This window comes from Subtercola boreus (assembly GCF_003399635.1).
Taxonomy (GTDB): Bacteria; Actinomycetota; Actinomycetes; order Actinomycetales; family Microbacteriaceae; genus Subtercola; species Subtercola boreus_B.
The window spans coordinates 1-56,081 of the sequence record NZ_NBXB01000004.1; the positions used below are offsets into that span (position 1 = coordinate 1).

Below are 56,081 nucleotides of genomic sequence, written 5' to 3' on the forward strand. Positions count from 1 at the left end.
TTCCGGGCCACCGCCACGACGTCATCACGGAACTCTTTCGGATATGCCTTTGCCATAACTGACATCCTTCCAGCGAGAATGAAATCTCACAGATCAGATGACAACCAAACCCTGGGCAGACCCCTGGAAACGGTCATCCGTCGGGCCTGGTGGAGCGATCGGCGGGCCGAACGCGCTGCTGAGCCTCGGCAGGTGGCTGACCGAGGCCGGCGAGGAGAGCACCGACCTGGCGCTCGGCGCCCTCGACCCGAAGGTGCGCGCGCTCATCGAAGCGGCGACGCCGGGACTCGACTGGCGGCAGTTCGACTTCGTGAGACGCGCGGCACTGAGCGACGAGGCGGCGTGGCAAGGCGCGTTCGCGGCGGTCGACGTTCCTGCCGCCGGGCGGCGGGTGCTGCGCTACCGGCCGGTTCCCGTCGTGATCAGGCTCTCCGATGGCGAGTCGCTCGATGCGCTCGTGCGGGTACTCGCCGCGGGAACCCGGGCGCGGGCATCCCTCGGGCTCAGCACGGCGCTGAAACTGCCGCGTCCGCTTCGGGCGCTGCTGAAGGAGCGGCGCGTGCGCGTGTTCGTCGAGAGCGATGAGACCTGGCTGGCGCGGGCGGCGGAGGTGGGCAGCGGTTCGTCGCGGATCAGGATGATCGGGGGAGACCCTCGCGCGCTCGCCGAGGCGGTCGGCGGTTCGCCCGACGTGACGATCCACGCGGGCGAGGCCACGCGGGCGGGCCGGATCGAGCTGCTGCCCTTCCTCGCGGAGCAGACGGTGAGCGTGCCGACTCTTCGACACGGCAGGCCGAGCCCGGTCGCAGACGTGCGGACCTGACCTTCGCTGCCTTCCCGTCTTGCCTCGCCTGCCCGGTCTCGCCCCGCCTTCCGCGCACGCGTGACCGGCAACGTGTCTGAGCTGCCTCTGTGAGATGAATTGCGCGCTGCTTGTGAACATCGCGTTCGCACGTTCCGCAGACCGACGAGGCGATCACGCGGTTTTGGCACACCGAGAAATTCACAAGCTGAGCACCACTTTGCCGTGTGCTTTTCCGCTGCGTACGTAGTCGATTGCGGCCGCCGCCTCTGCCAGGGGAAAACTGGAATCGACTCGGGGTGCGATCACATTCTTCTCGGCCAGAGCCGTGAGAGTTTTATAGTCGGCAGGGTTTCCGCGGGAGACGAGTCCGCGCAAGCGATGTCGTGAGAACACGTTGACGACGGTGGCCGCCAGGGTTCTTTCGATCCCGCCGAGGAAAGCTCCTCCGTTCTCTCCGCCCACGATCACAAGGGTTCCGTCGGGCGAAAGGACACTTCGCAGACGTCGGAGCGAACGGTTGCCAGCGGTATCGATGATGATGTCCCATTCACGTTCGAGATCTGTCGGATCGGTCTCGCGGTAGTCGATGACGTCGGACGCTCCAAGCGAGCGTACGAATTCGGCCTTGGATGAGCTGCACACTCCAGTGACAGTGGCGCCGGCGGCCACCGCGAGCTGCACGGCGAAGTGACCCACCCCGCCGCTTGCGCCAAGCACGAGCACGCGATCTCCGGCGTTGATCTTCGCGTCGCGAACGGCTTCATAAGCAGTTACTCCGGATATTGGAAGGGCGGCTGCGTGTACATGGCTGAGGTTTCGGGGCTTTGGACGAACCTTGCCTTCCTTAGCCGTGACGTATTCGGCGAAGGCGCCTTGCGCTGAACCCATGACCTCATCACCGATGTGGATATGCGTGACGTCGGGGCCGATGGCGACCACCCGCCCTGAGAAGGCCAAACCCGGTATCGGGTCGCGAGGTGTCCTCAGGCCGAATCCGAAAAGTCGCATCACATACGGCTTGCCGGTGACGAGGTGCCAGGTGCCGGCATCGACCCCGGCCCCGCTCACTCGAACGAGTACTTCGTTCGCAGAAGGAATCGGTACGGCACAGATGGTGAGATGAAGGGTGTCCGGATCACCGTAGGCCGTGCGGGTGATGGCCGACATGGTTGTCGGGAGAGTCGGCGCTGAGCCAGCCGCAGACATGCCTTCGATGGACTTAGCGGTTTCTTTCGGTTTCATGGTGACTCCCAGCTGGTGATGTTGGACGAATGTGCGGATCCGGGTAGTGGAAGACAGCGTCGAGCGGCAGCCCGAAGACGTGAGCAATCTGAAAGGCCACCTCGAGCGAGGGTGAGTATCGGCCCTGCTCGATGGCAATGATGGTTTGCCGCGTAACGCCGATGCTCCCACCCAGGGCGGCTTGGGTCATCTCCCCACTGGCGAATCGGAGCGCGCGGATACTGTTCGTGACACGGGTGGCCTTCACCACGCCGGCGTTCCCCATCGGTAAGCGATGAGCCGGGCGGCGGAGCCGAACACGGCCGAAAGCACGAAGCCGAGGTAGAGGATATTGGCGATCCAGAAATAGTCGACCTGAAGCAATGCGAGCGATAGCGCCCCAACACTGCCAGCAATGACGAACCCCTCGCCTGCCCGTCGGCCGAGTCGATCTATGTCTCTGTCGCGCTGATCAATCCGCCGCGCTTCTCTTGGTGTTGCCACGGCAATGGTCACATTGGCCAGGATGCCGACAACTACCGCTCCGCCGATTGTTGCCAACATGGCGGATACATATTCCACCTGTGACAGCGGGGTGGAGGCGAATGCGGGCAAAACCAGTATCACGTAGGCGGTATAGCCGGCTACCGCGACAAGCAAGAAAGCTGACGCCCTTTTTTCTTCGAATGACATGTGCGTTCCTCTGCCTCAAACCAATAATTCAGAGTAAAGAAACTTTGACTTGTTGTCAAACAAACATGACTCGGTTATATCGAAAGCTTTTGCGTCGCTGCGTCGGTCGGTCGTCTAGCGCTTGATGAGGTTCGACAGCACGATCGCGCTCCGTGTGTGATCGACGTTCGGCGCGATCCGAACCCGTTCAAGCGCCAGCTCCAGGCTCGGGATGTCGCGCGAACGCATGTGCACGATCGCGTCGGCGCTGCCGGTCACGGTGCCTGCATCGACCACCTCGGGCACGCCCGACAGGATGCGTTTCAGCTCCGCCGGCGCGACCGTGCCCCGGCAGAACAGTTCGACGTAGGCCTCCGTCACTTTGCCGTCGAGCGACGTGTCGAGCAGCACGGTGAAACCCCGGATGATCCCGTCGGCGATGAGTCGGTCGATCCGCCGTTTCACGGCCGACGCCGACAGCCCGATGACCTGGCCGATGTCCCCGTATCCCGTGCGGGCGTTGAGCTTCAGGAGGTCGATGATGCGAAAGTCGAGGTTGTCCATTCGAAGCAGCCTACGACGTTTTCTTGCATTCCGCCTTGCTCTACGCAGTTATCCGGCGCTGGATGATCGACCAACCACATTACGAGCGTGCCAGACTGGACGCCTGGCGTGCTCTTCGGAGCCTCAGGACGACGTCCGCCATCCGTCGAAGGAAGGATGCCCGTGTCTACCTCGTTGCCCATTTCCACCACTCTTGAAGAGATCTTCCCCTCAGAACCTCGCGTTCGAAAGGCGAAACCGCACACCTACCTAATGTGCCGCCCTGAATTCTTCACCGTCACCTACAAGATCAACCCGTGGATGGATCCGGCCCTCCCCACCGACACCGCCCTCGCGCTGGCCCAGTGGCAGACCCTCTACGACACCTTCATCGCTCTCGGCCACACCGTCGAACTCATCGGCCAGGTCGACGGCCTGCCCGACATGGTCTACTCAGCCAACGGTGGCTTCGTCATCGACAATGTGGCCTACGGCGCGAGCTTCGCACACGTCGAACGCCAGGCCGAGGGCCCCGCGTACATGCGCTGGTTCGCGGATGCCGGTTACGCCGTGCACGAGCCGCAGAACATCAACGAGGGCGAGGGCGACTTCATGCTCGTCGGCGACACGATCCTCGCCGGAACCGGGTTCCGCAGTGCATCCGACTCGCACAATGAGGTCGCGAAGCTCTACGGCCGTGAGGTCGTCACGCTGAACCTCGTGAACCCGAACTTCTACCACCTCGACACCGCCATCGCCGTTCTGAACGAGTCGGCAGACGAGGCTCCGGATGCCGCCACCATCGCCTACCTGCCGAGCGCCTTCGACGCCCCGAGCCGTGCCGAGCTGGAGCGCCGGTACCCCGACGCGATCCTCGTCAGCGAGACCGACGCCGCCGTGCTCGGCCTGAACTCGATCTCCGACGGCTACAACGTGGTGATAGCCTCGCGCGCCACCGGCTTCGAGGCGCAGCTGCGGGAGCGCGGCTACAACCCGATCGGCGTCGACCTCAGCGAGCTGCTGCTCGGCGGCGGCGGGGTCAAGTGCTGCACGCTGGAGCTCCGCCGATGATCTCCGTCGACTCCTCCACCCTCACCGACCGGGCGATCGCCCGCGAGGAGGAGCACGCGGCGCACAACTACCACCCGCTGCCGATCGTCGTAGAATCCGGTGACGGAGCGTGGGTGACCGCCGTCGACGGCCGGCGCTACCTCGACTGCCTCGCCGCCTACTCCGCGGTGAACTTCGGGCATTCGAACCCGGTTCTGCTGGATGCTGCCCGCGCCCAGCTCGGCCGCATCACGCTCACCTCGCGCGCCTTCCACAACGACCAGCTCGGCCCGTTCGTCGAGGCGCTCGCCGCACTTGCGGGCAAGGAGATGGTGCTGCCGATGAACACCGGCGCCGAAGCCGTGGAGTCGGGAATCAAGGTCGCGCGAGCCTGGGGCTACCGGGTGAAAGGTGTTGCCGACGGAATGGCGAACATCGTGGTCGCAGACGGAAACTTCCACGGCCGCACGATCTCGATCGTGAGCTTCTCCGATGACGCCACCGCGCGTGATGGCTTCGGTCCGTTCACGCCCGGGTTCCGCTCGGTGCCCTACGGCGATGCCGCGGCGATCGAGGCTGCCATCGACGAGAACACCGTCGCCGTGCTGCTCGAGCCGATCCAGGGCGAGGCCGGCATCATCGTGCCGCCTGCCAGCTATCTGCCAGCTGTCCGGGCCATCTGTACTTCCCACAACGTGTTGATGATCGCGGATGAGATCCAGTCCGGCCTCGGCCGCACCGGCACGACGTTCGCCTGCGAGAGCGTCGGCGTCGTGCCGGACCTCTACCTGCTCGGCAAGGCACTCGGCGGCGGGATCGTTCCCGTCTCGGCGGTGGTCGGCAACGCCGACATCCTCGGCGTGCTCCGCCCGGGCGAACACGGCTCGACGTTCGGCGGCAATCCGCTCGCCGCCGCGGTCGGCAGTGCTGTTGTCGCGATGCTCGCCACCGGTGAATACCAGCGGCTCGCGGATGCCCGGGGCTCCCTCCTGGCGGCGCGCCTCGAGGCGCTCCTCGGCCACGGGGTTCTCGCCGTGCGCACCGCCGGGCTCTGGGCCGGGATCGACATCGACCCGGCGCTCGCCACTGGCCGCGAGGTCTGTGAGCGGTTGATGGAACGCGGCGTGCTCGCGAAGGACACGCACGGGTCGACCATCCGCCTCGCCCCTCCGCTGGTCGTCTCGGAGGCCGACCTCGACTGGGCGGTCGACCAGCTCGCCGCCGTGCTGGCGGAACTCGGCGCCGCCTGAGTTCCATGGCGAAGGTCCGGGGGGCCCGTCATCACCCCCCGTCCGGGCGAACGTCCATCCAGATCCATGGTGCGACGTGCATCTGCGTGCCAAGATACGACTGTGACCAGCGCAGGAACCACTACCGACCTCGACGACACCAGCCGCGAGACGAAGACGTTCTTCGGCCAGCCGAGGCAGCTCGCGCACATCTTCGGCGTGGAGATGTGGGAGCGCTTCTCGTTCTACGGCATGCAGGGCATCCTGCTGCTCTACCTGTTCTACCCGGCCGACCAGGGCGGGCTCGGCATCCCGAAGGACACCGCCGCGGGCATCGTCGGCGCCTACGGCGGCGCGGTCTACCTCTCGACGATCCTCGGCGCCTGGCTCGCCGACCGCATCCTGGGCTCCGAGCGGGTGCTGTTCTTCAGCGCCATCCTCATCATGTTCGGGCACATCGCGCTGGCGCTCCTCCCGGGTGGCCTGGGTGTGGCCATCGGCCTGGTCACGATCGCCATCGGCAGCGGCGGGCTCAAAGCGAACGCCACTTCGATCGTCGGCACTCTCTACTCGGCGGATGATCCGCGGCGCGACGCCGGATTCTCGCTGTTCTACCTCGGTATCAATCTCGGTGCCTTCGTGGGCCCACTCCTCACGGGACTGGCGCAGACCACCCTCGGGTTCCACTACGGCTTCGGGCTCGCCGCGATCGGAATGGCGGCCGGGCTCATCCAGTACAGCGTCGGCCGCCGGCACCTGCCGAAGGCCGCGAGCATCGTGCCGAACCCGCTGCCGGCCCGTCACCGCAGCCGCGCGGTCGTGGTCGCAGTGGTCGCCGTGGTCATCGTTACGGTCGCCGTCGCCACGGGTATCCTGAACGTCGCGAACCTCGTCACGGTGGTGATCGGGCTCACGCTCATCGCCGCGATCGCGTACTTCGCGATCATCCTCCGCAGCTCGCGCATCACAAAGACAGAGCGCAGCCGGGTGTTCGCCTTCATTCCGCTGTTCATCGCCAGCGTCGCGTTCTGGTCGCTCTACCAGCAGCAGTTCACCGTGGTGACGCTCTATGCGGACAGCCAGCTGAACCGTGACCTCTTCGGCTGGCAGATGCCGGTGTCGTGGGTGCAGTCGATCAACCCGATCTTCATCATCATCCTGTCGGGCGTCTTCGCCGCGATCTGGACGAAACTCGGATCGCGACAACCGGCCACGCCGCTGAAGTTCGCGGGCGGAACGATCGTGATGGGGCTCGCGTTCCTGCTCTTCCTGCCGTTCGCGGGCGGCGGCGCGAACTCCACCCCGCTGCTGGCACTCGTGGGCATCCTGTTCGTCTTCACGATCGCCGAGCTGCTGATCTCCCCGGTCGGCCTGTCGATCTCCACGAAACTCGCTCCGGAGATCTATCGCACGCAGATGGTGGCCCTGTTCTTCCTGTCGATCGCACTGGGCACGGCCATCTCGGGCCAGCTGGCTGCGCTCTACGACCCCGCGAACCAGGCCCCGTACTTCGGCGTGCTGGGGGGCATCGCCATCGTGATCGGCCTGCTGCTGGCATTCTCGACCCCGCTCGTGCGGCGTCTGATGGCGGGCGTGCGCTGACGCGCCCCGTCCGCCACCGGAGCTGCGTACTCAGAGCGCCCTGGGCTCGCGCTCCGCGGCCTCGGCGCGGGCGCGTGGGATGAGGCGCTCGAGCTGCGTCACGTGACCGGGCTCGAGTTCTTCGAGCGAGTTCACCCCGAGCAGGCGCATCGTGCGCGTGATCTCGCCGCTCAGGATCTGGATCATGCGGTCCACACCTTCCCGCCCGCCGGCCATCAGGCCATAGAGGTAGGCCCGGCCGACCAGTGTGAAGCGGGCGCCGAGCGCCACGGCGGCCACGATGTCCGCCCCGGACATGATGCCCGTGTCGAGGTGCACCTCGTATTCGGATCCCACCTCGCGCACGACCTCCGGCAGCAGGTGGAACGGGATCGGGGCGCGGTCGAGCTGGCGCCCACCGTGGTTGGAGAGCACGATCCCGTCGACGCCGAGATCGGCGAGCCGGCGGGCATCCGAGAGGTTCTGCACGCCCTTGACCACGATCTTGCCGGGCCACTGCGCCTTGATCCAGGCCAGGTCGTCGAACGTCACGGTCGGGTCGAACATCGAGTCGAGCAGTTCACCGACGGTGCCCGACCAACGATCGAGCGAGGCGAAGGCGAGCGGCTCCGTGGTGAGGAAGTTGATCCACCATTCGGGCCTCGGCAGCGCATTGACGACCGTGCCGAGCGTGAGCTGCGGCGGGATCGAGAAGCCGTTGCGCTTGTCGCGGAGGCGCGCACCCGCCACAGGCACGTCGACCGTTACGAGCAGGGTGTCGAAGCCAGCGGCTGCTGCCCGGTCGACGAGGGCCATCGAGCGGTCCCGATCCTTCCACATGTACAGCTGGAACCAGTTGCGGCCGTTCGGGTTGGTCGCCTTCACGTCTTCGATGGCCGTCGTGCCCATGGTCGACAGCGAGAACGGAATACCCGCCGCCGCAGCCGCGCCTGCCCCCGCGATCTCGCCTTCGGTCTGCATCATGCGCGTGAAACCGGTGGGCGCGATGCCGAACGGAAGCGAGACGGGGGCACCGAGAACGTCCCAGCCCGTCTTCACGGTCGACACGTCACGGAGGATCGCCGGGTTGAACTGGATGTCCTCGAACGCCTGCCGGGCCCGGGCCAGGCTGATCTCGCCCTCGGCCGCGCCTTCGGTGTAGTCGAAGGCGGCCTTCGGGGTGCGCCGGCGGGCGATCTTCTGCAGGTCGGCAATGGTGAGCGCTGATTCGAGCCGACGCCTCTTCGCATTCAGATCGGGTGCCTTGAAGTGCATCAGGGGCGCGAGGTCGCGAACCTTGGGAAGGCGTCGTTCAACCATGGTGTGGTCCTTTCGGGAGGGTGGATGTCGCGGGGGTGCCGAAACCGGCCTCCGCGTAGTACTGGGTGATGTGATCGTTGACGGTCTGGCTCGCCGCGACGGGGTCTCCGCATTCGATCGCCGCGACAATCGCGCGGTGCTCCCGTCGGAGCCGATCGGAGGTGGTGCGCCACGACGTCAGGTTCGGAACCCCGCCAAGGGCGTAGCTTTCGATCGAGTTGCGGAGGCCGGTCATCATGGCGGCGATCACCTCATTGCCGGCGATCTCGGCGAGCGAATAATGGAACTGGGCGTCGAGGGCGAGAAACTCCCCGGGTGTCGGCTCTGCGGCACCCGTCGCCTCCATGGCGTCGAGGATCTCGGTCGCGGGGGAGAGGTCGGGGCAGGGGGTCGCGGTCGTCTCCGCGCTTGCGGTGGTGCTGGAGGCGGCGTTGGCACTCGCACTCGCCGCGAGCTGCGCCGCCACCGCGGTCTCGAGGATCAGTCGGGTCGCGACCACGTCATCGACCCGGAAGCCCTGCGCTGCGACCTGCAGCCGGATCAGCGACGACATCCCGCCCGAGGGCCTCGCGATGATGATCGCTCCAGACCCCGGGCCCGATCCGGTCTGGGTGCGGAGCAGGCCGAGCACTTCGAGCACTCGCAGAGCCTCGCGGACGGATGATCGCCCCACCCCGAGCTCAGCGGCCAGCGTTCGCTCCGAGGGGAGGTGGTCTCCCGGCCCGAGTGCACCCGAGAGGAGGTCGTTCTCGATGTGGGTGAGCACCTCCTGCCACGCGCGAGTGGACTCGGGGGAGGTGGTTTCGCCGATCATCCGGAGCCTTCGACTGTGAGGGTGTACAGGACTGCCACAGGGAAATGTGGTCAGACCATGTGGTCAGACCACACTTTACGCCCCTTTTTCCCGGAAGACCAGCAACAATCCTTCTTCTGGTCGGCCCGGATTGTCATAGCCGGCTCATAGCTGCAGCAGGGTGCGTCAGAAGACTGCCGGCGCAGAGTATCTGCATGACCTCGCCAGACTCCTCCCTCGCTCTTGATGTCGTGGTGCCCGTGTACAACGAGCAGGTGGCGATCGAGCCCAGCATCCGTCGCCTCGCCGACTACCTCACCGACGCAGTGCGCGTGCCGTGGCAGATCACGGTCGCCGACAACGCGAGCATCGACGAGACGCCGGCCATCGCCGATTCGATCGCCGAGCGGTATCCGAATGTGCGCGTCATCCACACGGCGCGGAAGGGCCGCGGGCACGCGCTCAAGCTCGCCTGGGGTACCTCGACCGCCCAGGTGCTCGCCTATGTCGACGTGGATCTCTCGACCGACCTGTCTGCCTTGCCGCCACTGATCGCACCGCTGCTGTCGGGGCACTCAGACCTCGCAATCGGCACGAGGCTCTCACGCTCGTCCCGCGTGGTGCGCGGTGGCAAACGCGAGTTCATCTCCCGCAGTTACAACGTGCTGCTGCACGGGATGCTCGGGGTGAGCTTCTCCGATGCCCAGTGTGGTTTCAAGGCCATTCGATCGGATGTCGCAGCCAAACTCCTTCCCCTTGTGCAGGATGACGCGTGGTTCTTCGACACCGAGCTGCTGGTGATCGCGCAACGGAGCGGCCTGCGCATCCACGAGGTGCCGGTCGACTGGATCGACGACCTCGATTCGCGCGTCGACATCGTGCCGACGGCAATGGAGGATCTCCGCGGAGTCGTGCGGGTGGGGCGGGACCTGATGCGCGGGGTGATCCCGGTGCAGGCGGTCTACGCCGAGCTCGGTCGATCGCCGATCGGCCCGGTTGCGAGGCCGTCGTTCCTCGGTCAGGTGGTGCGTTTCGGTGTCGTCGGGGTGGCGTCGACGCTCGCCTATGCCCTCCTCTACCTGCTGTTCCAGGGCGTTCTCGGAGCGCAGGGGGCGAACTTCACGGCGCTGCTGCTCACGGCGGTCGCGAACACCTGGGCGAACCGGCGCTTCACATTCAGGATCCGCGGACCCGAAAAAGCTGCCACTCACCAGTTTCAGGGACTGATCGTCTTCGGAATCGCCTGGGTCATCACGGCGGGTTCGCTGGTGGCGCTGAACGTGCTGGCTCCGGATGCTCCCACTTTCGTGGAGCTCGTCACACTGACGGCGGCGAACCTGGTGGCCACCGCCGTGCGGTTCGTGCTCCTGCGTCGCTGGGTGTTCCGGGCGCCCAAGGTCTCCTCCTCCCCAGCCGGGGATTCGGGCGGGTTGTCCACAGATCCTGCTGCGGGCGGCCGCCCCGCGTTGGCCTTCGCTCAGGATGGGGCCACGTCCCAATCCGCCTCCTCGTCACTCGGTTCGTCTGCTTCCCCGTCGTCATCTTCTTCTTCTCCCGTCTCTCCCACTTCCACCTCTTCTTCGTCTTCACAGAAAGCGAGCGCCGCCTGATGACCAGCAGCACTCTTCCCAGGCCCTCTGCGCCCACCGCGCCGGGGGCGTCCGCTCTCGGCGGCCGAATCCGGATGCTCCGCCGCTCCGTCATCCGCGGCCGGGCCACCCACGCCGCCTGGGAGCGTCCCGCGTTCCTCGGGCTCCTCCTCGTCACAGCGATCGCGTACTTCTACAACCTCACCGCCAGCGGCTACGCCAACGAGTTCTACTCGGCGGCCGTCCAAGCCGGATCGACGAACTGGGAGGCGTTCCTCTTCGGTTCTTCCGACGCCGGCAACTCGATCACCGTCGACAAGCCCCCGGCGTCGCTCTGGGTCATGGCGCTGTCTGTTCGCGTCTTCGGCCTGAGTTCCTTCAGCATCCTGATGCCCGAGGTGCTCATGGGCCTCGTGACCGTCGCCCTCGTCTAAGTGATCGTGCGTCGCCACTTCTCTCCCGGTGCAGCGCTGCTGGCCGGCGGCGTGCTCGCCTCGACGCCCGTCGCTGCCCTGATGTTCCGCTTCAACAACCCGGACGCCCTGCTCGTTCTGCTGATGACCGCGTCGGTCTACTTCACCCTGCGCGCCATCGAGAGCGGGCGTGAGCGCTGGCTGCTGCTCGCCGGGGCGATGATCGGATTCGGGTTCCTCACGAAACAGCTGCAGGCATTCGTCATCCTTCCCCCACTCGCTCTCGCCTACGGTTGGGCCGGCCCGGTGAAGTTCGGCAGGCGGCTGCTTCACCTTCTGGCCGCGCTGGCTGCCGTCATCGTCTCCGCCGGGTGGTGGGTTGCTCTCGTCGAACTCGTGCCAGCCTCCATGCGGCCCTATGTCGGAGGGTCGCAGAACAACGACTTCCTCGAACTGACCTTCGGCTACAACGGGTTCGGCCGCCTCACCGGCGCCGAGACCGGTAGCGTCACCGGCGGTGGCGGCGCGGCCACCACCGGGGGTCAATGGGGTGCCACGGGCATCACCCGCCTCCTCGACGGTGAGTTCGGCGGCCAGATCGCCTGGCTGATTCCGGCCGCCCTCGTTCTGCTCGTCGTCGGCTTCGTGCTGCTGCGCCGTCAGAAGCGAGTGGATGCCCGCCGCGCCATCCTCATCATGTTCGGCGGTTGGCTCGTCATCACCGGTCTCGTCTTCAGCTTCATGGCCGGCATCTTCCACGCCTACTACACGGTCGCCCTCGCCCCGGCCATCGCGGGAACGGTCGGAGCCGGGGCGATCCTCCTCTGGAACACCCGTCGGCATCTCTGGGCGCGCATCGTCGCCGCGGTCGTCGTCCTCGGCACGGGAGTCTGGGCCTACTCGCTCCTGACTCGGGCCGCCGAATGGCTCCCATGGCTCAAATTCCTCGTGCTCTCGCTCGCCATCATCGGGGCCGGGATGCTCGTGGTCCGCTGGAAGCGACGTGCCTTCCGGGTGGCCGCGCTCGCAGTGGCTCTCACGGCGTCGCTCCTCGCCCCGGTCGCGTACACGCTCCAGACGCTCTCGACGGCGCACACCGGCTCCCTGGTGACTGCTGGCCCGACGGTGGCGTCGTCGACCGGCTTCGGCCGCGGAGGCGGTTTCGGCGGTGCGGGTGGTGCGGGTGGTGCGGGTGGTTTTGCCGGCGGCACGCGGCCGGGCGGAGCCACGACCGGTGGAACGACGACCGGCGGCGCAGGTGGCACTCCGCCCGGCGGGAGTCTGCCCGGCGGAACCGCCCCGGGTGCGACCGGTACGACCGGCGGCACCACCGGCGCAACGGGTACCGGCACGACTCGGGGAGGCACGGGCACCCGCGGTGCGGGCGGCGGCGGACTCCTCGGAGGGGCCACCGTGAGCAGCCGGGTCAGCGCGCTCCTCACAGCGAACGCCTCGAGCTACATCTGGGCCGCGGCAACGGTCGGCTCGCAGAACGCGGCCAGCTACCAGCTCGCCAGCCAGGCGGCCGTCATGCCCCTCGGCGGGTTCAACGGCAGCGACCCCTCGCCGACGCTCGGCGAGTTCAAGGCCCTCGTGGCCGCGGGCAAGATCCACTACTTCATCTCGGCCGGATCGATCGGTGCCTCCAACGGTGGCAGTTCGGTCTCCTCCGAGATCGCGAGCTGGGTCGCGTCGACCTTCACCGCCACGACGGTCGACGGCACCACGCTCTACGACCTGACGACGGCAGCCGCCGCCAGCCAGTCCTGAACATCAGCTGCTGTTCCAGGGAGTCGATGTGATGTCGATCAATCCTCGAATCCACTGTGAACCAGAGGCGATTCCATGAGACCGTAGCCACAATGAAGGGTGTCGGAAACAGTGTCCATTGCCCTCGTGTGCGCTGCCATGGTCGGCGCGATCGCGGTCGCCCTGGTGGGTATCCCGTGGATGGTGCGCTCGGAGCGGGAGCAGCGCAAGCGAACTCCGACCGCGGGCATGATCGGCATCGCCGACGAGATCTTCCACCCGGGGGCGCACCACGCCGACCTCATCTGGGTCGCCCAGACGGAGATGCCTGCGCCGGCCCCTCTCGCCGGGGATCCCTTCCCCGACGGCAAGGTCACCCTCGAACTCGGGAAAAGGCGTTGGCTGTACCCGGCCGTGAAATCGGCGCGGTTGCGGTGCAGGGCTCGACGGAGGGAGGCCCGCCGGTGTTCAGCGGCCAGCCCCCACGAATCATTGAATCGGCGGCCCCATCCCACTCCTCGCTCTCCTGTGCGGCGGACAGGGCAAGGGCCGCCCGTTCTGCGAACCCACGGCATGAACCCCTGTGCGTCGGGTGGCCCGTCGCCCCGCACCGGGCGTCCGCCCGGCGGAGCAGGGGCGGCGGGTAGGCTGGCGGCTTCGAAGTGAAGGGTGTCGCCCGTGGGTCGCGTGTTCGTTGTCGGTTCGTTGAATGTCGATTCTGTGGTGCGCGTCGAACGTCACCCCTCGCCGGGAGAGACGCTGATGGGTGGCGACCTCGCCACCTTCTGGGGAGGCAAAGGAGCGAATCAGGCCGTCGCGGCAGCGGAGGCCGGCGCCGATGTGGTCTTCGTCGGGCGGGTCGGAGATGACCCGAAGGGTGCCGAGTACCGCACGCGGCTCGCGTCCCGATCCATCGACGTGCGACCGCTCCGGGTCACGCGCGGTGTCAGCACCGGCCACGCGATGATCGCCGTCGCAGCGAGCGGGGAGAACACGATCATCGTCTCGCCCGGCGCGAACGCGCGAGTCACGGTCGCCGACCTCGACGTTCTCCGCGGCACGGGCGGGTTCGAGACCACCGACACGGTGTACGACTCCGAACCGTCGGGGATCACCGCGGGCGACGTTCTGCTGGTCTCGCTCGAGCTCGACGTCGAGGTTGTGTCCGAGGCGGTGCGGATCGCCTCCGCGGCCGGCGCGCGCGTCGTGCTGAACCTCGCCCCGTTCGCCGCGCTGTCGCCCGAGGTGCTGGCGCTCGCCGACCCCGTGATCGTCAACGAGCACGAGGCGGAGCAGCTCCGGGCATCCGGTGCCGAACCCGGCTCCCTGCTCGTCACGCTCGGTTCTGCGGGCTCCCGCTGGGGCGACGTCGAGGTCGCATCGACCCGCGTCGCCGACGTCGTCGACACGACGGGAGCGGGGGACACCTACTGCGGCACGCTCGCGGCGAGGCTCGCCGCCGGCGACGACCGCGCGGCGGCCATGGCGGCGGCCAGCACCGCCGCGGCCCGCTCCGTCGCCTGGCTGGGCGCGCAGCCCGCCTGAGCCGTCCGTCGGTTTCCCGCCGAAGTCAACTCCAGGGGACGCAAACTGCTCCAACCCAGACTCATGGGAGCAATTCGCGTCCCTTCGGTGCGGCGATGGCGGGAGGGGCGTGTGCCGATGGCGGCGCGGGTCAGGCCGCGGGCTCGTACCGCATAGGCGGGAACGACGTCGCCACGAGCATCCGCATCGCCGCGAGGTCGCCCGACACGAGGCCGACGGCCCGCGCCTGCATCAGCACGTTGCCGAGCGCTGTCGCCTCGACCGGCCCCGCGAGCACGGGAAGACCGGTTCGATCCGCCGTCAGCTGGCAGAGCAGCGCGTTCTGCGATCCGCCACCGACGATGTGGATGGTGCGGATGACCTTTCCCGACAGTTCCGCCGCCGTGGCGAGTGAGGCGGAGTACGCCTCGGCGAGACTCTCGAGAATGCTCCGCACGAATTCCGCACGCGACGTGGGCGTGGGCTGATCGTGGTCTGAGCACCACGCAGCGATGCGTGCGGGCATGTCGCCGGGCGAGACGAAACGGGCATCCCCGACCTCGAAGACGGCAACTGGACCGACGACTGCGGCGGCATCCGCCAGCAGGGACGGCAGGTCGATGACCTCACCGGACCGCTCCCAGGTGCGAACGGACTCGGACAGCAGCCAGAGCCCGGAGACGTTCTGCAGAAACCTGACCCGGCCATCCACCCCGCCCTCGTTGGTGAAGTTCGCCGCGCGGCTCTCGTCACTGACTACCGGATGCTCGAGCTCGACACCCACAAGTGACCAGGTTCCGCTGGAGATGTAGGCGAAGTCGTCATCCACGGCGGGCACTGCCATCACGGCGGAGGCGGTGTCGTGCGATCCGATGGCGCTCACGGGTAGGCGCGACGCGAGGTGGGCGGCGCCGATCTCCTCGGTGACCGCCGGAAGCAACCGCCCGACCGTCTCGCCGGGTTCGATCAGTGCGGGGAAGAGTTCACGAGACAGGCCGAGCCGGCCGATCAGGGCGTCATCCCATTCGCGCGTCTGTACGTTGAGCAGGCCCGTCGTCGATGCATTCGTGCGCTCGGCGCGGCGTTCACCTGTCAGCCAGTAGCCGATCAGGTCGGGGATGAGCAGCAGCGCATCCGCCTGGTCCAGGATGTCGCGGGGCTCGGCCCCGAGCTGGTAGACCGTGTTGATCGTGAGGAACTGCAGCCCGCTCGCACGGTACAGCTCGGCGAACGGCACGGCGCCGTGGATGGCGTCGACGCCTCGCGCGGTGCGGTCGTCGCGGTAGTGGAACGGGTTGCCGAGCATCCGGTCGCCTCGAAGAAGTGCGTAGTCGACGGCCCAGGAGTCGACGGCGATACTGGCGAGGCCCGGTTCGCGGCGCACCGCTTCGGCGAGGCCGGCGATGACGTTCCGGTAGAGCTCGAGGATGTTCCAGTGCAGGCCGTCGATCGTGCGCACGGGGGTGTTCGGGAAGCGGGCGACCGATTCGAGGCGGATCCCGTCGGGGCCGACGTAGCCGAGCATGACGCGCCCGCTCGTCGCGCCGAGGTCGATGGCGGCCACGACGCCGCCTGCGGGTGCCGCACCGCCTGCGGGTGCCGCGCCGCGTGCGGGTGTGCCCACCTCCGCACTCATCGCAGGAATGCCGCGGCCACGCCGGCGTCCACCGGGATGTGCAGCCCCGTCGTGTGCGACAGATCGTCGCCGGTCAGTACCGCGACCGCGTTGGCCACGTTCTCCGGTAGCACCTCGCGCTTCAGCAGCGTGCGCTGGGCGTAGTACGCGCCGAGGTCCTCTTCCGGAACCCCGTACACAGCCGCGCGCTTGGCGCCCCAGCCCCCCGCGAAGATGCCCGACCCGCGCACCACTCCGTCGGGGTTGATGCCGTTCACCCGCACACCGTATTCGCCGAGTTCGGCGGCCAACAGCCGCACCTGGTGGGCCTGGTCGGCCTTGGTCGCCGAGTAGGCGATGTTGTTGGGGCCGGCGAAGACCGAGTTCTTCGACGAGATGTAGACGATGTCCCCGCCGAGTCCCTGGTCGATGAGTACGCGGGCCGCGGCGCGCGAGACCATGAACGAGCCCTTCGCCATGACGTTGTGCTGCAGGTCCCAGTCTGCGTCGGTCGTGTCGAGCAGCGACTTCGACAGCGACAGGCCCGCGTTGTTCACGATGAGGTCGAGGCCTCCGAAAGCGAGCAGTGCGGCATCCACCGCCGCCTGGATCTCGACGGCAGACGTCACGTTCGCCTGCACGCCGATGGCGACATCCGTCGACCCCAGCTCGGCCGCAGCGGCAACGGCCTTCTCGAGGTCGAGGTCGGCAATGACCACACACGCACCCTCGGCGGCGAGGCGGGTCGCGATGGCTTTGCCGATCCCGGATGCCGCGCCGGTCACCAGCGCGATGCGGGTGGCATGCGAGGCGGGCTTCGGCAGGCGCTGCAGTTTCGCCTCCTCGAGGGCCCAGTACTCGATGCGGAACTTCTCGGACTCGTCGATCGGAGCATACGTCGAGAGTGCCTCGGCCCCCCGCATGACGTTGATCGCGTTGATGTAGAACTCGCCAGCGACGCGCGCGGTCTGCGCGGTGGCGCCGTACGAGAACATGCCGACGCCCGGGATCAGCACGATCGCCGGGTCGGCGCCGCGCATGGCGGGGCTGTCGGGCGTCGCGTGGCGGTCGTAGTAGGCCGCATAATCGCTGCGGTACTGCTCGTGCAGTTTCTTCAGGCGCGCGATCTGCTCCTCGATGGAGGCCGTCGCCGGCAGGTCCAGGATGAGCGGCTTCACCTTCGTGCGGAGGAAGTGGTCGGGGCAGCTGGTGCCGAGCGCACCGAGTCGCGGATGTTCGGCGGAAGCCAGGAAGTCGAGCACCACGTCGGCATCGGTGAACGACCCGACCTGCTCACGGTCGGTGGAGGCGAGGCCCCGGATGCTCGGGGCGAGCGCAGCGGCTCTCGCGCGACGTTCGGCGGGCGGGAGTGCGGCGTGGCCGTCGAGGGCGGGCCCGAACGGTTCGGAGCGGCCGTGCTCGGCGATGTACGCGGCGGCGGTCTCGATGATCCAGAGCGAGTTCGCCTCCGCTTCGCCGCTGGAGTCGCCCCAGGCGGTGATGCCGTGGCCGCCGAGGATCACGCCGATCGTGTGCGGGTTCGCCTCCTTGATCGCGGCAATGTCGAGGCCGAGCTGGAAGCCGGGGCGGCGCCAGTCGACCCACGCCACGCGACCACCGAAGATCGTCGCGGTGAGGGCTTCGCCGTCGGCTGCCGTCGCGATGGAAATGCCGGAATCGGGGTGCAGGTGGTCGACGTGGGCCGCATCCACCAGCCCGTGCATCGCGGTGTCGATGGACGGTGTCGCCCCGCCCTTGCCGAACAAGGTGTGGTCGAAAGCGGCGACCATCTCGTCTTCGTGTTCGATTCCGCGGTAGACGCCTTTCAGCGCGCGGAGGCGGTCGAGCCGCAGCACGGCGAGTCCCTGCTCCTTCAGCGTGCCGAGGTCGCCGCCCGAGCCCTTGACCCAGAGCAGTTCGACATCCTCACCGGTCACGGGGTCGCGTTCGAGTCCCTTCGCCGACGTGTTGCCGCCCGCGTAGTTCGTGTTCTTCGGGTCTGAGCCGAGCCGGTTCGACCGCTCGATCAGCTCGCGGGCTGCGGGATTCGTCATGGGTTGCTTTCTGTTTCGGCACTGAATGATCTGACGCGTGATGTGCGGGCAGAAATGACCCCAAAACTCTGGTTTCAGGTGTTTTTCTGCCCGCAGATCGGGGGTGGGGGTGGAGGAGGGGTGTGACAGGCGGGTCAGGCGCCCCAGCCGGCCTGGGTGCCGCCGGCGCGGGCCGCCGCGATGCCGGCCTGGTAGCCGGAGGCGGCGTAGGCGGCCATGGGGTCCGCGGGGAGGCCGCGCGACTCGCGCCACGCCGCGAGGAAGGGACGCACGTCGGTGTAGAAGGCGTCCATCAGGATGCCGTTCGCCCCGAGCACGTCGCCGGCGGACTGGGCCGCATCGAGGGCGGCGCGATCGACGAGCAGCGCGCGGGCCGTCATCTCCTGCACGTTCAGCACCGAACGGATCTGCCCGGGGATCTTGTCTTCGACGTTGTGGCACTGGTCGAGCATGAACGCGACCGGCGAGGAGGGGCCGTAACCGCCTCCGCGCACGACCTCCACGAGGATCCTGAACAGCTGGAACGGGTCGGCCGCCCCCACGATCAGGTCGTCGTCGGCGTAGAAGCGCGAGTTGAAGTCGAACGAGCCGAGCTTTCCGAGGCGGAGGAGCTGCATCACGATGAACTCGATGTTCGTGCCCGGGGCGTGGTGCCCGGTGTCGAGGCAGACCATCGCACGATCGCCGAGCGCTGCAACCTGCGTGTACGAGGTTCCCCAGTCGGGAACATCCGTGTGGTAGAAAGCCGGCTCGAAGAACTTGTATTCGAGCACGAGACGCTGGTTCTCGCCGATGCGGTCGTAGATGGCGGCGAGGGATGTCGCGAGCCGATCCTGTCTGCCGCGCATGTCGCCCTGGCCGGGGTAGTTGGTGCCGTCGGCGAGCCAGACCTTCAGGTCCTGCGACCCGATCTGACCCATGATGTCGATGCACTCGAAGTGGTGGTCGATCGCTTTCTGGCGGATGACCGGGTCGATGTGCGTCAGGCTGCCGAACTTGTAGTCGTCGTCCTGGAAGGTGTTCGAGTTGACGGTACCGAGCGACACCCCGAGGTCGTTCGCATAGCGGCCGAGGGCGCCGAAGTCGTCGACCTTGTCCCACGGAATGTGGATCGCGACCTTCGGCGACAGCCCGGTGTGCTTGTTGACCTGGGCGGCGTCGGCGATCTTCTCCTCAGGCGTCCGAGGCGTGCCGGGTGTGCCGAACACCTTGAAGCGGGTTCCTGAGTTGCCGAACGCCCAGGAGGGGAGCTCGATGGCCTGGGCCTCGAGGTCTGCGGCGATGTCGCTGAACTGCACCATTGGAATTCTCCGTAATCTTGCGAGCGGGACGTGTGTTGAAACGATTCAATCAGGATACTAGCTCACAACGGACCCGAGTTGGTCGTCGAGGTTGAAGATCTCGGTGAGCTGCAGGAAGCCCTGGTCGGGGGTGCCCTCGAGGCCCCTCGAAAAACTCGGCCATCTCTGCCTGCCAGCGCTCGTTCACGGCGGTCGCCGCCATGCCTGCCTGGGCCGCAGTGAGGTCGGGAGTCTCGAAGTACCCGATCAGCAGCCCATCGTCACGGAGGAACAGCGAATAGTTCTGCCACCCTGTACGCCGCAACTCGATCAGGAACTCCGGCCAGACGGCCGCGTGCCGCCGCCGGTACTCGGCGATCTTCCCGGGGTTCACCTGCAACTGGAAGCAGACCCGCTGCAGACCGGCCATCAGGCCACCGCCCGCGCGCCGAGTAGCTGGCCAGGAGTTTCGGTGAAGACCGCGTACCGGTCTTCGAGTGCAGCGACGAGTGTAGGGTCGGGGTCGACGTAGCGGCCCGGGGAGGCGAGCCGGTCGATCACGCCCTGGAACGTCTCTCCCGGAAGCCCGGCGGCGGCCAGCATTGCCGCGCCGATCGCGCTCGACCGGTTCGTCGGCACGACGACGGGCTGCCCAAGGGCCGATGCGCGGATTCTGTTCCACACTGCGCTGCCCGAGGTGCCGCCGCCGAGGTGCTGGTGGCCGCTGCCGCCGCCCGAAATGCCGCTTGCCGAACCGGCTCTGCCCGAGTCTGCGCCGAGGTGGCCGCTGTCGCCCGCCCCGAAACCGTCCGGTCCCGCCAGCGCCCGCAGCCGCTCGATCCCGAACCCCACCACGAACGCCACGCCCTCCAACACGGAACGGAACCTCACGACAGGGTCTGCGCCGGTGTCGGGTACGCCCGACAGGTCGACCGAGAAACCACCGAACGCAGCATCCACCATCGGAAACCGCTCACCGAGCCCCACCAGCGGATACGCGACCACCGGCGACACCCCCAGCACCGTGCCGGCGAGGGCCGCCGCGACCACGCCGGGCGTGAAGAGGTAGCAGGGCGCAGGGGCGTGAGCGTGCATCCACGCCGCGCGTACCAGCGCACCCGACGGCCGCACGCCGAGGCCAGCCGCGGTCAGAGCAGTGAGCTCGTCGGAGCCGCGCGGGTCGTTGTAGGGCAGCGCGTTGCCGACCGGGCGGCCCCGCAGATCGGTCGGTACGACGGTTCCCGAGGTGCCGGCGGTCGAGAGATCAGCGATGTCGGATGCCCGTGGTGCGAGTGCGGCGGTGACGGCTGCTTGCGCACGGGCGTCGACGGTGGCGAGGTCGATGCGGAGCACGACACTCACGACGCCACCGCCCCTCGCGACGGGCGCTGTGCGAACCCGAAGGGCCCCAAATTGCTCGTGGATGCGAGCTTTGGAGCAGTTTGCGTCCTTTCGGCGGAGTGCGCGCGGCGCGGCGCGTGGGCGGAGCCAGTCGAGCGTCCACACCGCGATGTCCGGCTCCGCGAGCTGGGCCGCCGTGGGCGCGGAGGGCGCCTCACCGCGCAGCACCCACACCGTCGACAGCCCGAGCGCCGCCGCCGGCCGCACGTCGGTGTCGAGCCGGTTGCCGCATGGGTCTTCGAGAGCCCGCCCTGGGCCAGGTCGCCGACGATGCCGCCGACATCGGTTCCGGCCGGAACGACGGTGGGGAGCACGTGCGAGGGCAGCCCGAGGTCGTCGAAGAGCCCGAGTGCCCAGCCGCCCGACGCGATGTCGTAGAGGCCGGTCGTCGAGGCGACCGAGAACTCGGTGACGCGGCTGCCGCCCAACCCGTTGTGGAAGATCTCGGGCATCATCAGCATCAGGTCGGCAGCCTCGAGCATCTCGGGCCGCTCATGTGCGTCGGCGAGCATCCCGAACAGGGCCGTGATCTCGATGAGCTCGATGCCCGTGGCGCTGTACCGCCGGTCGCTGACGAACTCGGCGAGCGCGCGTTCGAAAGCCTCGACGCGGTGCGCGTCGCGGTAGGTGACGGGGTCGGCGACCCGCCCGCTCTCGGCACCGAGGTCGACGGCGGCCACGGTGAGGCCGCTCATTCGTCGACCGCCCGGAGGGTGCGGGAGGTGACGGCGTCGATGGAGCGCTCGCCGTTGTCGAGCGAGGCGCCCGTGCCTGCCACGCGGGTGACCGGCGAGCCGGCCGCGGTCCACGCGTCGACGAAGCTGTCGTCGGCGCGCTCGTCGGTGTAGAGGCGCGTGATCTCGCCCGGTGTGCCCCAGGAGTGCAGCCCGAAACCGTTGATCTTCGACGAGGGCATGGTGACGAAGATCTCGTCGCACGAGGCCATCAGGGTTCGCTTGGAGGTGGCTTCCTCGGCCACCAGCTCGAGCATGCCGAGTTCCTTCGATGCGGCGGCGAGGCCGAAGAAGCCCTTGTTGATGCGGCCGCGGCCCTTCAGCACGTCGGAGAATGCCCCGACGAGGGATCCGGATGCCCGCCGCAGCACGCCGCCCGGAACCACCACGGTCGCGTTCGAGTGGTCCATCAGCAGCATCGTCACGCGGAGGCCGTAGGTGATGACGATCAGGTCTCGGTGTTCGAGAAGCTCCTGAGCGAGGTAATAGGAGGTGGTCGAGGAGTCGATGGCGATGACGTCTCCGTCGTCGACGAGTTTCGCGACCTCCTTCGCCAGGAGGCTCTTCACCGTCGAGTCGCGGCGCATCCGCTCGCTGAACGCGCCCTCTTCGCCGGTCGAGGGAGCGACGGCGCCGCCGCGCACGCGTCGAAGCAGGGAGCGCTTCTCGAGGGAGTCGAGGTCTTTTCGCACAGTGACCGTCGAGACGCCCAGCGTGCGGGCGAGGTCATTGACCATGACGCGGCCCGTCAGAGTGAGCTCGTGGAGGATGACCTCTTCACGCACGAAGTCGTAACTTTCAGACATTGGTGCTCCGTTTGGCTGCAGTGGCGAAGAGTGGCGACGGGTCAAAAGCGGTTGGCTTTTCGTCGTTGTGGCCAACCTATTCGAAAGTAAACATTGCGTCAAGATTTGAAAAGTTACGAAAGCCAAATAACTTTCGAAACGAAGTATTGTGCTTGACAGTATGCGCTGCTGTTCATAGATTGGCCCCGCCCCCCACACCCTCCACGGTCGAAGGACTCCTGTCGTGACACCCATTCCGAAATCCGACCTCATCGCCAGGTCGAATCGATCGACACGAGCATGCACGCCCTCGTCGACGCCGCGCACGTCGACTACCTGCACCCTGACTCCGGTATCGCTGTCGCGACCTCGGCCGATGGAGAGGCGCTGACGAAGGCGATCTTCGGAGACCGGGTGGCGTGGGTCGACTGGCGCCGCCCCGGCTTCCAGCTCGGCCTCGACATGCCCCGCATCAAAACAAAGAACCCCGGCACGATCGGCGCGATCCTCGGTGGGCACGGCATCACCGCGTGGGGTGACCGTCGACTGGCCTGCTGCGTTTGGTTACGAAGGCCGTACTGCCTCCTCCGAGTACCAGGACGGCGGCAGTGACGATCGCGAAGACGCCCTTCTTCTTGTTGACGTGCTCGGACATGAGTTCGCCAACATCGGGTGTCGATAAACATCGACACCCGATGTTCCGACGTATCGAACCATTTCGCGGTTCGGGTTTTACAGATCTCACCCCAATGGTGCATCCGTTGCGCCAGTGGCCCGGAAACACACCGGCAACACGGTGGGCCTAGGCTCTCAGCATGGTTGACCTGTTCGCCGGCTATGGCGCCACACTCCTGCCCCGCAAGCCGATCAAAGGTGCGCACGCCTACGACGAGATGTTCCCGGAGCCCGACTCGTCGTCGCCGGTGGAGGCCCGCGCAGCCTACAAGGACATCTACACGGCGCTCGCCCGGATGACCCAGGAGGAGCTGCGGGGCCGCACCGATGCGCTCGCGAGTTCGTACCTCGCCCAGGGTGTGACGTTCGACTTCGCTGGCGAGGAGCGCCCGTTCCCGCTCGACGCGGTTCCGCGCGTCATAGAACAAAAGGAATGGGTCGGCGTCGAAGCCGGCATCAAGCAGCGCGTGCGGGCGCTCGAGGCGTTCCTCGCCGACATCTACGGCGCCCAGAACGCTATCCGCGACGGCGTCATCCCGGCCGGTCTGGTCAGCTCGTCGAGCCACTTCCACCGCGAGGCCGCCGGCATCGTGAGCGCGAACGGCGTGCGCATCCAGGTCTCGGGCATCGACCTGATCCGCGATGAGAAGGGTGCCTGGCGCGTTCTCGAAGACAACGTGCGCGTGCCGTCCGGTGTGAGTTACGTCATCTCCAACCGCCGCGTGATGGCCCAGACCCTGCCCGAACTGTTCGTCTCGATGCGGGTGCGGCCCGTCGGCGACTACCCCAACAAGCTGCTGCAGGCCCTCCGGGCATCCGCTCCCGAAGGCGTCGAAGACCCGAACGTGGTCGTTCTCACACCCGGTGTCTACAACTCGGCGTACTTCGAGCACACCCTGCTCGCCCGGCTGATGGGCATCGAGCTCGTGGAGGGCCGTGACCTGTTCTGCTCCGGCGGACGGGTCTGGATGCGCACGACGGCGGGGCCGACGCGCGTCGACGTGATCTACCGGCGCGTCGACGACGAGTTCCTCGACCCATTGCAGTTCCGCGCGGACTCGATGCTGGGCTCCCCGGGCATCCTGCTCGCAGCCCGGCTCGGAAACGTCACCATTGCGAACGCGGTCGGAAACGGCGTAGCCGACGACAAGCTCGTCTACACCTACCTGCCCGACCTGATCAGGTACTACCTCTCGGAGGAGCCCCTGCTGCCGAACGTCGACACCTGGCGGCTCGAAGACCCGGGAGCGCTCGAAGAGGTGCTCGACCGGCTCGACGAGCTCGTCGTGAAGCCCGTCGACGGTTCGGGTGGCAAGGGGCTGGTCGTCGGGCCCGCCGCCTCGAAGAAGGAGCTCGACGCTCTTCGCAGACGCCTGATCAAGGATCCCCGCGGCTGGATCGCGCAGCCGGTCATCCAGCTCTCGACGATCCCGACGCTGGTCGAAGACGGCATGCGGCCGCGCCACGCCGACCTCCGGCCGTTCGCTGTGAACGACGGGAAGGACATCTGGGTGCTGCCCGGCGGCCTCACCCGCGTGGCGCTGCCCGAGGGTGAGCTCGTGGTGAACTCGTCGCAGGGCGGCGGATCGAAGGACACCTGGGTGGTCGGCTTCGCCGGCGGATTCTCGCCGATCGACGGCACGGCGCCGGTCGCGCAGAACATCCAGGGGCTGGTGGCCGACCAGGCCGCCAACACCCAGGCCATCCCGATCGTGAAACACACCCCCGACCATTCGCCCTACGACAAGCCGCGCTCGCACCACGACCAGCAGGAACAGCAGCAGCAGGTGCGCCTCGGCGCGCCGCTCACGCTGCCCCACTCCTCCCCCCTCGCTGCCCTCCACCCCTCCCTCCACCCCTCCCTCCACCCCTCCCTCCACCCCTCCCCCCACCCCGCCAATTGCGACTCTCCCGGATACGTGAGACCGGCGCGCGCGCCTCATTTGTCCACAGGTGTCTCACGTACGCGGCCTCTGATTGCCCCTACCGAGCGTGAGGGTGACCGCTGATGTTGAGCCGCATTGCCGAGAGCCTGTTCTGGATCGGGCGCTACATCGAACGAAGCGACGGCACCGCGCGCATCCTGGACGTGCACCTGCAGCTGCTGCTCGAAGACCCGTGGATCGAGGAGAACCTCGCCTGCCGGTCGCTGCTCGCCGTGATGGGTGCCGACATCCCGCCGGACGACCACGAGCTGACCCGCGCCGACGTGCTGGACATCCTCGCCGTCGACCGCACCCAGCCCGCATCGATCGCCTACTCGCTCGGCGCCGCCCGCGAGAACGCCCGTCGCGCCCGCGAGATCGTCTCGACCGAACTCTGGGAGTGCCTGAACACGACCCGCGCGCGCATGCCGCGCCGCATCGCCGTTGAGAAGACGCACGAGTTCTTCGCCTGGGTCAGGGAGCGCTCGGCGCTGGCCGTCGGCATCCAGGAGTCCGCGGCATCCAGAGACGAGGCGTGGCACTTCTTCACGCTCGGCCGCTCGCTCGAACGGGCCGACATGACGGCCAGGCTGCTCGCGACCCGCTCCCTGACCGAGGCGTCGGGGCCGTCATGGACCACGATCCTCCGCTCGTGCGGGGCGTACGAGTCCTACCTCCGCACGTACCGCGGGGTGCCGTCTGCGCGGAACGCCGCCGAATTCCTGCTGCTCGACAGGCTCTTCCCGCGCTCGATCCTCTACTCGGTGTCGCGCGCCGAGCAGAGCCTCCGCGACATCGAACCGCGGAACACCCGCCTCGCGGTCACCGACCAGGCCCAGCGCCTGCTCGGCCAGATCCGCAGCCAACTGGAGTACCGACCGATCATGGACATCCTGCACGACCTCCCGCACCAGATGGATCTCGTGCAGGAGGCGACGAGCGAGGCATCCGAGGCCATCCGCCAGCGGTACTTCCCAACGAACCCCGCACCGAGCTGGGTGGGAGAACACGTATGAACCGCCTCCGGATCAGGCACGTCACCGGTTACCGCTACGAAGGCGAGGTGGGGGCGTCGTACAACGAGGCGAGGATGCTCCCCGTGTCGTCCGACGGACAGTTCGTCTTGTTCTCCCAGCTCGACATCTCGCCGCTGTCGTCGAACCACACCTATCTCGACTACTGGGGTACCCGGGTGTCGTCGTTCGAGGTGCTGACGCCGCACAAGGAGCTCTCCCTCACGGCGAACTCGTTGATCGAGGTGCGCCCCCGCGTGCATCCACCGCACCAGCTCGGCTGGGAGGCGTTGCACGAGGCCGCCGCGCGGGTGACGTCGACCATCGAACAGGTGAAGCAGACCAAGCTCACCGACCCGCCGGCGGAGGTCGCCGCGCTGGCCCGCACCATCGCCGCGTCGCATGACAACGTCTGTGACGCAGCTCTTGCCATCTGTGCCGAGATCGGCAATCAGGTCGAGTACATGACCGGGGTGACGGGCGTGCACACGAACGCGCGGGAAGCCTGGGTCGAGAAGAAGGGCGTCTGCCAGGACATTACGCACATCGCCCTCGGGGCGTTGCGATCGGTGGGGATCCCGGCGCGGTACGTCTCGGGGTACCTGCACCCGAAGCCGTCGGCCGGGGTCGGCGAGACGGTGACGGGGGAGTCGCACGCCTGGGTCGAATGGTTCTGCGGCGACTGGCGGGGCTTCGACCCGACGAACTCGATCGACATCGGCGACCGGCACGTGACCGTCGGGCGCGGGCGCGACTACAACGACGTGGCGCCGCTCCGCGGGGTGTACGCCGGCCCGTTCGGCTCGCGCCTCTTCGTGAAGGTGGAGATCACGCGCGAGGCCTGACCCTGGGCGGCGTGCCCCGCGCACCCCGCCCCGCGCACCCCGCCCCGCGCACCCCGCCCCGCGCACCCCGCCCCGCGCACCCCGCCCCGCCCCGCCCGCGCGTCCCGCGCCGCCCGCGGCCACCTGCCGCCGCCCCGCGCCGGGTGCGCAATTCAGGCATATGGCGTCGCCGAGTAGCCCTCGTGCATGGCGGGCCGCACCTCCTGAATTGGCGCACGCGGTTAGGGTGGGAACGTGCCCCACTTCACCGACGAACACGGCGTTCGCATCACCTACTACCGCTGGCTGGTCGAGAACCCGCGGGGTGTTGTGCAGATCTCTCACGGGCTCGGGGAGTACGCCGGCCGGTACGTCGAGCTCGCGGGCGAGCTGAACGCGGCGGGCTACTCCGTCTACGCGAACGACCATCGCGGTCACGGCCAGACCGGCCTCGACCAGCACCACGGCGACCGCACCCAGTTCGGGCGTCTCGGCCCCGGCGGGCTGCGGGCGACATTTGCGGGCATCCGCCAGTTCACCGCCCTCATCGCGGGCAAGAACCCCGGACTGCCGCTGTTCCTGCTCGCCCAGAGCTGGGGCTCGCTGATGGCACAGATCATCGTCAACGGTTCGTCGCGCCCCTACGCCGGTCTCGTGTTGGTCGGCTCGGCGTACCGGATGCCCGGATCCATGGATGGCGGAGACCTCAGCCGCCGCCACCGCCCACCCGGCGGCGGCCACGGGTACGAATGGCTGAGCCGCGACGTGGCCGTGCAGACGGCAGCCGCGGCCGACGAGTTCATGTTCGAAGCGAAGGTTCTGAAGCTGTTCGGGTTGGCAGACGGGCTCCGCCTCTTCGGCCGCCCGGCGCGGCACTTCGACAGCGACCTCCCGGTGCTCATCCTGTCGGGAACCGACGACATCCTCGGCGGGGAGAAGAGCGCCCAGAAGCTCGCCTCGGCCTACCGGCGCGGCGGTCTCACCGACGTGACGGTGCACCTGTACCCGGATGCCCGCCACGAGGTGCTGCGGGAGACCAACCGCGCCGAGGTCGTCGCCGACCTCTCCGCCTGGCTCGCCTCCCACGCCCCACTCCCGGCCTGACCCCCGCCCCGCCCGCCACCCCCGCCCGCCACCCCCACCCCACCTCACCGCACACGTCCCCACCCTCTCCACGTCCCCCACCCTCCCCACCACGCAATCGAATCACCGAAAACTGTCGCTCAGACGCGCGCATACCGACAGTTTTCGGTGTCTCGGCAAGGGCTGGCGGGCGGAGGCACGAGGTTTACGATGAAGCTATGCATGGTGAATACAAGGTTCCGGGCGGCAAGCTGGTCGTGGTCGACCTCGAGGTGCGGGACGGGGTGTTCGCCGATTTCCGGCTGGCGGGCGACTTCTTCCTCGAGCCCGACAGCGCGCTGGATGACATCAACCGCGCCGTGAACGGGCTCTCCGCCGACAGCGAGGCCTCTGCGATCGCCGCCGCGATCAAGGCGGCCCTCTCCAAGGACGTGACGATGCTCGGCTTCAGCGCCGAGGGCGTTGCCGTGGCGATCCGCCGCTCACTTGCCAAGGCGACGAGCTGGCGCGATTACGACTGGCAGGTGATCCACTCGAAGGCCGTACCGCCCGTGATGCAGATGGCACTCGACGAGGTGTTGGCCGTCGAAGTGGGCGAGGGGCGTCGGGCGCCGACGCTGCGCATCTGGGAGTGGGATTCGCCTGCCGTCGTCATCGGCAGCTTCCAATCGCTGAAGAACGAGGTCGACCCCGAGAATGCGGCGAAGTTCGGCTTCGACGTGGTGCGCCGGGTCAGCGGCGGCGGGGCCATGTTCATGGAGGCCGGATCGGTCGTCACCTATTCGATCTATGCCCCGGCCGATCTCGTGCAGGGCCTCAGCTTCGCGGATTCCTACGCGTTCCTCGACGAATGGGTGCTGATTGCCCTCAAATCGCTCGGAATCGACGCCAGTTACGTTCCCCTCAACGACATCTCGAGCCCCAGCGGCAAGATCGGCGGGGCCGCCCAGAAGCGCCTCGGCAACGGCGCGGTGTTGCATCACGTGACCATGAGCTACGACATCGACGGCGAGAAGATGGTGCAGGTTCTGCGCATCGGTCGCGAGAAGATGAGCGACAAGGGCACGAAGTCCGCTGCGAAGCGCGTCGATCCGTTGCGCAGCCAGACGGGTCTCTCCCGCGAGGAGATCATCGATCGGATGATCGACACCTTCACCTCGCTCTACGGCGCCACCACCGGTGATGTCACCGACGACGAATACGCCCAGGCAGCCGCACTGGTCGAGACGAAGTTCGGCACCCGCGAGTGGATCGAGCGCGTTCCCTGATCGACCGGTGAAAGAGTCGGGCCGAAGCTCAGCCGCGCTCGACCAGCTCGTAGTACTCCGGATGCCCGTCGATCCAGCCCGCGACGAACGGGCATTCGGGAACGACTTTCAGCCCGGTGTTGATGCGCACGTCATCCAGGGCGCCCTTCACGAGGTTGCCACCGAGCCCGCTCTTCCGGCGGGACGGATCCACCTCTGTGTGGGTGAACACGATGGCGTCACCCACCGTGCGGTAGTCGGCGAGCCCGGCCTCCCGGTCGTCGACAACGAGAACGTAGCGATGGTGGTCAGCTTCGTGACGGATCAGAGTGCTCATTGACCTCGACAGTACGCCGGGCATCCGGCGACTGCGAGTTGCCGCTCCGGGGGTGGCGCGAGGACTGCCACAATGAGAACATGCCCACCCCGCCCCGCGAGAATCCGATGCCGGCGGGGGCGGACGGCCGTGTCATCCAGGCCGACAACCTCGACGTGCTCCCCACTCTCGAGAGCGGATCCGTCACTCTGATCTACCTCGATCCGCCGTTCAACACCGGTCGCGTGCAGCGCCGCCAGGGCACGACCGCCGTGCGTGCGGAGGCCGGAACCGGATCCATCACCGGCTTCAAGGGCAACAGTTACGACCGCATCAAGGGCGACCTGCTGCGCTACGACGACGCCTTCGAGAACTACTGGGAGTTCCTCGAACCCCGCCTTCTGGAAGCCTGGCGCCTGCTCGCCGACGACGGAACGCTCTACCTGCACCTCGACTACCGGGAGGCGCACTACGCCAAAGTGCTGCTGGATGCGCTCTTCGGGCGGGAGAGTTTTCTGAACGAGATCATCTGGGCGTACGACTACGGCGCCAAGGCGAAGACACGCTGGCCGACGAAGCACGACACGATTCTCGTCTACGTGAAGAACCCGCAGGGCTACTACTTCGACTCCGAGACGGTCGATCGGGAGCCCTACATGGCGCCCGGTCTCGTGACGCCGGAGCGGGCGGCTCGCGGCAAGCTCCCGACCGACGTCTGGTGGCACACGATCGTGTCGCCGACCGGCCGCGAGAAGACCGGCTACCCGACGCAAAAACCGGAAGGGGTGCTGCGGCGCATCGTGCAGGCGTCATCGCGGGAAGGCGACCTCGTGCTCGATTTCTTTGCGGGCAGCGGAACGACGGGCGCGGTGGCGTCGGCGCTCGGGCGCCGGTTCCTTCTGATCGACCAGAACCCCGAGGCGATCGCCGTCATGCAGAAACGCCTGCCTGCTGCGACCTTCGAGTAGATCGCTGCAGGCAGGCGCCTGGGGGTGCGGGCAGAGAGACGCGGGCGCGTCAGGCCCCGTGCCTGGGCTGGTGGGCGGCTCCGGATGCCGGTTCCACCGGTCCCCGGTCGCTTTCGTCGCTCGTGCCGGGCTCGACCATCGCGCCCGTCGCGTTCGCGGCAGAGAGCGCTTCGGCGGCCAAAGCGCCTTCCGCGGCATCCAGATCGCTCGCCTCCTGCATGGCCGACTTCTGCCGGAGCGGAGGTGCCTTCAGGAACAGGGCCAGCACGAACGCCACGGTGACGACGGCCATGGTGATCCAGAACACGGAGGCGATCGCGTAGGAGAACCCACTGAGGAATGGGAAGGCCAGGCGCGGGTCGATCACGTTGAGAAACGAGGTGTCGCCGTTCAGGGCGTTGCTGATCGCCGTGAAGTCCTGCGTCTGGATCCAGCCGAGGATCTGCGTGTTCGCCGAGTTGCCGACGACGGATGGGTCCTGCGCCGCCGCAGCGATCCCGGCCTGCGTCGAGGGCAGGGCGAATGCATCCGTGACGGTCTGCGGCAGGCGCGTGAAGATGAACGAGAAGACGACGGCGGTGCCCAGCGTTCCACCGATCTGGCGGAAGAACGTCGACGCACTCGTCGCCACGCCGATGTCGCGCGGACCGACCGAGTTCTGCGAGGCGATGGTGAGCGTCTGCATCATCTGGCCGAGCCCGAGGCCGACGATGAACATGCTGATCATCACGTACCAGAGCTGGGTGTCGACCCGGAGGAACGTCAGGAGGAAGAATCCGATGGCCATCAGCGCGGTGCCGATCACGGGGAACTTCTTGTACCGTCCGGTGCGGGCGATGAGTTGGCCGCTGACGATGGATGCCGTCATCAGGCCGAGGATCATCGGCAGCATCAAAAAGCCCGACTCCGTGGGCGTCGCGCCCTTCACCAGTTGCAGGTAGAGCGGCAGCGTGAGCAGAGCGCCGAACATCCCGAACCCGACGAGCACACCCAGAACGGTCGCCACCGAGAAGGTGGAGGAGCGGAACAGCTTCAGCGGGATCAGGGCGTCATCGCCCATCCTGCGCTCGACGAACAGGAACGCGGCGATGCCGACGGCCGACAGGATGTAGCAGAGCCACGCTCCACCCGATCCCCAGCCCCATTCGCGACCCTGTTCGGCGATCAGCAGCAACGGAACGAGCGCGAGGATGACCGTGGCAGCGCCCCACCAGTCGATGCGCACGCCCGGGCGCTTGGTGAACGGCAGGTGCAGGAATCGCAGCACGACGCCGAGAGCGACGATGCCGATCGGGATGTTGATCAGGAACACCCAGCGCCAGCCGGTGATGAAGACGATCTCGGGGGCGCCGGAGAGCAGGCCGCCGAGGAGCGGCCCGATCACGCTGGCGATACCGAAGGTGGCCAGGAAGTAGCCCTGGTACTTGGCGCGCTCGCGGGGAGCGAGCATGTCGCCCATGATTGCGAGCGGGAGGGCCATCAGACCACCGGCGCCGAGGCCCTGGATGCCGCGGAAGATGGCGAGCTCGTACATCGAGGTCGACAGGCCCGAGAGCAACGATCCGACCAGGAAGATGCTGATCGCGATGATGAACAGCGGACGGCGGCCGAAGATATCGGAGAGCTTTCCGTAGATCGGCGTGCTGATCGTCGACAGGATCAGGTAGGCGGTCGTCACCCACGCCTGCAGGGCGAGCCCGTCGAGGTCGTCGGCGATCGTGCGCATCGAGGTGCCGACGATCGTCTGGTCGAGGGCCGACAGGAACATCCCTGCCATCAGGGCGAAAATGATGACCAGGATCTGGCGGTGGGTCATCACGCCGCCGGCGTCCTTGATCGACTGGGCCCGGGCCTGGCCTGAAGTGGTTGTGCGTGACATGGATGTCCTGATCTGAAAAAGTTTGCGGAGACTGCAAAGTTACACCCGACGTAACTTCCTTGCAAGATGGCAAGCTTTGACCCCAGTAGGGCTTGCAATTGCAACCCGGAGGTTATTCATAGATCTGTATGTTGTGGTTAGAGAGTGACGATTACTACGCGACGCTCGTTTATTGCTCTGGTGGCCGGATCCGGACTCCTTGCCATCGCCGGCTGCACCGACAGCAACGCGTTCGGTGAATCGGCCCCCACCGCCTCCGCAGCCGCCGCGCCCACTGTCACCGGGGTGAGCGTCGCGATCGGGTCCCTGACGGGTGGAACGGCTGTGAGCCTCACCGGGTCGGGACTCGCTGACGTCGTCGTTGTCACCGTGGGCGGCGCTGCCGCGACATCCCTCACCGTCGACGAGGCCGGTGCGGTCTCGTTCCTGACGCCTGCCGCGGTGGACCACCAGCCGGCGACCGCCGCGATCGCCCTGGCCTTCGCAGACGGAACCAGCCTCGACGCCGGCACGCCCTTCTCCTACCAGGCCGTCACGGCTGTCGATCGGCAACTCCAGTACGCCTTCACCTACTGGCAGGACTACAACCTGGCGGAGTGGAGCCGGTTCAGCGACAACGACTGCGGCAACTTCGTCAACCAGACCCTGCTCGCGCGCGGCTGGCAGCAGAACAGCGACTGGTACAGCGACTACGCCACCACCGGCGACTACAGCCTGAGCTGGATCCGTGGCAACGAGATGGACGACTACCTCAATTCCCGTGACGACACCACGCGGCTCGACCTGTCGCAGCGGGCCTCGGTGAAGGTGGGTGACGTCGTGATGTTCGACTGGGATCCCGAGAACGACAACGGCGTGGACCACACCATGCTCGTCTCCCGGGTGGATGTGAACCCCGACGGCACCAACGCCATCAAGCTCGTCGGGCACACCCTCGATGCGCAGTACCGCGACTTCGACGGGGCGATCACGGTCGAGAACCCGGGCGGGACCGCCCACTTCTACAGCATCGCCTGAGGCGTTTCGCAGGTCTCCACCCCTACACTGGGCGGGTGTCCGATGCCGTTCCACCCGATCGCCGACCTCGCGGGGCCGAAGGTCGTGCGAGGTCCACGCTCTCCCGCGAGACGCCGCAGGCTCCGGATGACCGGCGGCGGCAACTGCGGAGGCGACGCATCATCGCAGCAGCGCTGATCCTCGTCGTGATCGCGGCCTTCGTGGCGGGAACCGTGGTTGCGCTGAACGCTGTCGCGCACCAGTTCCAGGCGGGTGCGGCAGCGGCTGCCCTGCCCGGCAGCACGGCTTCGCCCTCCGCATCCGTGCCCGCCTCCTCGACGCCATCCGTCCCGCCCTCGCCGAGCGCCTCGGCGGTTCCGGCAGCGCCGCCGGCGCCACCCGTACCGCCAGCGTTCGACAAGACGGCCCATTCGATCGACGACCCGAACAGCATTTGGGTCGTCGTGAACAAGCAGCGCCCTGTCGCCGACGGCGCGAACTTCGTTCCCCCGAACCTCGTCGATCTGCCGAGCGACATGCCCGATCCGCTCGGGTACATGCTGCGCTCCGACGCCGCTGACGCCCTGCATTCGATGTTCGCCGCGGACAAAGCCGAGGTGGGAACGCAGTTGATCGCCCAGAGCGGTTACCGCGACTACGGCGTACAGGTGCGGGCGTATCAGCACTACAAGGACGCCCTCGGCGTCGCTGGCGCTGACAAGACCAGTGCGCGTCCCGGTTTCAGCGAGCACCAGACCGGACTCGCCATGGACATCATGGACACCTCGAGTGGCTGCGACCTCGAGACCCCCTGCTTCGGCAGCGCGCCGTCAGGCGTGTGGCTCGCCGCCAACGCCTACCGGTTCGGCTTCATCCTGCGTTACCCCGCCGACAAGACCGCCGTGACGGGCTACGAGTACGAGCCCTGGCATTTCCGCTTCGTCGGAGTCGCCCTGGCCACCGAGATGCACAATACCGGCGTCGAGACCCTCGAGGAGTTCTTCGGCCTGCCTGCAGCCCCCGACTACGCGGGCTGACCTGCCGGAAGGGTCAGCGCTCTCGGACGGAGACGATGTAACCTGCAAAGTCCTTCTTCGCGAGGCGAGGTGTTTCGCTGGGGGTGCTGGTCATAGCCTGCAGAACTGTTGACCCCACAACGGGCCTTGAGATCTTCATCTGGGGATCCGGCGTGCCGTAGGAGCAGTGTGCTGCCTTGATGCCGAGAACTGTCGCGTTGACCGTTCGGCTGGTGGGGCCGTCGTGATGCTCTTCCGAGTACCGTATCGACTCGGCCAACCCCGTACCTAGCGTCGCGCTGAGCCACTTCTTATCGGCACCGTTGACGGCCCAAGTGACGTCGTCTCCGACCGAGAACGGATCTCCACAGCACTCGTGCTGCCACCCATCGACCCAGATGAAAAACTCCATCCCCCATTATAAGTGAGGAAACTGCAGTTTAGTGCTGGGCGCCGAGGGCGGCGTCGACGATGACTTTCGCTTCGGCCTGCACCTCCTTGAGGTGCTCCGCACCGAGGAACGACTCGGCATAGATCTTGTACACGTCTTCGGTGCCCGACGGGCGCGCGGCGAACCAGGCGTTCTCGGTGACGACCTTCACGCCGCCGACGGGGGCATCGTTTCCCGGCGCCCTGCTCAGCTTCGCGATGATCGGTTCGCCGGCGAGGGTCGAGGCGGGGATGTCGTCGCCGTCGAGCTTCGCCAGCTGCGCCTTCTGCGCCTTGGATGCCGCGGCGTCGATCCGCTCGTACACCGGATCGCCGAACTTCTCGACGAGGTCGGCGTAGTGCTGCGACGGCGTCTTGCCCGTGACCGCCAGGATCTCCGAGGCGAGCAGTGCGAGGATGATGCCGTCTTTGTCGGTGGTCCAGACGGTTCCGTCGAAGCGCAGGAACGAGGCTCCCGCCGACTCCTCACCGCCGAACGCCACACTTCCGTCGATGAGGCCGGGCACGAACCACTTGAAGCCCACCGGAACCTCCAGAAGCTGCCGACCGAGCGAGGTCGCCACCCGGTCGATCATTGTCGACGACACGAGGGTCTTGCCGATCGCGGCCTCCGGCCGCCACGACGTGCGGTTGCTGTAGAGGTACTGGATCGCCACGGCGAGGTAGTGGTTCGGGTTCATGATGCCCGCGTCGGGCGTGACGACACCGTGCCGGTCGGCATCCGCGTCGTTGCCCGTCGAGATGTCGTAGTCGTGCCGACGCTCGACGAGCGATGCCATCGCGTAGGGGGAGGAGCAGTCCATGCGGATCTTGCCGTCCCAGTCGAGCGTCATGAACGCCCACTGCGGGTCGACCGTGGTGTTCACGACCTCGAGGTTCAGACCGAAGCGTTCCCCGATGAGCTCCCAGTACTCGACGCTGGCCCCGCCTAGTGGATCCGCGCCGATGTGGATGCCCGACTTCGCAATGCGCGTCATGTCGATGACGCTCGGCAGGTCGGCCACGTAGTGCTCGCGGAAGTCGTAGGTGTCGCTCGGGGTCGCCTCCCCCCGGAGCACCTCGACGAGGCCTGCCTCGATCAACTCGTTGGCGCGGGCCGCGATCCATCCCGTCGCGTCGGAGTCGGCCGGCCCACCGTGCGGGGGGTTGTACTTAAAGCCACCGTCGCGGGGCGGGTTGTGGCTCGGCGTGATGACGATGCCATCGGCCCGGTCTGAGTGCCCTGAGGCGGCATTGTTGTAGCGCAGGATCGCATGCGACACCGCGGGCGTCGGTGTATAGCTGTCGCGCGAATCCGTCCACACCGTCACGTGGTTGGCGTTCAGCACCTCGAGGGCGGTGTCTTCAGCCGGCTTCGAGAGCCCGTGGGTGTCGCGCCCGATGAAGAGGGGACCCGTGATGCCCTGCAGCGCGCGGTACTCGACGATCGCCTGCGTGATCGCCAGGATGTGGTTCTCGTTGAACGCCGTGTCGAGCGACGAACCGCGGTGTCCGCTGGTGCCGAAGATCACCTTCTGCTCCGGGTTCGTCACATCGGGCTTCAGCTCGTAGTACGCCGCCACCAGGGCATCGACATCGACAAGGTCTTTGGGGAGGGCCTGCAGCCCGGCGCGCTCGTTCATGCCTTCATCTTGGCATTCGGCGGCTCCACCCGGGGAGCTCTTGCGGCATCTGTGCAAAAGTGGTCTCCCCCTCCGCCTGTGGAGGAGAAGACCACCCGCAAATGAAGCCGGGCAGGGCCTCGCGGCTACTCGACCACGTGGATCGTGACGGTCGCCGCATCCGTTCCGTCGCCGCGCTGCTCGGCCAGCTTGTACTGGAACGTGAGGTCGCCGGTGAAATGACGCCCCGGCTCGATCGTGAGTTCGCCGTGCTCCCCGATCCGGATTGCGCCGTCGGCTTCCACGCCCTCACTCAGCACGAACCAGCCCGCCGTTCCACCGGGGAACGTGTCGTTGGCCATGAGGCCGTGCTCGGCATCCAGAGTCGTGCGCGTCTCCACCTGTACCGTGAATTCGTCGTCGACTGGTGCAGCCTTGTCGACGACGTTCACAGTGATCGCCGTCGGAGCGCTGGCAATTCCACCTTCGTTCCGTGCGAGCACGTAGACGGTCTCCTCGCCGTGAAAGTCTGTGGTCGGCGGCACATAGCGCACCGTGTCATCCGAGATGCTGAGCTTCTTGATGTCTCGACCGACGGGCACAAACACTTCGAGAGAAGAGTCCGACGCAACAGCGCAGTGCAGTCCCGCGAGGACCGTCGGCTTCGACCCGGCAATGGCGACCGGATGCCCGTCGGCGCTGTCCGGCGTCGTGCACACCGGCGCCTCGGGAGTGACCGCGACCTCGGCCCTGGTCGAAGCGTCGTTGATGAACGCCGTGATGCCCACCCCTGTATATCCCTCGACGGTGAAGTGCATCGGGACGGTTACGACATCTCCCGCGTTCATGTGCGGAATGAGATACGAGAGCGCGTGCTTGTCGGAGTTGGGTAGCTTGACCCAATTTCTCGGAATGGAACTCTCGTCGGGCTGCCCCACGCCACCCAGCTGCAGCCTCACCAGGGTTGAACCGGAGGTGTTCGCCCAGGCAGTGGCGGAGTAGTTCAGGCGTCCGCCCTTCGTGACGACCGCGTCAGGGCTGACCGTTGACGATGCGGTCACGGAGTTCGCCGGCTCGATGGCGGTGTCTGGATCAGCCGAGGTCAAAAAGCCACGGGACGTACCGATGTAGGTGCCGAGTCCGCCGATGCCCTTTCCGTCGTTCTTGTACCAAGAGACCTGGGGTACATTGACTTCCCCAGCTGACGTATACGTATAGAGCGCCTCGGCCGTGTATTTCGGAAACACGACGGTCGTCTTGAAGCAACCGGAGGTAGTTGTGCAGCTCAGAGTGTCGTCCTCGACCCAGCTCAGAACGCTTCCACGGTTTGCCTGAATCTTCAGTTGAGAGAGCGAGGCGTTGTCGATCCCCGCGTGGGGGGCTTCCGCCGTCGAACGGGCGCAGAGATTTGATCCCGTTGAAGTGGGAGTGCAGTTGTATCCCGAATCGGATGAAGGGAAGAGTTTTGTGTTGTTCAGGACCTCCCACGGGCTGAAGTCCTTCGTGTCGGTGTACATCGAGCGGTCATAGCCCCAGACCCACCCGGTCGGATCGCCCGAAGCGGTTCCCGCGATGCCCTTGAATCCGCAACCGATCTCGAGTTCCAGCCCGGATCCGCCGCCCATCTTGCAGGCGATGGGGCGATGCTTGGGCACCCAGTTGTCTGAATGGCCACCGGCCGCGGCGGACATCCCACCCCCGGACGCAATAAGGCCTACCGCCAGAAGCAGCGCGACCGCCGGCCCTGCCACCATTTTCGACAACTTCATCAGTGCTTTCCTTATCGTTCGGCGCTCAACTTGAGCTTTGATCTGCCGGATGTAGGCAGTGTTCCTATGAAGGGAGAGTGGGCAGGAACAGATTCATTACGTCAGTTCGGTGAATTTCAGCGAAACGTAAGGATTGCGACGATGTAAGCCGTGCGCGTGCCACCCGAACGGGGGCCAATTGGCGCGCCCAGTAGGCTCGGAACATGCCAGACAGCCCACCCAGCCCGCCGACGCGCACCTACAGCTACCTCGGCCCCACCGGCACCTTCACCGAGGCGGCACTCGCCCAGGTTCCCGAGGCCGCGGGCCAGACCTGGAAGAGCGTCAACAACGTGGGCGAGGCATTCGACGACGTCACCAGCGGACGCAGCGTCGCCGCGATGATCGCGATCGAGAACTCCGTCGAGGGTGGCGTGAGCGCCACGCAGGATGCGCTGGCGAGCATCCCGAATCTCCGCATCGTGGGCGAATACCTGGTCAGGGTGCAGTTTGCGCTGGTCGCCCGCCCCGGCATCGAGCTGAAGGACGTGAACGTCGTCAACGCGCATCCTGTCGCCTACGCGCAGTGCCGCGGCTGGCTGGAGGCGAACCTGCCGACCCACGGGCACATCCCGTCGACGTCGAACGTCGCCAGCGCGCTCGCCCTGTTCGAGAACGACCTCGCGGATGCCGCGATCGCTCCGCCCCGCATCGTCGACCACCACGAGCTGAACGTGCTGGCCGAGAACATCGGCGACAACCAGAACGCGGTGACGAGGTTTGTGCTCGTCAGCCGCACCACGCATCTGCCCGAGCCGACGGGTGCTGACAAGACGAGCATCATCGCCGAGCTGCCGACCGATCGTTCGGGCGCGCTGCTCGAGCTGCTCGAACAGTTCTCGACGCGTGGGGTGAACCTGAGCCTGCTGCAGTCGCGGCCCATCGGCGACGCCCTCGGGCGGTACCGGTTCATCATTGACGCCGATGGGCACATCCTCGACGAGCGGGTCGCGGATGCCCTACTGGGCGTTCGCCGGTTCAGCCCGCGCGTGATCTTCCTCGGGTCGTATCCGCGGGCCGACCTGGCGCAGGTCGAATACGTCGACCGTTACGACGACGGGGTCTTCATCGAGGCGCGCGACTGGCTGCGCTCGCTGGTGAGCGGCGAGCCCGGCGCCTGAGCCGGGCGGGTGCCGCGGGTGCCGCTGGCGGGGCGGTCAGACCCGCACCCGCAACGCGCCCGGGTCCACCCAGATGTGGAGTTCGGATGCCTCGCCGAACTCGTCCCCGTCGAGCTGGATCTCCTGCGGCGACTCGAGCTTCAGCCGCAGGTCGGTGCCCTGCGCGTAGACCACGTCCTTCACGTCGGGGGAGATCTCGATGAGCCGCCGGCCGGCTGCGGACTTCGCCAGCACACCGTTCTCGATCGTCACCTTGTTCCACGCGCGGATCCAGCCGAACGGCCCCTGCGGGCGCAGCGCCATGAAGTCGAGCACACCGTCGTCGGGTTTCGCATCGGGCATCAGCAGGATGCCCCCCGGCAGGAGCCCGCAGTTGCCCGCCATTACCGAGTGCGACGACACGTCGCGCCACGGTTCCTCGCCGTCGATCGACACCGCCATCTTGATGGAGTGCAGTTCGGGGAGCGCCCGGATGCCGCCGTCCACGTAGGCGAGCCATCCGACAGCTTTCTTGAGCTTCGTGTTGGTGTTCGCAATCATCTTTGCGTCGATACCGAGCCCCGCGATCACCAGGAACACGTGAGTGGATGTCGCGGCGGCACCGGCTGGCCCGAACTCGATGAGCCCCAGGTCGATGTCGCGGTCGTAGCCGGTGAACATCAGGCCGATGCCCTCGTCGAAGTCCATCGTCAGGTCGAGGTTGCGGGCAAGCAGGTTGCCTGTGCCTGAGGGCAGCAGGGCGAGGGGCACGCCGCTTCCGCGCAGGGCTTCGGCCACGGCGCGCACCGTGCCGTCACCGCCCGCGGCCATGACGACGTCGGCCCCGTCGGAGATCGCCCTGGCGGTGACGAGCTGTCCGGCATCCTCGACCGTAGTCTCGTACCAGAGTGTTTCGCCCCAACCGGCCGCAGAAGCGTGGCGTTCGACAGCTTCACGGAGCTTCGAAGCGTCCACCTTGATCGGATTCAGCACGACGGCGGCGCGTTTGGGACCGCGCTCTTCTGCGGGATGCTCTGCGACGGCCACAAGTCATAGGGTAGGGCATCGCTAAGATTGTGCAGGTGATCGATCCTGTACTCCTGCGCGAGAACCCCGACCTCATCCGGCAGTCCCAGGCGGCCCGCGGCGACTCGGTCGAGTTGGTCGACCGCGCTCTGGCGGCGGATTCCGAGCGCCGCGCTGCCATCGGCGAGTACGACAACCTGCGCGCCTCGCAGAACGTCTTCGGCAAGCGGGTGGCCGCGGCTCCGAAAGACGAGAAGAAGGCCCTCGTCGCTGAGGCGCAGTCGCTCGCTGCGAGCGTCAAAGAGGCGAACCAGCGGGTGCAGGATGCCGAACTGAGCTTCACCGAGCTCGCCGGCGCCATCGCCAACCCTGTGCTCGCAGGCGTTCCCTCCGGCGGCGAGGAGAACTTCATCACGCTGCGCGAGGTCGGCGAACGCCCCACGTTCGACTTCGAGCCCCGCGACCATGTCGAGATCGGTGAGCTGGTGGGGGCCTTCGACCTCGCCCGCGGTGCGAAGGTCAGCGGTGCGCGCTTCTACTTCCTCACCGGGATTGGCGCGCGCCTCGAGCTGGCGCTGATGAACTACGCCCTGCAGAAGGCCCTGGATGCAGGCTTCACGCCGATGATCACGCCGACGCTGGTGCGCCCCGAGATCATGCGCGGAACCGGTTTTCTCGGCGAGCACGCCGATGAGATCTACTACCTCCCCGCCGACGACCTCTACCTCACGGGCACGAGCGAGGTGGCGCTCGCCGGGTTCCACTCCGACGAGATCCTCGACCTGGCCGACGGGCCGTACCGCTACGCCGGCTGGTCCACCTGTTACCGCCGTGAGGCCGGCTCGGGCGGAAAGGACACCCGCGGCATCCTGCGCGTGCACCAGTTCAACAAGCTCGAGATGTTCTCATACGTACTGCCCGAGGAGGCAGAGGCCGAACACCTGCGCCTGCTCGGCTACCAGGAGGAGCTGCTCACCTCGCTCGGCCTCAACTACCGCGTGATCGACGTCGCGGCCGGCGACCTCGGCTCGTCTGCCGCGCGCAAGTACGACATCGAGGCGTGGGTGCCGACGCAGGGAACATTCCGTGAGCTGACCTCGACCTCCAACTGCACCACGTACCAGGCGCGGCGACTGGATGCCCGGTACCGTACCGAATCGGGCAAGACCGCACCCGTGGCGACCCTGAACGGCACCCTCGCGACGACCCGCTGGATCGTGGCTCTGCTCGAGACGCACCAGCAGGCCGACGGATCGGTTCGCGTTCCCGAGGTGCTGCGCCCTTACCTCGGCGGCCTCGAGCTCATCGAACCGCTGAATGGGCGGCGCCCGTGAGCGCCGAGCGCCCGGCGGACCTGCCGTACGGGGATGCTGAGGAAGCGGCGGCGGAGGCCGCGCGCGGCGGTGCCGGTGACGTGCCGATGGTCGACGAGACCGTTTCGGCGGATGCCAGCGCCGAGCGGCCCGACTTCGCCGCGCGACCGGGGCAGCTCGACCTGCCGCGTGAGGCCGTCGAAGACGCGCCGGGGTCTGCCGGGCATCCGGAGACCAATCCCCTCCGCACCGACCGCTGGCTCGTCGCGCTCGACATCGACGGCACGGTGCTCCACGAAGACGGGTCCATCTCCGACGGTGTGATCGGCCAGATCGCGCGCCTCACCGGCCTCGGCCACGAGGTGATGCTCGCGACCGGCCGGTCGGTCGCCGCGACGCTCCCCGTGCTCGACCTGCTGGGCATCACCCCCACCTATGTCGTCTGCTCCAACGGTGCCATCACGCTGCAGCGCGACCCGGATGCTCCCCTCGGCTATCGGCGGGAGATCGTCGAGACGTTCAATCCGGGGGCGGTGCTGACGCAGATCCGCTCGCACCTCGAGAACGGGCACTACGCGGTCGAGGATGCGGACGGGTACTTCCGGTACACGGGGGAATTCCCGAACGCTCCTGCGAACATCGGGGGCGAGGCCGTGACGTTCGACGAGCTTCTCGACGTGGAAGCGACCCGTGTGGTCGTGATCTCGCCCGGACACGATATGGATGACTTCCTCACCATCGTCGAGACGATGGGCCTTCACCGGGTCTCGTACTCGGTCGGCTGGACGGCGTGGCTCGACATCGCGCCCGACGGCGTCAACAAATCCACCGCGCTCGAGCGCGTCCGACAGCTTCTGGGCATCCGGTCGTCTCAGGTGCTCGTCGCTGGCGACGGTCGGAACGACATCGAGATGCTGACCTGGGCTGCGGTGGATGGTCGTGCTGTCGCCATGGGCCAGGCGCCCGACGACGTGAAGGCCGTGGCCTCGGAGGTGACGTCTTCGCTGGATGACGACGGGCTCGCGGAGGCGCTCGCGACGCTCGTCTGATGGCTGTTGCCTCGAGAATTGCGGATTGCTCACTTAATGAGCTAACCTCACCTGCATGAACCGGATTCTCCTCCTTGCAGTCCCCGCTCTCTGCGCACTCGTCCTCGTCGGCGGAGCTTCCGCTTCCGCCATCACCGGTACGCCGGTCGTGACGGATCCCTTGGTGACGCTGTCGGGTTCAGCGCCCACCGCCGTGGTCCCGACAGCGAACGGCGGATTCTTTGCGCTCAACAGCGGACTCGACAGTGTCATCGAGTACAACGCAGCCGGCCAGCAGATCGGGGCGAAGGCCACGGCGCTGCTGCCCGTGGGTGCGAAATCGAGCGCAATGGTGAGCGACCTGTTCGGCTCGCTGTACGTTGCGAATCCCGGCGGGGCCAAGCCTTCGGTGTCGCGAGTCGACATCAAGACGGGCGTCATCACCCCGATCTCGTTGCCTGCCGCAGATGTTCCTGTCTCCCTGGCGATCAGCTCGACGCGCGATGTCTTCGTGACGAAGAAGAACGACCAGGTGACTCGAATCAGCCCGACGAACGTCGTGACTCTCGAGTTCGGGAAGCTCCCGGCCGGTTCCGACCCGCGTGGCATCGTGACGGACGCCGCGGGCAATGTCTACACCGCGAACCACGGCAGCAATACGATTTCGAAGATCACTCCGATGGGCGATGTCTCGGTGTACGCGACACTGGGGGCGGGCGCTGGGCCGACCGGGCTCACGATCACGCCGAAGGGAATCCTCTGGGTGTCGAACGAGGTCAGCGATACCGTCATGTCGTTCGACACGTCGAAGCCGTCGAATACACCGCCCGTCGCCACCTTCAAACTTCCGCCTGCAGCGCACCCCGTGGCGCTTCGGGTCGACGAGTTCGAGAACGTCTTCGTTGCAGACTCGGGAACCAACGCCATCAGCGTGATCGTCCCCGGCAACAAGGCGCCGCAGGCCGTCACGGGAGTGAGCTCTTCTCCAGTAGCACTGGCCCTCTCGACCGACAACAAGCTCCTCATCGCCAGCAAGGATGGCAACACGATCTCGTCGGTCAGCCTGGAGACGAAGATCGGCACCTCGACCATCGGTCCGCTGACGGTCGGGACAGCGTTCGCGGGCACGGCCACGGCGACCGGTGCCGGCGACATTACGTTCTCATCCCCTGACCTTCCGGCCTGGCTGAAGCTCGACCCCTCGACGGGTGCCCTCACCGGCACGCCCACGACAGCGGGCACCTCGTCGTTCACGCTCCGCGCCCTCTCGAGCGTCGGCAGGAGCGATGCTCGCACGGTGACGTTTGATGTGGCCGCCGCGGTCGTCACCCCAACCCCGACGCCCACACCCACCACGGGTGGCGGCACGGTTGGCCAGGGCACGGGTCCTGGATCGGGTGGCTCGGGCTCCTCTGGATCGGGCGGTCACAACACCGGCTACCTTGCCAGTACGGGTGCCTCCGACGTGACACCGTGGGCTGTCACGGGGTCGATACTGAGCTTCCTCGGTCTTGGCGCGCTGGTGCTGCTGTATCGGCGTCGGGCGCGAAGCGACGCCTGAACCCCCTCTGCGGTCGGGCTTCGGCGCCGACCGCAGAAGGGAACGGACGGAGCCCGGTGTAGCTTCATCGCTCTTCGCCGGGCTCGGTTACACTGGAATTTGTCGGCTGGCGTTCGCGCTGATCGGCAAGGAGGGCTGTCCGAGCGGCCGATGGAGCCAGTCTTGAAAACTGGTGGGCAGAAATGTCTCGCGAGTTCGAATCTCGCGCCCTCCGCAGGTAAACATTGGGAACTGCTGGGGGCGCTGCCTCTCGCAGAAGAGAATAATCCCCGCGTTTTGAGGTCCCCGCGAAGTAGTCAGACCCGCACAATTCAGGACATGTGAGCCGCCGTGGACCAGTCGGGCCTGGCGGCTCACACGTCCTGAATTGAGTTCGGGTGCGGGCGCAGCGCGGGTCAGACGCCGCGGAGCGCCAGGTACTTCTCGATGAGCGACTTGGTCGACGAGTCCTGCGCCTCGAGCGCGGCCGCATCACCGCCGACGGCCGGCGTGACCTGCAGCGCGAGCTGCTTGCCGAGCTCCACGCCCCACTGGTCGAACGAGTCGATGCCCCAGATCGTGCCTTCCGTGAACACGATGTGCTCGTAGAGGGCGATGAGCTGACCCAGCACGCCCGGCGTGAGAGCGGGGGCGAGGATCGACGTGGTGGGCTTGTTTCCGGCGAAGACGCGCGCGGGCACAACCGACTCTGCCGTGCCTTCCGCTCGCACCTCGTCGGCCGTCTTGCCGAAGGCGAGCGCCTTGGTCTGGGCGAAGAAGTTGGCCATGAACAGGTCGTGCACGTCCTGCCCGGGTGCAACGCCACCACCGTCTCCGGTCTGGTCCTTCAGCGGGTGGGCCGGGTTCGCGACCGCGATGAAGTCCGCCGGGATCAGCCGGGTGCCCTGGTGGATCAGCTGGTAGAACGCGTGCTGGCCGTTCGTGCCGGGCTCGCCCCAGAAGATCTCGCCGGTGTCGGTGGTGACGGGTGAGCCGTCCCAGCGCACACTTTTGCCGTTCGACTCCATCGTGAGCTGCTGCAGGTAGGCGGGGAAGCGGTGCAGGTACTGCGCATACGGCAGCACCGCATGGCTCTGCGCCCCAAGGAAGTTCGTGTACCAGACGTTCAGCAGCCCCATCAGCGCGGGAACGTTCCGTTCGAGCGGCGTCGTGCGCATGTGCTCGTCGATGGCGTGGAAGCCGGCGAGGAAGCCCTTCCAATTCTCCGGACCGATCGCGATCACGACGGAGGTGCCGATGGCCGAGTCGACCGAGTAGCGCCCGCCGACCCAGTCCCAGAACCCGAACGCGTTCTCGGGGTCGATACCGAACGCCTCGACTTTGTCGAGCGCGGTCGAGACGGCGACGAAGTGCTTGGCGACGGCGCCGGTGCGGTCGTCGTCGCTGTCGCCGATGGCCCCGGATGTCGAGAGCCGCTCCCAGAGCCACTGCCGGGCCAGACGGGCGTTCGTCAGGGTCTCGAGGGTGCCGAAGGTCTTCGACGCCACGATGAACAGCGTGGTCTCCGGGTCGAGATCCTTCGTCTTCTCGTACACGTCGCTCGGGTCGATGTTCGACACGAAACGCGCTTCGAGGCCGGCCTGGGCATACGGCTTCAGGGCCTCGTAGACCATCACCGGGCCGAGATCCGACCCACCGATCCCGATGTTCACCACGGTCTGGATGCGCTTTCCGGTGACACCCGTCCACTCGCCCGAGCGCACCTTCTCTGCAAAGGCGTAGACCTTGTCGAGCGTTGCGTGCACGTCGGCGTCGACGTCCTGCCCGTCGACCACGAAGCCGGCGGGCGGCACCAGGTCGGCACCGCTCTTCGGGCGACGGAGGGCAGTGTGCAGCACAGCGCGGTTCTCGGTGACGTTGATGTGCTCGCCCTCGATCATGGCTCGGTAACGACCGGCGACACCGGCGTCCTCAGCCAGCTGGAGCAGTGCGGCGAGGATCTCGTCGGTGAGGAACGACTTCGACAGGTCGACGGTGAGGTCTGCGGCCTGGAAGGTGAGGCGCGAGGCGCGCGACGGGTCGGCCGCGAACCAGGCGTGGAGGTCGGGCGTGAAGCCCTCGGCGATGCTCGCGAGCGTCTGCCATGCGGCTGACTGGGTGGAATCGACGGGAACGGATTCGGTCACTGTGCACTCCTGAACGCCGGAACGGTGGATGGCCGGGGTCTCCTGCGTCGCCGCAGAACGGGCCTCTCCAACACTATTCCTTCCGGCTGCAGACGGCGCGCGCTGAACGCGACGGGCCTGCTGGTTCTCTGGCCGGCCAGGCGGTCATTCGCGCTCGGCGATGATCTCCGCCGCCAGGCGCCGGCCGACCCGGATCGCGCCGTCGACGTGCTGGTAACCGAGCGCGGCGACGTCGCTGGAGCCGAAACGGATCGGGCCGACCGGCTCGAGCTGCAGGGCGCCGTAGCGGGTGAGGCCGCCGAGGTCGAAGCTGGCGGCGTAGGCGCCCTGCGTCCACTCCTCAGCGGCCCAGTCGCTCTCGTAGTACACGACCGGTTCGAGAGCGGCGGGGCCGTAGTACGCCGCGAGTGATTCGAGGATCGCGCGTTGGCGTTCCGCGGGCGCCAGGGCGAGCATCCGGTCGGCCTTCTCGTCGGAGACGAACCCGACCAGGGTTCCGCGCGTCTCGCCGAAGTTGGTGTTGTCGTAGGCCTCGTGCACCAGCTGGTAGGGGCTGAAGGCGGTGCCCGAGAGGCCGTCGGCGCGCCAGAACGGGGTCTCGTAGGTGGCGTGCACCTTGATGACGAGCCCCAGCGACTGGTGCTGCCAGAGCTGCTGGCGAAGGCGCGGCAGGGGGGGAGCGAAGTCGATGCGCGACTGCAGGTTCGGCGGCACCGCGACGATCACGTGGCGGGCTTCGACCTCCAGCTCGGCGGTGGACACCGTCGCGCCGGTGTCGCTCCATGCGATCGTGCGCACCGGATGCCCGAGCCGGAGATCGGCGTCATCGAGGCGTGCGGCGAGCCGTAGCGGCACCTGCTGGAGGCCGCCCGCGACCCGCTTGTCGAGGATGAAGTCGGCGTCGACGAGGTTGCTGAAGCTGCCGGCACTCGCAGCCATCAGCAGCGCCTGCAGCAGGGAGAACGTGTGCGACGGCTTGGTGAGCATCGCGTCGGCGATGAAGAGGGAGATGTTCTCCCGTGCTTCCGCGTCGTCGGACTGCTGTTCGAGCCAGCTGCGGAAGGAGACGCGGTCGAACTCGGCGGCCCGTTCCTGGGCCCAGGGGGCTGCCGCGTCCGTCGCCGCCACCAGCTCGTCGAGCAGGGCGATCAGCCGCTCGAGTTCGGCCTGCGTGTGCTCGCCGGCCGGGAAGATGTCGCCCGTGAACCGCACGGGTGCGCCGCCAGGCCCGATGTAGACGCTCTGGCCCTCGCGGTACCGGGAGTAGGTGTCGAGACCGAGCTCGTCGAGGGTCTCGATCAGCGCGGTCTGGTCGGGGGAGACCCATTGCCCGCCGAGTTCGAACAGCTGGCCGTCGATGTGGTCGGTCCAGAGGCGTCCGCCGACCCGCTCACGGGCCTCCAGCACGACGACAGTGAGGCCGGCCGCGCGGAGGGTGTTGGCCGCGATGAGGCCGGTGACGCCGGCGCCGATGATGGCGACATCTCGCTGCACGTGTTCCACAGTTGCTCTTCTCGTAAAGTCGGTCGGCGGGCCTGCAGAGCTGCCATCCGGAGGTTGATGCCTACCCCTCCCCAGCGTAGATCAGGCCTCTGTCATGTCGCCGGTCTCGGGCACCCGGCCCGTCGGGCCGTACCGCAGCAGCACTACGCCGTTCTCCGAAGCGGGCTCCGCGGAGAGGAGCTGGAGCGCGGTGGGTGTCCCGTCGTCGGGGAACAGCCGTTTTCCGTGGCCGACGACGATCGGGTAGACCCAGATGTTCAGCTGGTCGAACAGACCCTCGGCCACGAGCGTGCGCGCGAAGTCGATGCTGCCGACCACGTGGATCTGCTCGTACCGGCTGCGGAGCGTTGCGATCTCCGCCGCGAGGTCGGGGCCGAGCAGGTGGGAGTCGCTCCAGCTGAGGTCGGGCGCGCCGCGGGAAGCCACGAACTTCGGGATGGCGTTGAACGTCCGTGCGACAACGAAGTCGGGGCCGGGACCTTCCGTCTGGTGCGGCCAGTAGGCGGCGAAGATGTCATAGGTGCGCCGACCGAGCAGCAGGGCATCCGTCGCCTCGATTCCGGCGAAGATCTGCGTGCCGCTCGCCTCGTCACCGAGCGGCGCCTGCCAGCCGCCGAAGGCGAACCCGCCCGAGCGGTCTTCATCAGGGCCGCCGGGGGCCTGGGCGACGCCGTCGAGGGTGGTGAAGTGGTCGATGTGGATGCTGCCGGTCATGCGCTGCTCCTCCTGTTGGGACACAATGATCCTCAGGCAGGTGCGGGGGCGCAAGGAGGCAGATCATGGGCGTGACGGGAATCGGCGGCATTTTCTTTCGGAGCAGCGATCCGGATGCCCGGGCCGCCTGGTACCGGGAACACCTGGGTATTCCGGCCGGCGCCGAGAGCGTGTGGGAGCAGGAGGCGGGGATGACCGTCTTCGCGCCCTTCCCTGCTGACTCCGCGTACTTCGACGCGGTCCAGCCCTTCATGCTGAACCTCAGAGTGACGGGGCTCGACGAGCTCGCCGGGCGGCTGGCGGCGGCCGGCATCCCCGTCTAGCGGCGGGCCGAGTGGGAGAGCGAGTACGGACGGTTCGTGCGGATCCACGATCCCGAGGGGCTGCCGATCGAGCTGTGGGAGCTGCCCGGCTGAGCGGGCGGAGCTGCCGGGCGTCAGCAGACGGCGGGTGTCGCAGGTGTCGGCGGGCGGTGCGGGTGTCAGGCTGTGGGGTGATCCGCACGGAGCGACGACACAGCGCGCGACAGCAGGTCGCCGAGGCCAGCGCGTTCGACGTCGCTGAACGATGCGGTCATCCGGACTTCGACGGCACGCACGGCGGCGCTCGCCGTGGCGAGCTGGCGGCGGCCCTTCGGAGTGAGTTCGGTCGGGAGCGCGCGGCCGGAGCTGGCGTGCTCGGCCCGGCTGACCAGACCGTCGCGTTCGAGGGCCACGAGGAGCACGTTCATCGACTGCCTCGTGACGAAGGCCCCACGGGCCAGCTCCGAGTTCGAGAGACCGGGGCGTTGCGCGAGGAGCTCCAGGCAGGAGTAGTGCGTGACGTTCATGCCGAGGGGGCGGAGCACGGCCTCCATGGCCGAACGCAGAGCGCTCGACGCCTCCTTCAGCAAGTAGCCGACGGAGGTGGGCAGGTGCACAGTCGCTCGCTCTTGACTCATGTCAATATTCTGACATAGAATCGAGCAGTGTCAGCTAACTGACACTGAAGATCGGACACATCATGCACACCACGTCAGGACCCGGGTTCATCTCCCTCCAGGTTCGGGATATCGAAGCCTCCGCCCTGTTCTACGAGACCCACCTGGGGCTCAGTCGCCAGGCCGGCCCCCCGCACGCCGTCGTCTTCGACACGAAGCCCGCCGCGTTCGCCGTGCGGGACGCAGCCCCCGGCGTCGATCTTGATTCCGTGGCGCAGCTGGGACTCGGTGTCGGAATCTGGATGCACGCCGAGGACTCCCAGGGCATCCACGACGCCCTTGTGGCGGCCGGCGTGACCATCACCTCGGCCCCGGTCGACGGGCCGTTCGGCCGCACGTTCACATTCGCCGACCCCGACGGGTACCAGATCACGCTGCACGACCGCGCATAGTTCCGACCCCGACCGCGGCGACCCCGACCGCGGCTTCTGCCACGGTCATTGCGCGGTCAGTGCGCGGCCGGTGCTTCCAGTGCCTCGCGAACCGTCTGCGGCTCGCGGCCGAGCAGTCCGGCCAGCAGGGGATCGACTCCGGCGAAGCGGCCCTGGGCTGCGGCCTGAAAGGTACCGAGAGTGAAACGCGCCACGAATTCCGGCGTTCCCTGGGCAAGCTGGAGGGCCACCCATTCGTCGTCGCCGACCACCTTCAACTCGACCTCGCGCTCGGCGAGCCTGCTGGCGATGGCGGCGACGTCAGCGAAGGTCGGGGCCGCGGTCGCGGTGAGGGTGGTCTCGCCGTCGTAGCCGCCGTCCGAGGCGAGGATGATCGCCGCGGCTTCGGCCGCGTCGCCACGCGCTGTCCAGGACATCGCTCCGTCGACGGGGATGGTGATGACCCCGGTCTGCCGCCAATCACCGAGCATCCAGGCGAGGGAGTGGGCATAGAAGCCGTTACGGAGCGATGTCCACGCGATGCCGGACTCGGCCAGCAACTGCTCGGTGGCGGCGTGGTCACGCGCAGGGTTGAAGGGGCTGTCGAGGCTGGCGCCCTGGTGGCTCGTGTAGAGGATGCGTCCGACTCCGGCGGACTTCGCGGCGTCGATCGCGGTGCGGTGCAGGGTGACGGCGTCTGCCGTCGGGTCGTTCGACGAGACGAGCAGCAGCTGGTCTGCATCTGCGAACGCAGCGGGCAGGGTCGCGGCATCCGCGTAGTCGCCGTGCCGCACGGTGATGCCGAGGTCGGTGAAACGCTGCGCTTTCGATTCGTCGCGCACGGCGACCGTGATCTCGGCTGCCGGCACGAGGGTGAGGAGGTGGTCGACGGTTGCGCCGTTCAGCGCGCCCGTGGCTCCGGTGATGACGATCATTGGTCTGCTCCAGGTGTTATCGATGATTCGACGTGCAGGCTACCACTGGAATTCCACCGTTAGCAAGAGTGCGCTATCGTTGGAACATGACTGCGCCCGACCTCGCCCCACGCGATCTGCAACGCGCCCGTCTCGTCGAGGTCGCGGCGGGACTGCTCGAGGCGACAGGATCCGACAGCGTCACCACCCGCTCCGTCTCGCAGGCGGCGGGTGTGCAGGCGCCCATGATCTACCGGCTCTTCGGCGACAAGGAGGGTCTGCTCGCCGCTGTCGCCGAGCACGGCTTCGCGACCTACATGGCGAAGAAGCGTCCGCTCGACGCCGATGACGACCCGGTCGAGAACCTCCGCTCCGGCTGGTGCCTGCACATCGGGTTCGGGCTGGCCAATCCCGCTCTCTTCCGGCTCATGCACACGACACTGCTGACGGCGAATGGCCAGCGGGTCGCAGACGCGGGCGGCGAGGTTCTGCGGGAGCGTGTGCGCCGCGTCGCGCGGGCGGGGCGGCTCCGCGTGGGCGAGCGGCGTGCGGTCGAACTCATCCGCGCCGCGGGAACGGGTGTCGTGTTCACGCTGATCGACCAGCCCGAGGCGGAGCGCGACGGAACCCTGGCCGGCTTGGCGTGGGAGGCGGTGTGTGCGAGCATCCTGACCGCAGAGCCGACTGCTGCTTCGGATGACGCCGCCGCCCGCATCGCTGCCGTCACGCTGCGCGCGTCGCTGCCCGGGTTCGACGCGTTCACCTCCGCAGAGCGGGCCCTCCTCGGCGACTGGCTCGACCGCCTCGCCTGACCTCTTCGCGTCTGACATCGCGTCTCCGTCCCCGTCTCCGTCCCTGTCCCTGTTCCTGAGCGTTCCGGGCGGATGTCGGGGGTGCGCGCGAGACTGAGCGCGCACGACAGACCCCGGGATCGGGGCCGACAGAGAGGAACACCGTGGAGTTCGCATCCATCCGCATCATCACCGACGACGTCGACAGGCTCAGCGGTTTCTACGAGACCGTCACCGGAACCACTGCTGCCCGGCCCGCCCCGGTGTTCGCAGAATTCCGCACCGCAACGGGGGTGCTCGCGATCGGCAGCACGGCGACCGTCGCGATGCTCGGCGAGAAGGCGCCGAAGCCGGGCAGCAACGATTCGGTGATCATCGAATTCATGGTCGACGACGTCGACGCCGAGTTCGCCCGGCTGCGCGAGTCTCTGGCCGAGGTGCTGCTCGAACCGACGACGATGCCGTGGGGCAACCGGTCGACGCTGTTCCGGGATCCGGACGGCAACATCGTGAACCTCTTCTCCCGGCCCGCAGCGCCGCAGGGGTAGCGTGGTTCGCATGCCAGACGGGTCTCCGGTCATCCACCGTTTCGACGAGCGCGCTTCGGCCGAGGCGCTCGCCGACCTGCGGGCCCGGCTCGTGGCGACACGGTGGCCGGATGCCGCGGATGCCGCGGGTGCCGCGGGTGCCGCGGACGCAGGCTGGTCGCTCGGCACAGACCAGCGCTACCTCCGCGCGCTGGTCGCGTACTGGATCGACGGGTTCGACTGGCCTGAGGAGGAGGCGAAGCTCGCCCGCCTTCCGCGGTTCCGTGCGCAGGCGGGAGGGCTGGGCATCCACTTCGTGCACAGGCGCGCCGCTCCGACGCCATCGGGCAGGCCGCCCCTCCCCCTTCTGCTGAACCACGGCTGGCCGGACTCCTTCTGGCGTTACTCGAAGGTGATCGAGCTGCTGGCCGACCCGGGCGCGCACAGCGCCGACCCCGACGACGCGTTCGACGTGATCGTTCCCGACATGCCGGGCTTCGGATACTCGGATGCGCCCACCGGCGCGGCCCTCTCTTCGCCCGAGGTCGCCGCCCTCTGGGCCCAGTTGATGCAGGCGCTCGGTCACGACCGTTTCGTCACAGCCGGCGGCGACATCGGCAGTCACGTCTCGCGGTACCTCGCCCTCGACTTTCCGGAGAGGGTGTCTGCAGTGCACCGGATGGATGCCGGACTCCCGTTCTGGGCCGGTGACCCGTCGGAGCTCTCCCCGGCCGAGCGGCAGTGGTTCGAGGCATCCGCCGCCTGGAACCAGGCCGAGGGAGCATACGGTGCCATGCATCGCACGAAACCCCAGACCGCAGCGGCCGCCCTCACCGACTCGCCGGTCGGCCTCGCAGCCTGGATCGTCGAGAAGCTCCACGCGTGGAGCGACGGCGGGGTCGAGGCGTACACGATGGACGAGATCCTCACGAACGTCACGATCTTCTGGCTCACCGGCACCATCGGGTCGTCGATGCGCATGTACAACGCCAACGCCGCCATCCCGGGCGAGCAGCTGGCCCGCCGGGTGGGGGTTCCGTCGGGATTCTCGCTTTTTCCGGGCGACATCGTGCGCCCGCCGCGGGAGTGGATCGAGAGGTCGGCCAACGCGGTGCGCATCACCGAGCCCGCGCGCGGCGGCCACTTCGCGCCCTTCGAGCAGCCGGAACTGTACGCCGCAGAGCTCCGGGAGTTCTTCCGCCCGTTCCGCGCCAGCTGACCCGCCGGATGCCGGACTCGTGGTCATCGGCCACAGCCTCGGCAGCATCACCGCGGTGAAGGCGCTCGCCGGGCTGTCGCGCGGCGGCGCCGGTGGGTGGCAGCTGGCCGGCCTCGTGCTCGTCTCCGGCTTCGATGCTCCCCTCGCCAACCTGCCGGACCTCGACGGATTCACCGCTCGGACGGTCGACTACGCCCCGATCATCCAGAGCACCCGCAGCAGACGGATGATCCTGTCAGACGACGACGAGATCGTCGCTCCCGCGTTCAGCCGCGACCTGGCGGAAGCGCTCGAGGCCGACGTGACGGTGGTTCCGGGCGGCGGGCACTTCCGCACCGCCGACGGGTACACGAGCTTCCCTGAGGTGGCAAGAGCCGTCAGGGCCATGCTGGCCTGGGTTACGATGTGCGGGTAGGCGTTCTGTGTCGCCTGTCGTCCGCCGGTCATCCGTGTCCTGCCTCCCGGAAAGTGGATCCTCAGTGACTGGCGCACGCGAACTCCCCGTCGACAAGACTCTCGGCGGCCGCTACCGGCTCGAGCAGGCGATCGGCCAGGGCGGTATGGCGACGGTCTTCCGGGCGCGCGACGAGGTTCTCGGGCGTGATGTCGCGGTCAAGCTGTTCCACAACAGCGAGGTCGAGGCGGGGCGGCAGGAGGGCGAACTCGCCGTTCTGGCGGGGCTCGACCATCACGCGCTTGTGCAACTGCACGACGCGGGGCTCGACACCGACGACTACGGCCGCTCGCACCGCTACATCGTGATGGCCCTGGTGAACGGCAGCGACCTGCACCAGCGCATCCGCTCGGCCCCGCTGTCGGCGCGGCACATCGCCGAGCTCGGGTACGACATGGCCGAGGCGCTCGACTACATCCACGCGCACAATGTGGTGCACCGCGACATCAAGCCGTCGAACATCCTGCTCGTCGACTACGGCGACGGGTCCACTCGTGCCCGCGCAAAACTCACCGACTTCGGGGTCGCCCTCGCCGACGACGTCGAACGGATGACCAAGGAAGGGGCAACGACCGGAACGGCCGGCTACCTCAGCCCTGAGCAGGCGTCGGGGCGACCCGTGGGCCCCGCGACCGATGTCTACTCGCTCGGTCTCGTGCTGCTGGAGTGCTTCACCCAGCACCTCGAGTTCGCAGGGAGCGTCGTCGAGTCGGCGATGGCCCGGCTCTCGCGCAACCCCCGCATCCCCGAGGGCCTGCCCGAGCACTGGCAGCAGCTCCTGGCTGCGATGACGGCCCGGGATCCGGATGCCCGGCCCAGCCGCCACGAACTCGTGGCCCTGCTCAAGATGCTGGTGATCGCGGAGAGCGGCCGGCACCGCGACGAGGAGCTCGAGCCGCTGTTCCCCGCGGCCGGTTCGACGGCGACGCCCGGCCCGGTGGACCAGCCCGACGTGCTCGACACCCTGCCCGATGAGGCGCTCGACCGGGTGACCGCGATGGCGGCACGGCTTTTCTCGGCGCCCATCTCGCTGGTCAGCATCTCCGACCACGACCGGGTGTGGTTCAAGGCGCACTACGAACCCGACGTGGAACGTGTCGCCCGCGAGCTCGACCTGACGATGAGTTCGGTGCCGTCGGCCGAGCCGGTGGTGGTCGAGGATGCCCGATCAGACCCCCGTACGCGCGAGCACGTTCTCGTGACCGGCCCGCTCGGGATGCGGTTCTACGTGGGAGTGCCCCTGAAACGCGGCGACGGAACCGTTATCGGCACCCTCTGCGTGGTGCACTTCCTGCCCGGCACGGCGACAGCTGCGGAGATCGCGAACCTCCAGGATCTCGCCGCCCTCGTGGTCAGTCAGCTGGAGCTCCGCCAGGTGGGGCTCCGCACCACGACCGAGATCGCGACGGCGATGCCGACGGGCGGGCCGCGCACCTCGGCCTGAGCCGCGAACCGCGGCGTCAGCGCGACTGGCGGCGCTTGCCCGAGCGCGATGCGCCCTTGACGGCGGGCGCGCGGCCCTTGCCCTTTGACGCCTTCGCTTTGCCACCCGGCGGGGGCACATCTGCTGCGGCCGCGGCGGCCGACTTCGCCCACTGAACGAGCGTGGTCGCCAGGAGGGCCTCGCCCGCGGGCGTGAGCGTCGTCGTCGGTGCGGAGTAGTCGAACAGCGGGTACCCGAGCTCGGCCTCGAGCTCTTTGATCGACGCCACGAGCGTCGCCCGCGAGACGCCCTGCGAACGGGCGGCGTGCGCGAAGTTCAGCTGCTCAGCAGCTTCGACGAAGTGGCGCATCAGTTCGCTGTTCACCCGCCCCAGACTACGCCAGCCTGCCGAGGTCGAATCGCGGGAGGCAAGCCCCCGGGCGACAGAGGGCCGGGGCCCGTGGCGTGACGTAGGGTCAGTCGTGAGGCACCAGCATCCGGTGCGATCTGAGAGGCGGCGAACGGATGACCGAACACGAGCTCCACACGATGTGGGCGTCAGCACGGCTGCAGATCATCCTGTCGCAATTGGGCCCCATCGTGCTGCTGACCTCGAGCGTCGCCCTCGTCATGGCCGGGCTCGGGCACCAGCCGACGCCGATCCGCCTGGCTGCGGCGCTCATCCTGCTGTCGACCGGCATCCTGGGTGCGCTCGTGCAGTTCTCGGCGGCATCCGAAGCCCAGGCGGTGGCAGACGACCTCGAATCGATCGGTGCGCCCAGTGCGGTGAGCCGGCGGATCGTCGCGCAGGCGCGTTTTGCGAATGTGGTGAAGTTCGTGACGCCGACGATCTTCGTGGCGACATTCCTGGCG

At 67.5% G+C, this 56,081-nt stretch carries 53 protein-coding genes, 1 tRNA gene and 1 pseudogene (1 of these 55 running past the window's edge); 30 read left to right on the forward strand and 25 right to left on the reverse strand.

Annotation, left to right across the window (positions count from 1 at the left end):
• Window positions 1-97 precede the first annotated feature (97 nt).
• Window positions 98-823: a hypothetical protein gene (locus tag B7R22_RS00785; protein ID WP_116409934.1), complete on the forward strand. Its 726-nt coding sequence runs from the start codon at window positions 98-100 to the stop codon at window positions 821-823.
• Window positions 824-1,003: 180 nt separating this feature from the next.
• Here the strand turns inward: B7R22_RS00785 and B7R22_RS00790 are convergent, their stop codons facing one another.
• The 4 genes from B7R22_RS00790 to B7R22_RS00805 form a co-directional block, all read right to left on the reverse strand.
• A complete protein-coding gene (locus tag B7R22_RS00790; protein WP_253258798.1) occupies window positions 1,004-2,047 on the reverse strand; it encodes an NAD(P)-dependent alcohol dehydrogenase in 1,044 nt (347 codons plus the stop codon).
• Window positions 2,025-2,297, reverse strand: a complete 273-nt coding sequence (locus B7R22_RS00795) for a helix-turn-helix transcriptional regulator (RefSeq protein ID WP_116409980.1) — start codon at window positions 2,295-2,297, stop codon at window positions 2,025-2,027. The genes B7R22_RS00790 and B7R22_RS00795 overlap by 23 nt, the downstream gene beginning before the upstream one ends.
• Window positions 2,291-2,719: a hypothetical protein gene (locus tag B7R22_RS00800; RefSeq protein WP_116409936.1), complete on the reverse strand. Its 429-nt coding sequence runs from the start codon at window positions 2,717-2,719 to the stop codon at window positions 2,291-2,293. Before B7R22_RS00800 ends, B7R22_RS00795 begins: the two co-directional genes overlap by 7 nt.
• Before the next feature lie 114 nt (window positions 2,720-2,833).
• On the reverse strand, window positions 2,834-3,262 hold the full coding sequence (locus B7R22_RS00805; RefSeq protein ID WP_116281334.1) for an Lrp/AsnC family transcriptional regulator: 429 nt from the start codon (window positions 3,260-3,262) through the stop codon (window positions 2,834-2,836).
• A 252-nt stretch (window positions 3,263-3,514) separates the two neighbouring features.
• Here B7R22_RS00805 and ddaH point away from each other — a divergent pair, with 252 nt between their 5' ends.
• From ddaH to B7R22_RS00820, 3 genes are all read left to right on the forward strand, one after another.
• Entirely contained in the window at window positions 3,515-4,312 is a 798-nt protein-coding gene (gene ddaH, locus B7R22_RS00810) for a dimethylargininase (protein WP_253258799.1), read from the forward strand.
• Complete coding sequence (gene rocD / locus B7R22_RS00815) at window positions 4,309-5,541, forward strand: ornithine--oxo-acid transaminase (protein WP_116409938.1); 1,233 nt, start codon at window positions 4,309-4,311, stop codon at window positions 5,539-5,541. Before ddaH ends, rocD begins: the two co-directional genes overlap by 4 nt.
• A gap of 66 nt (window positions 5,542-5,607) precedes the next feature.
• Complete coding sequence (locus tag B7R22_RS00820) at window positions 5,608-7,122, forward strand: peptide MFS transporter (RefSeq protein WP_116409939.1); 1,515 nt, start codon at window positions 5,608-5,610, stop codon at window positions 7,120-7,122.
• Window positions 7,123-7,152: 30 nt separating this feature from the next.
• On the opposite strand, the gene B7R22_RS00825 is transcribed toward B7R22_RS00820, so the two are convergent.
• Both B7R22_RS00825 and B7R22_RS00830 read right to left on the reverse strand, forming a co-directional pair.
• A complete protein-coding gene (locus B7R22_RS00825; RefSeq protein WP_116409940.1) occupies window positions 7,153-8,421 on the reverse strand; it encodes an alpha-hydroxy acid oxidase in 1,269 nt (422 codons plus the stop codon).
• On the reverse strand, window positions 8,414-9,235 hold the full coding sequence (locus tag B7R22_RS00830) for a FadR/GntR family transcriptional regulator (RefSeq protein WP_116409941.1): 822 nt from the start codon (window positions 9,233-9,235) through the stop codon (window positions 8,414-8,416). The genes B7R22_RS00825 and B7R22_RS00830 overlap by 8 nt, the downstream gene beginning before the upstream one ends.
• Before the next feature lie 194 nt (window positions 9,236-9,429).
• On the opposite strand from B7R22_RS00830, the gene B7R22_RS00835 reads away from it, so the two are divergent.
• The 4 genes from B7R22_RS00835 to B7R22_RS00850 all read left to right on the forward strand — a co-directional run bounded on the left by B7R22_RS00835 (window position 9,430) and on the right by B7R22_RS00850 (window position 14,510).
• Window positions 9,430-10,824 (forward strand): bifunctional glycosyltransferase family 2/GtrA family protein, encoded by a 1,395-nt coding sequence (locus tag B7R22_RS00835; protein ID WP_116409942.1) that lies wholly within the window; start codon window positions 9,430-9,432, stop codon window positions 10,822-10,824.
• On the forward strand, window positions 10,824-11,237 hold the full coding sequence (locus B7R22_RS20395) for a glycosyltransferase family 39 protein (RefSeq protein ID WP_172582129.1): 414 nt from the start codon (window positions 10,824-10,826) through the stop codon (window positions 11,235-11,237). The genes B7R22_RS00835 and B7R22_RS20395 overlap by 1 nt, the downstream gene beginning before the upstream one ends.
• Window positions 11,238-12,986 carry an ArnT family glycosyltransferase gene (locus B7R22_RS00840; protein WP_253258800.1) on the forward strand — a complete coding sequence of 583 codons (1,749 nt, stop codon included), beginning with the start codon at window positions 11,238-11,240 and terminating at the stop codon, window positions 12,984-12,986.
• A 657-nt stretch (window positions 12,987-13,643) separates the two neighbouring features.
• A complete protein-coding gene (locus tag B7R22_RS00850) occupies window positions 13,644-14,510 on the forward strand; it encodes a ribokinase (RefSeq protein ID WP_116409944.1) in 867 nt (288 codons plus the stop codon).
• Window positions 14,511-14,640: 130 nt separating this feature from the next.
• On the opposite strand, the gene B7R22_RS00855 is transcribed toward B7R22_RS00850, so the two are convergent.
• From B7R22_RS00855 to B7R22_RS00885, 7 genes are all read right to left on the reverse strand, one after another.
• Window positions 14,641-16,125, reverse strand: coding sequence for a rhamnulokinase (locus B7R22_RS00855; RefSeq protein WP_116409945.1), 1,485 nt, complete (start codon window positions 16,123-16,125; stop codon window positions 14,641-14,643).
• A complete protein-coding gene (locus tag B7R22_RS00860) occupies window positions 16,122-18,158 on the reverse strand; it encodes a bifunctional aldolase/short-chain dehydrogenase (protein ID WP_116409946.1) in 2,037 nt (678 codons plus the stop codon). Before B7R22_RS00860 ends, B7R22_RS00855 begins: the two co-directional genes overlap by 4 nt.
• A 134-nt stretch (window positions 18,159-18,292) precedes the next feature.
• Window positions 18,293-19,459 (reverse strand): L-rhamnose isomerase, encoded by a 1,167-nt coding sequence (gene rhaI, locus B7R22_RS00865; RefSeq protein ID WP_116409947.1) that lies wholly within the window; start codon window positions 19,457-19,459, stop codon window positions 18,293-18,295.
• Between the two features lie 49 nt (window positions 19,460-19,508).
• A complete protein-coding gene (locus B7R22_RS00870) occupies window positions 19,509-19,868 on the reverse strand; it encodes an L-rhamnose mutarotase (protein ID WP_367379168.1) in 360 nt (119 codons plus the stop codon).
• Window positions 19,868-20,800: an FGGY-family carbohydrate kinase gene (locus tag B7R22_RS00875; RefSeq protein WP_147305259.1), complete on the reverse strand. Its 933-nt coding sequence runs from the start codon at window positions 20,798-20,800 to the stop codon at window positions 19,868-19,870. The genes B7R22_RS00870 and B7R22_RS00875 overlap by 1 nt, the downstream gene beginning before the upstream one ends.
• Entirely contained in the window at window positions 20,797-21,534 is a 738-nt protein-coding gene (locus B7R22_RS00880; RefSeq protein WP_116409949.1) for an FGGY family carbohydrate kinase, read from the reverse strand. Before B7R22_RS00880 ends, B7R22_RS00875 begins: the two co-directional genes overlap by 4 nt.
• On the reverse strand, window positions 21,531-22,379 hold the full coding sequence (locus tag B7R22_RS00885; protein ID WP_172582130.1) for a DeoR/GlpR family DNA-binding transcription regulator: 849 nt from the start codon (window positions 22,377-22,379) through the stop codon (window positions 21,531-21,533). Before B7R22_RS00885 ends, B7R22_RS00880 begins: the two co-directional genes overlap by 4 nt.
• A 264-nt stretch (window positions 22,380-22,643) precedes the next feature.
• On the opposite strand from B7R22_RS00885, the pseudogene B7R22_RS00890 reads away from it, so the two are divergent.
• From B7R22_RS00890 to B7R22_RS00920, 6 genes and pseudogenes are all read left to right on the forward strand, one after another.
• Window positions 22,644-22,898, forward strand: a pseudogene (locus B7R22_RS00890) (class II aldolase/adducin family protein); the annotation flags it as partial.
• Between the two features lie 275 nt (window positions 22,899-23,173).
• Complete coding sequence (locus B7R22_RS00895; protein ID WP_253258801.1) at window positions 23,174-25,042, forward strand: circularly permuted type 2 ATP-grasp protein; 1,869 nt, start codon at window positions 23,174-23,176, stop codon at window positions 25,040-25,042.
• Window positions 25,042-25,974 carry an alpha-E domain-containing protein gene (locus tag B7R22_RS00905; RefSeq protein WP_116409951.1) on the forward strand — a complete coding sequence of 311 codons (933 nt, stop codon included), beginning with the start codon at window positions 25,042-25,044 and terminating at the stop codon, window positions 25,972-25,974. Before B7R22_RS00895 ends, B7R22_RS00905 begins: the two co-directional genes overlap by 1 nt.
• Window positions 25,971-26,816, forward strand: a complete 846-nt coding sequence (locus B7R22_RS00910) for a transglutaminase family protein (RefSeq protein ID WP_116409952.1) — start codon at window positions 25,971-25,973, stop codon at window positions 26,814-26,816. Before B7R22_RS00905 ends, B7R22_RS00910 begins: the two co-directional genes overlap by 4 nt.
• 234 nt (window positions 26,817-27,050) lie before the next feature.
• The gene (locus B7R22_RS00915; protein WP_116409953.1) at window positions 27,051-27,899 is read left to right on the forward strand and encodes a serine aminopeptidase domain-containing protein; all 849 of its coding nucleotides are present in this window, start codon (window positions 27,051-27,053) and stop codon (window positions 27,897-27,899) included.
• 197 nt (window positions 27,900-28,096) lie between these two features.
• Window positions 28,097-29,146 carry a lipoate--protein ligase family protein gene (locus B7R22_RS00920; protein WP_116409954.1) on the forward strand — a complete coding sequence of 350 codons (1,050 nt, stop codon included), beginning with the start codon at window positions 28,097-28,099 and terminating at the stop codon, window positions 29,144-29,146.
• A 28-nt stretch (window positions 29,147-29,174) separates the two neighbouring features.
• Here the strand turns inward: B7R22_RS00920 and B7R22_RS00925 are convergent, their stop codons facing one another.
• Window positions 29,175-29,462: a GNAT family N-acetyltransferase gene (locus B7R22_RS00925; RefSeq protein ID WP_116409955.1), complete on the reverse strand. Its 288-nt coding sequence runs from the start codon at window positions 29,460-29,462 to the stop codon at window positions 29,175-29,177.
• An 80-nt stretch (window positions 29,463-29,542) separates the two neighbouring features.
• On the opposite strand from B7R22_RS00925, the gene B7R22_RS00930 reads away from it, so the two are divergent.
• On the forward strand, window positions 29,543-30,409 hold the full coding sequence (locus tag B7R22_RS00930) for a DNA-methyltransferase (RefSeq protein WP_116409956.1): 867 nt from the start codon (window positions 29,543-29,545) through the stop codon (window positions 30,407-30,409).
• Window positions 30,410-30,458: 49 nt separating this feature from the next.
• Here the strand turns inward: B7R22_RS00930 and B7R22_RS00935 are convergent, their stop codons facing one another.
• Window positions 30,459-32,288 (reverse strand): MDR family MFS transporter, encoded by a 1,830-nt coding sequence (locus B7R22_RS00935; protein WP_437184122.1) that lies wholly within the window; start codon window positions 32,286-32,288, stop codon window positions 30,459-30,461.
• Window positions 32,289-32,468: 180 nt separating this feature from the next.
• Here B7R22_RS00935 and B7R22_RS00940 point away from each other — a divergent pair, with 180 nt between their 5' ends.
• Both B7R22_RS00940 and B7R22_RS00945 read left to right on the forward strand, forming a co-directional pair.
• On the forward strand, window positions 32,469-33,305 hold the full coding sequence (locus B7R22_RS00940; RefSeq protein ID WP_172582131.1) for an amidase domain-containing protein: 837 nt from the start codon (window positions 32,469-32,471) through the stop codon (window positions 33,303-33,305).
• Window positions 33,306-33,340: 35 nt separating this feature from the next.
• A complete protein-coding gene (locus B7R22_RS00945; protein ID WP_253258802.1) occupies window positions 33,341-34,321 on the forward strand; it encodes a M15 family metallopeptidase in 981 nt (326 codons plus the stop codon).
• Between the two features lie 13 nt (window positions 34,322-34,334).
• Here B7R22_RS00945 and B7R22_RS00950 read toward each other — a convergent pair whose 3' ends face one another.
• From B7R22_RS00950 to B7R22_RS00960, 3 genes are all read right to left on the reverse strand, one after another.
• Window positions 34,335-34,712, reverse strand: coding sequence for a DUF6578 domain-containing protein (locus B7R22_RS00950; protein ID WP_116409958.1), 378 nt, complete (start codon window positions 34,710-34,712; stop codon window positions 34,335-34,337).
• A gap of 28 nt (window positions 34,713-34,740) precedes the next feature.
• Window positions 34,741-36,372, reverse strand: a complete 1,632-nt coding sequence (gene pgm / locus B7R22_RS00955; protein ID WP_116409959.1) for a phosphoglucomutase (alpha-D-glucose-1,6-bisphosphate-dependent) — start codon at window positions 36,370-36,372, stop codon at window positions 34,741-34,743.
• A gap of 125 nt (window positions 36,373-36,497) precedes the next feature.
• Window positions 36,498-38,120 (reverse strand): Ig-like domain-containing protein, encoded by a 1,623-nt coding sequence (locus tag B7R22_RS00960; protein ID WP_147305261.1) that lies wholly within the window; start codon window positions 38,118-38,120, stop codon window positions 36,498-36,500.
• 203 nt (window positions 38,121-38,323) lie between these two features.
• Between B7R22_RS00960 and pheA the strand changes: the two genes are divergently transcribed.
• On the forward strand, window positions 38,324-39,280 hold the full coding sequence (pheA, locus tag B7R22_RS00965; protein WP_116409961.1) for a prephenate dehydratase: 957 nt from the start codon (window positions 38,324-38,326) through the stop codon (window positions 39,278-39,280).
• Window positions 39,281-39,316: 36 nt separating this feature from the next.
• On the opposite strand, the gene B7R22_RS00970 is transcribed toward pheA, so the two are convergent.
• Complete coding sequence (locus tag B7R22_RS00970; RefSeq protein WP_253258803.1) at window positions 39,317-40,306, reverse strand: diacylglycerol/lipid kinase family protein; 990 nt, start codon at window positions 40,304-40,306, stop codon at window positions 39,317-39,319.
• A gap of 35 nt (window positions 40,307-40,341) precedes the next feature.
• Between B7R22_RS00970 and serS the strand changes: the two genes are divergently transcribed.
• The 4 genes from serS (at window position 40,342) to B7R22_RS00990 (ending at window position 44,401) form a co-directional block, all read left to right on the forward strand.
• Window positions 40,342-41,619 (forward strand): serine--tRNA ligase, encoded by a 1,278-nt coding sequence (gene serS, locus B7R22_RS00975; RefSeq protein WP_116409962.1) that lies wholly within the window; start codon window positions 40,342-40,344, stop codon window positions 41,617-41,619.
• The gene (locus B7R22_RS00980; protein ID WP_367379169.1) at window positions 41,616-42,647 is read left to right on the forward strand and encodes an HAD family hydrolase; all 1,032 of its coding nucleotides are present in this window, start codon (window positions 41,616-41,618) and stop codon (window positions 42,645-42,647) included. The genes serS and B7R22_RS00980 overlap by 4 nt, the downstream gene beginning before the upstream one ends.
• A gap of 55 nt (window positions 42,648-42,702) precedes the next feature.
• A complete protein-coding gene (locus tag B7R22_RS00985) occupies window positions 42,703-44,187 on the forward strand; it encodes a virginiamycin B lyase family protein (RefSeq protein ID WP_116409963.1) in 1,485 nt (494 codons plus the stop codon).
• Between the two features lie 129 nt (window positions 44,188-44,316).
• Window positions 44,317-44,401, forward strand: a tRNA-Ser gene (locus B7R22_RS00990).
• Window positions 44,402-44,582: 181 nt separating this feature from the next.
• Here B7R22_RS00990 and pgi read toward each other — a convergent pair.
• The 3 genes from pgi to B7R22_RS01005 all read right to left on the reverse strand — a co-directional run bounded on the left by pgi (window position 44,583) and on the right by B7R22_RS01005 (window position 48,530).
• The gene (gene pgi / locus B7R22_RS00995; RefSeq protein WP_116409964.1) at window positions 44,583-46,313 is read right to left on the reverse strand and encodes a glucose-6-phosphate isomerase; all 1,731 of its coding nucleotides are present in this window, start codon (window positions 46,311-46,313) and stop codon (window positions 44,583-44,585) included.
• Between the two features lie 144 nt (window positions 46,314-46,457).
• Entirely contained in the window at window positions 46,458-47,816 is a 1,359-nt protein-coding gene (locus tag B7R22_RS01000) for a flavin monoamine oxidase family protein (protein WP_116409965.1), read from the reverse strand.
• An 81-nt stretch (window positions 47,817-47,897) separates the two neighbouring features.
• Entirely contained in the window at window positions 47,898-48,530 is a 633-nt protein-coding gene (locus B7R22_RS01005) for a dihydrofolate reductase family protein (protein WP_116409966.1), read from the reverse strand.
• A gap of 65 nt (window positions 48,531-48,595) precedes the next feature.
• Here B7R22_RS01005 and B7R22_RS01010 point away from each other — a divergent pair, with 65 nt between their 5' ends.
• The gene (locus B7R22_RS01010; protein ID WP_253258804.1) at window positions 48,596-48,853 is read left to right on the forward strand and encodes a VOC family protein; all 258 of its coding nucleotides are present in this window, start codon (window positions 48,596-48,598) and stop codon (window positions 48,851-48,853) included.
• Window positions 48,854-49,011: 158 nt separating this feature from the next.
• Here B7R22_RS01010 and B7R22_RS01015 read toward each other — a convergent pair whose 3' ends face one another.
• The gene (locus B7R22_RS01015; RefSeq protein WP_116409967.1) at window positions 49,012-49,470 is read right to left on the reverse strand and encodes a MarR family winged helix-turn-helix transcriptional regulator; all 459 of its coding nucleotides are present in this window, start codon (window positions 49,468-49,470) and stop codon (window positions 49,012-49,014) included.
• 62 nt (window positions 49,471-49,532) lie between these two features.
• Here B7R22_RS01015 and B7R22_RS01020 point away from each other — a divergent pair, with 62 nt between their 5' ends.
• Window positions 49,533-49,901, forward strand: coding sequence for a VOC family protein (locus tag B7R22_RS01020; protein ID WP_116409968.1), 369 nt, complete (start codon window positions 49,533-49,535; stop codon window positions 49,899-49,901).
• Window positions 49,902-49,957: 56 nt separating this feature from the next.
• On the opposite strand, the gene B7R22_RS01025 is transcribed toward B7R22_RS01020, so the two are convergent.
• Window positions 49,958-50,815, reverse strand: coding sequence for an NAD(P)H-binding protein (locus B7R22_RS01025; protein ID WP_116409969.1), 858 nt, complete (start codon window positions 50,813-50,815; stop codon window positions 49,958-49,960).
• A gap of 86 nt (window positions 50,816-50,901) precedes the next feature.
• Between B7R22_RS01025 and B7R22_RS01030 the strand changes: the two genes are divergently transcribed.
• The 5 genes from B7R22_RS01030 (at window position 50,902) to B7R22_RS01050 (ending at window position 55,229) form a co-directional block, all read left to right on the forward strand.
• Window positions 50,902-51,606, forward strand: coding sequence for a TetR/AcrR family transcriptional regulator (locus tag B7R22_RS01030; protein WP_116409970.1), 705 nt, complete (start codon window positions 50,902-50,904; stop codon window positions 51,604-51,606).
• 143 nt (window positions 51,607-51,749) lie between these two features.
• Window positions 51,750-52,133, forward strand: coding sequence for a VOC family protein (locus B7R22_RS01035; protein ID WP_116409971.1), 384 nt, complete (start codon window positions 51,750-51,752; stop codon window positions 52,131-52,133).
• Between the two features lie 10 nt (window positions 52,134-52,143).
• Window positions 52,144-53,331 carry an epoxide hydrolase family protein gene (locus tag B7R22_RS01040; protein WP_116409985.1) on the forward strand — a complete coding sequence of 396 codons (1,188 nt, stop codon included), beginning with the start codon at window positions 52,144-52,146 and terminating at the stop codon, window positions 53,329-53,331.
• Between the two features lie 19 nt (window positions 53,332-53,350).
• Entirely contained in the window at window positions 53,351-53,746 is a 396-nt protein-coding gene (locus B7R22_RS01045; protein ID WP_116409972.1) for an RBBP9/YdeN family alpha/beta hydrolase, read from the forward strand.
• Between the two features lie 64 nt (window positions 53,747-53,810).
• Entirely contained in the window at window positions 53,811-55,229 is a 1,419-nt protein-coding gene (locus B7R22_RS01050; RefSeq protein WP_253258805.1) for a protein kinase domain-containing protein, read from the forward strand.
• Window positions 55,230-55,245: 16 nt separating this feature from the next.
• Here B7R22_RS01050 and B7R22_RS01055 read toward each other — a convergent pair whose 3' ends face one another.
• Window positions 55,246-55,593 carry a LysR family transcriptional regulator gene (locus tag B7R22_RS01055; RefSeq protein ID WP_116409973.1) on the reverse strand — a complete coding sequence of 116 codons (348 nt, stop codon included), beginning with the start codon at window positions 55,591-55,593 and terminating at the stop codon, window positions 55,246-55,248.
• Window positions 55,594-55,733: 140 nt separating this feature from the next.
• On the opposite strand from B7R22_RS01055, the gene B7R22_RS01060 reads away from it, so the two are divergent.
• Window positions 55,734-56,081: the 5' portion of a hypothetical protein gene (locus tag B7R22_RS01060; protein ID WP_116409974.1), read on the forward strand. Its footprint extends 48 nt past the window's final position; only the first 348 of its 396 coding nucleotides appear in the window; its start codon is at window positions 55,734-55,736; its stop codon lies beyond the right edge, outside the window.

Bases quoted from the DNA above. Each gene is read 5' to 3' on its own strand.
- B7R22_RS00885 (WP_172582130.1), bottom strand. From the start codon at position 22,379: ATGTCTGAAAGTTACGACTTCGTGCGTGAAGAGGTCATCCTCCACGAG.
- B7R22_RS00860 (WP_116409946.1), bottom strand. From the start codon at position 18,158: ATGACGAATCCCGCAGCCCGCGAGCTGATCGAGCGGTCGAACCGGCTC.
- B7R22_RS00925 (WP_116409955.1), bottom strand. From the start codon at position 29,462: ATGAGCACTCTGATCCGTCACGAAGCTGACCACCATCGCTACGTTCTC.
- B7R22_RS01040 (WP_116409985.1), top strand. From the start codon at position 52,144: ATGCCAGACGGGTCTCCGGTCATCCACCGTTTCGACGAGCGCGCTTCG.
- B7R22_RS20395 (WP_172582129.1), top strand. From the start codon at position 10,824: ATGACCAGCAGCACTCTTCCCAGGCCCTCTGCGCCCACCGCGCCGGGG.
- pgm (WP_116409959.1), bottom strand. From the start codon at position 36,372: ATGAACGAGCGCGCCGGGCTGCAGGCCCTCCCCAAAGACCTTGTCGAT.
- rocD (WP_116409938.1), top strand. From the start codon at position 4,309: ATGATCTCCGTCGACTCCTCCACCCTCACCGACCGGGCGATCGCCCGC.
- B7R22_RS00985 (WP_116409963.1), top strand. From the start codon at position 42,703: ATGAACCGGATTCTCCTCCTTGCAGTCCCCGCTCTCTGCGCACTCGTC.
- B7R22_RS00930 (WP_116409956.1), top strand. From the start codon at position 29,543: ATGCCCACCCCGCCCCGCGAGAATCCGATGCCGGCGGGGGCGGACGGC.
- ddaH (WP_253258799.1), top strand. From the start codon at position 3,515: ATGTGCCGCCCTGAATTCTTCACCGTCACCTACAAGATCAACCCGTGG.
- B7R22_RS01005 (WP_116409966.1), bottom strand. From the start codon at position 48,530: ATGACCGGCAGCATCCACATCGACCACTTCACCACCCTCGACGGCGTC.
- B7R22_RS01010 (WP_253258804.1), top strand. From the start codon at position 48,596: ATGGGCGTGACGGGAATCGGCGGCATTTTCTTTCGGAGCAGCGATCCG.
- B7R22_RS00800 (WP_116409936.1), bottom strand. From the start codon at position 2,719: ATGTCATTCGAAGAAAAAAGGGCGTCAGCTTTCTTGCTTGTCGCGGTA.
- B7R22_RS00960 (WP_147305261.1), bottom strand. From the start codon at position 38,120: ATGAAGTTGTCGAAAATGGTGGCAGGGCCGGCGGTCGCGCTGCTTCTG.
- B7R22_RS00790 (WP_253258798.1), bottom strand. From the start codon at position 2,047: ATGAAACCGAAAGAAACCGCTAAGTCCATCGAAGGCATGTCTGCGGCT.
- B7R22_RS01015 (WP_116409967.1), bottom strand. From the start codon at position 49,470: ATGAGTCAAGAGCGAGCGACTGTGCACCTGCCCACCTCCGTCGGCTAC.
- B7R22_RS00825 (WP_116409940.1), bottom strand. From the start codon at position 8,421: ATGGTTGAACGACGCCTTCCCAAGGTTCGCGACCTCGCGCCCCTGATG.
- B7R22_RS00895 (WP_253258801.1), top strand. From the start codon at position 23,174: ATGGTTGACCTGTTCGCCGGCTATGGCGCCACACTCCTGCCCCGCAAG.
- rhaI (WP_116409947.1), bottom strand. From the start codon at position 19,459: ATGGTGCAGTTCAGCGACATCGCCGCAGACCTCGAGGCCCAGGCCATC.
- B7R22_RS00830 (WP_116409941.1), bottom strand. From the start codon at position 9,235: ATGATCGGCGAAACCACCTCCCCCGAGTCCACTCGCGCGTGGCAGGAG.
- B7R22_RS00920 (WP_116409954.1), top strand. From the start codon at position 28,097: ATGCATGGTGAATACAAGGTTCCGGGCGGCAAGCTGGTCGTGGTCGAC.
- B7R22_RS01030 (WP_116409970.1), top strand. From the start codon at position 50,902: ATGACTGCGCCCGACCTCGCCCCACGCGATCTGCAACGCGCCCGTCTC.
- B7R22_RS01025 (WP_116409969.1), bottom strand. From the start codon at position 50,815: ATGATCGTCATCACCGGAGCCACGGGCGCGCTGAACGGCGCAACCGTC.
- B7R22_RS00820 (WP_116409939.1), top strand. From the start codon at position 5,608: ATGGTGCGACGTGCATCTGCGTGCCAAGATACGACTGTGACCAGCGCA.
- B7R22_RS00950 (WP_116409958.1), bottom strand. From the start codon at position 34,712: ATGGAGTTTTTCATCTGGGTCGATGGGTGGCAGCACGAGTGCTGTGGA.
- B7R22_RS00880 (WP_116409949.1), bottom strand. From the start codon at position 21,534: ATGAGCGGCCTCACCGTGGCCGCCGTCGACCTCGGTGCCGAGAGCGGG.
- B7R22_RS01020 (WP_116409968.1), top strand. From the start codon at position 49,533: ATGCACACCACGTCAGGACCCGGGTTCATCTCCCTCCAGGTTCGGGAT.
- B7R22_RS00905 (WP_116409951.1), top strand. From the start codon at position 25,042: ATGTTGAGCCGCATTGCCGAGAGCCTGTTCTGGATCGGGCGCTACATC.
- B7R22_RS00805 (WP_116281334.1), bottom strand. From the start codon at position 3,262: ATGGACAACCTCGACTTTCGCATCATCGACCTCCTGAAGCTCAACGCC.
- B7R22_RS00835 (WP_116409942.1), top strand. From the start codon at position 9,430: ATGACCTCGCCAGACTCCTCCCTCGCTCTTGATGTCGTGGTGCCCGTG.
- B7R22_RS00785 (WP_116409934.1), top strand. From the start codon at position 98: ATGACAACCAAACCCTGGGCAGACCCCTGGAAACGGTCATCCGTCGGG.
- B7R22_RS00935 (WP_437184122.1), bottom strand. From the start codon at position 32,288: ATGTCACGCACAACCACTTCAGGCCAGGCCCGGGCCCAGTCGATCAAG.
- B7R22_RS00910 (WP_116409952.1), top strand. From the start codon at position 25,971: ATGAACCGCCTCCGGATCAGGCACGTCACCGGTTACCGCTACGAAGGC.
- B7R22_RS00855 (WP_116409945.1), bottom strand. From the start codon at position 16,125: ATGAGTGCGGAGGTGGGCACACCCGCACGCGGCGCGGCACCCGCAGGC.
- B7R22_RS00870 (WP_367379168.1), bottom strand. From the start codon at position 19,868: ATGGCCGGTCTGCAGCGGGTCTGCTTCCAGTTGCAGGTGAACCCCGGG.
- pheA (WP_116409961.1), top strand. From the start codon at position 38,324: ATGCCAGACAGCCCACCCAGCCCGCCGACGCGCACCTACAGCTACCTC.